The sequence below is a fragment of the Saccharopolyspora karakumensis genome (assembly GCF_004349225.1).
GTDB lineage: Bacteria > Actinomycetota > Actinomycetes > Mycobacteriales > Pseudonocardiaceae > Saccharopolyspora > Saccharopolyspora endophytica.
In genome coordinates, this window is the sequence record NZ_SMLA01000030.1 from 1 (window position 1) to 56882 (window position 56882).

General features: G+C 70.5%; 55 protein-coding genes (1 of these 55 running past the window's edge). 19 read left to right on the forward strand and 36 right to left on the reverse strand.

Features of this window, described 5'->3' with window-relative positions; translation table 11 throughout:
* Positions 1-146: 146 nt before the first annotated feature.
* The 3 genes from E1202_RS19040 to E1202_RS19050 all read right to left on the reverse strand — a co-directional run bounded on the left by E1202_RS19040 (position 147) and on the right by E1202_RS19050 (position 3344).
* Complete coding sequence (locus E1202_RS19040) at positions 147-1226, reverse strand: MFS transporter (RefSeq protein ID WP_268952345.1); 1080 nt, start codon at positions 1224-1226, stop codon at positions 147-149.
* Positions 1227-1399: 173 nt separating this feature from the next.
* Positions 1400-2932 (reverse strand): leucyl aminopeptidase family protein, encoded by a 1533-nt coding sequence (locus tag E1202_RS19045; protein ID WP_408006845.1) that lies wholly within the window; start codon positions 2930-2932, stop codon positions 1400-1402.
* Between the two features lie 244 nt (positions 2933-3176).
* Positions 3177-3344, reverse strand: coding sequence for a DUF3117 domain-containing protein (locus tag E1202_RS19050; RefSeq protein ID WP_009949794.1), 168 nt, complete (start codon positions 3342-3344; stop codon positions 3177-3179).
* 375 nt (positions 3345-3719) lie between these two features.
* Between E1202_RS19050 and E1202_RS19055 the strand changes: the two genes are divergently transcribed.
* Positions 3720-4502, forward strand: a complete 783-nt coding sequence (locus tag E1202_RS19055; protein WP_132619669.1) for an enoyl-CoA hydratase-related protein — start codon at positions 3720-3722, stop codon at positions 4500-4502.
* A gap of 128 nt (positions 4503-4630) precedes the next feature.
* Here E1202_RS19055 and E1202_RS19060 read toward each other — a convergent pair whose 3' ends face one another.
* The 3 genes from E1202_RS19060 to E1202_RS19070 all read right to left on the reverse strand — a co-directional run bounded on the left by E1202_RS19060 (position 4631) and on the right by E1202_RS19070 (position 5965).
* Positions 4631-5209 carry a DNA-3-methyladenine glycosylase I gene (locus E1202_RS19060; protein WP_132684505.1) on the reverse strand — a complete coding sequence of 193 codons (579 nt, stop codon included), beginning with the start codon at positions 5207-5209 and terminating at the stop codon, positions 4631-4633.
* Complete coding sequence (locus tag E1202_RS19065; RefSeq protein WP_132684506.1) at positions 5202-5558, reverse strand: DivIVA domain-containing protein; 357 nt, start codon at positions 5556-5558, stop codon at positions 5202-5204. Before E1202_RS19065 ends, E1202_RS19060 begins: the two co-directional genes overlap by 8 nt.
* A gap of 77 nt (positions 5559-5635) precedes the next feature.
* Positions 5636-5965: a PadR family transcriptional regulator gene (locus E1202_RS19070; protein ID WP_132619663.1), complete on the reverse strand. Its 330-nt coding sequence runs from the start codon at positions 5963-5965 to the stop codon at positions 5636-5638.
* A gap of 229 nt (positions 5966-6194) precedes the next feature.
* On the opposite strand from E1202_RS19070, the gene E1202_RS19075 reads away from it, so the two are divergent.
* Positions 6195-6548 (forward strand): hypothetical protein, encoded by a 354-nt coding sequence (locus E1202_RS19075; protein WP_132684507.1) that lies wholly within the window; start codon positions 6195-6197, stop codon positions 6546-6548.
* Between the two features lie 6 nt (positions 6549-6554).
* On the opposite strand, the gene E1202_RS19080 is transcribed toward E1202_RS19075, so the two are convergent.
* Both E1202_RS19080 and E1202_RS19085 read right to left on the reverse strand, forming a co-directional pair.
* Complete coding sequence (locus E1202_RS19080) at positions 6555-7097, reverse strand: LOG family protein (protein WP_132684508.1); 543 nt, start codon at positions 7095-7097, stop codon at positions 6555-6557.
* Entirely contained in the window at positions 7094-7879 is a 786-nt protein-coding gene (locus E1202_RS19085) for an LOG family protein (RefSeq protein WP_132684509.1), read from the reverse strand. The genes E1202_RS19080 and E1202_RS19085 overlap by 4 nt, the downstream gene beginning before the upstream one ends.
* Positions 7880-8112: 233 nt before the next feature.
* Here E1202_RS19085 and E1202_RS19090 point away from each other — a divergent pair, with 233 nt between their 5' ends.
* On the forward strand, positions 8113-9078 hold the full coding sequence (locus E1202_RS19090; RefSeq protein WP_235878661.1) for a slipin family protein: 966 nt from the start codon (positions 8113-8115) through the stop codon (positions 9076-9078).
* Positions 9079-9165: 87 nt separating this feature from the next.
* Here E1202_RS19090 and dapE read toward each other — a convergent pair whose 3' ends face one another.
* Entirely contained in the window at positions 9166-10242 is a 1077-nt protein-coding gene (gene dapE, locus E1202_RS19095) for a succinyl-diaminopimelate desuccinylase (protein ID WP_132684510.1), read from the reverse strand.
* Positions 10243-10370: 128 nt separating this feature from the next.
* Between dapE and E1202_RS19100 the strand changes: the two genes are divergently transcribed.
* From E1202_RS19100 to E1202_RS19130, 7 genes are all read left to right on the forward strand, one after another.
* Positions 10371-10664, forward strand: coding sequence for a hypothetical protein (locus tag E1202_RS19100; protein ID WP_132684511.1), 294 nt, complete (start codon positions 10371-10373; stop codon positions 10662-10664).
* Between the two features lie 5 nt (positions 10665-10669).
* Positions 10670-12451 (forward strand): alpha/beta hydrolase, encoded by a 1782-nt coding sequence (locus tag E1202_RS19105; protein ID WP_132684512.1) that lies wholly within the window; start codon positions 10670-10672, stop codon positions 12449-12451.
* Positions 12451-12975, forward strand: a complete 525-nt coding sequence (locus tag E1202_RS19110) for an LppA family lipoprotein (RefSeq protein WP_165943907.1) — start codon at positions 12451-12453, stop codon at positions 12973-12975. Before E1202_RS19105 ends, E1202_RS19110 begins: the two co-directional genes overlap by 1 nt.
* Positions 12976-12979: 4 nt before the next feature.
* Positions 12980-13315 carry a hypothetical protein gene (locus E1202_RS19115; RefSeq protein ID WP_132684514.1) on the forward strand — a complete coding sequence of 112 codons (336 nt, stop codon included), beginning with the start codon at positions 12980-12982 and terminating at the stop codon, positions 13313-13315.
* 110 nt (positions 13316-13425) lie between these two features.
* Complete coding sequence (locus E1202_RS19120; RefSeq protein WP_132684515.1) at positions 13426-13860, forward strand: LppA family lipoprotein; 435 nt, start codon at positions 13426-13428, stop codon at positions 13858-13860.
* A gap of 53 nt (positions 13861-13913) precedes the next feature.
* Complete coding sequence (gene dapD, locus E1202_RS19125) at positions 13914-14900, forward strand: 2,3,4,5-tetrahydropyridine-2,6-dicarboxylate N-succinyltransferase (protein WP_132684516.1); 987 nt, start codon at positions 13914-13916, stop codon at positions 14898-14900.
* Positions 14901-15073: 173 nt separating this feature from the next.
* Positions 15074-15997 (forward strand): CHAD domain-containing protein, encoded by a 924-nt coding sequence (locus tag E1202_RS19130; protein ID WP_132684517.1) that lies wholly within the window; start codon positions 15074-15076, stop codon positions 15995-15997.
* 24 nt (positions 15998-16021) lie between these two features.
* On the opposite strand, the gene dapC is transcribed toward E1202_RS19130, so the two are convergent.
* From dapC to typA, 7 genes are all read right to left on the reverse strand, one after another.
* A complete protein-coding gene (dapC, locus tag E1202_RS19135) occupies positions 16022-17137 on the reverse strand; it encodes a succinyldiaminopimelate transaminase (protein ID WP_132684518.1) in 1116 nt (371 codons plus the stop codon).
* Positions 17134-17454, reverse strand: a complete 321-nt coding sequence (gene fdxA, locus E1202_RS19140) for a ferredoxin (RefSeq protein WP_132619637.1) — start codon at positions 17452-17454, stop codon at positions 17134-17136. The genes dapC and fdxA overlap by 4 nt, the downstream gene beginning before the upstream one ends.
* A gap of 140 nt (positions 17455-17594) precedes the next feature.
* Positions 17595-18353, reverse strand: a complete 759-nt coding sequence (locus E1202_RS19145) for a hypothetical protein (RefSeq protein WP_132684519.1) — start codon at positions 18351-18353, stop codon at positions 17595-17597.
* 98 nt (positions 18354-18451) lie between these two features.
* Positions 18452-18799 (reverse strand): hypothetical protein, encoded by a 348-nt coding sequence (locus E1202_RS19150; RefSeq protein ID WP_132684558.1) that lies wholly within the window; start codon positions 18797-18799, stop codon positions 18452-18454.
* An 11-nt stretch (positions 18800-18810) separates the two neighbouring features.
* Positions 18811-19722, reverse strand: a complete 912-nt coding sequence (mshB, locus tag E1202_RS19155; RefSeq protein WP_132684520.1) for an N-acetyl-1-D-myo-inositol-2-amino-2-deoxy-alpha-D-glucopyranoside deacetylase — start codon at positions 19720-19722, stop codon at positions 18811-18813.
* A gap of 250 nt (positions 19723-19972) precedes the next feature.
* Positions 19973-21724, reverse strand: a complete 1752-nt coding sequence (locus tag E1202_RS19160; protein WP_132684521.1) for an ABC transporter family substrate-binding protein — start codon at positions 21722-21724, stop codon at positions 19973-19975.
* 383 nt (positions 21725-22107) lie between these two features.
* Positions 22108-24021 (reverse strand): translational GTPase TypA, encoded by a 1914-nt coding sequence (gene typA, locus E1202_RS19165; RefSeq protein WP_132684522.1) that lies wholly within the window; start codon positions 24019-24021, stop codon positions 22108-22110.
* Positions 24022-24374: 353 nt separating this feature from the next.
* On the opposite strand from typA, the gene E1202_RS31490 reads away from it, so the two are divergent.
* A complete protein-coding gene (locus E1202_RS31490; protein WP_165943908.1) occupies positions 24375-24533 on the forward strand; it encodes a hypothetical protein in 159 nt (52 codons plus the stop codon).
* Positions 24534-24576: 43 nt separating this feature from the next.
* On the opposite strand, the gene E1202_RS19170 is transcribed toward E1202_RS31490, so the two are convergent.
* The gene (locus E1202_RS19170) at positions 24577-24888 is read right to left on the reverse strand and encodes a YciI family protein (RefSeq protein ID WP_132678267.1); all 312 of its coding nucleotides are present in this window, start codon (positions 24886-24888) and stop codon (positions 24577-24579) included.
* 260 nt (positions 24889-25148) lie between these two features.
* Here E1202_RS19170 and E1202_RS19175 point away from each other — a divergent pair, with 260 nt between their 5' ends.
* The gene (locus tag E1202_RS19175; protein ID WP_235878662.1) at positions 25149-25640 is read left to right on the forward strand and encodes a Uma2 family endonuclease; all 492 of its coding nucleotides are present in this window, start codon (positions 25149-25151) and stop codon (positions 25638-25640) included.
* Here E1202_RS19175 and E1202_RS19180 read toward each other — a convergent pair.
* From E1202_RS19180 to E1202_RS19190, 3 genes are read right to left on the reverse strand one after another with little or no spacing between them, the layout of a single operon-like run.
* The gene (locus tag E1202_RS19180) at positions 25637-26470 is read right to left on the reverse strand and encodes an NUDIX domain-containing protein (RefSeq protein WP_235878664.1); all 834 of its coding nucleotides are present in this window, start codon (positions 26468-26470) and stop codon (positions 25637-25639) included. The two genes, E1202_RS19175 and E1202_RS19180, sit on opposite strands and share 4 nt — an antisense overlap.
* A gap of 21 nt (positions 26471-26491) precedes the next feature.
* The gene (locus E1202_RS19185; protein WP_132684523.1) at positions 26492-27811 is read right to left on the reverse strand and encodes a sensor histidine kinase; all 1320 of its coding nucleotides are present in this window, start codon (positions 27809-27811) and stop codon (positions 26492-26494) included.
* A complete protein-coding gene (locus E1202_RS19190) occupies positions 27808-28491 on the reverse strand; it encodes a response regulator transcription factor (protein ID WP_132684524.1) in 684 nt (227 codons plus the stop codon). Before E1202_RS19190 ends, E1202_RS19185 begins: the two co-directional genes overlap by 4 nt.
* A 142-nt stretch (positions 28492-28633) precedes the next feature.
* On the opposite strand from E1202_RS19190, the gene E1202_RS19195 reads away from it, so the two are divergent.
* Positions 28634-28927, forward strand: a complete 294-nt coding sequence (locus tag E1202_RS19195; RefSeq protein WP_132684525.1) for a 4a-hydroxytetrahydrobiopterin dehydratase — start codon at positions 28634-28636, stop codon at positions 28925-28927.
* A gap of 241 nt (positions 28928-29168) precedes the next feature.
* On the opposite strand, the gene E1202_RS19200 is transcribed toward E1202_RS19195, so the two are convergent.
* The 3 genes from E1202_RS19200 to E1202_RS19210 all read right to left on the reverse strand — a co-directional run bounded on the left by E1202_RS19200 (position 29169) and on the right by E1202_RS19210 (position 31949).
* On the reverse strand, positions 29169-30119 hold the full coding sequence (locus E1202_RS19200; protein ID WP_132684526.1) for an FAD-dependent oxidoreductase: 951 nt from the start codon (positions 30117-30119) through the stop codon (positions 29169-29171).
* 68 nt (positions 30120-30187) lie between these two features.
* Positions 30188-30385 carry a hypothetical protein gene (locus E1202_RS19205; RefSeq protein ID WP_132684527.1) on the reverse strand — a complete coding sequence of 66 codons (198 nt, stop codon included), beginning with the start codon at positions 30383-30385 and terminating at the stop codon, positions 30188-30190.
* A 145-nt stretch (positions 30386-30530) separates the two neighbouring features.
* Positions 30531-31949 carry an ATP-binding protein gene (locus E1202_RS19210; protein WP_132684528.1) on the reverse strand — a complete coding sequence of 473 codons (1419 nt, stop codon included), beginning with the start codon at positions 31947-31949 and terminating at the stop codon, positions 30531-30533.
* A gap of 226 nt (positions 31950-32175) precedes the next feature.
* On the opposite strand from E1202_RS19210, the gene E1202_RS19215 reads away from it, so the two are divergent.
* Entirely contained in the window at positions 32176-34680 is a 2505-nt protein-coding gene (locus E1202_RS19215; protein WP_165943909.1) for an EAL domain-containing protein, read from the forward strand.
* Between the two features lie 70 nt (positions 34681-34750).
* Here the strand turns inward: E1202_RS19215 and E1202_RS19220 are convergent, their stop codons facing one another.
* A complete protein-coding gene (locus tag E1202_RS19220; protein ID WP_132684530.1) occupies positions 34751-34972 on the reverse strand; it encodes a hypothetical protein in 222 nt (73 codons plus the stop codon).
* Positions 34973-35052: 80 nt separating this feature from the next.
* Here E1202_RS19220 and E1202_RS19225 point away from each other — a divergent pair, with 80 nt between their 5' ends.
* Positions 35053-35313 (forward strand): GntR family transcriptional regulator, encoded by a 261-nt coding sequence (locus tag E1202_RS19225; protein ID WP_132684531.1) that lies wholly within the window; start codon positions 35053-35055, stop codon positions 35311-35313.
* A 38-nt stretch (positions 35314-35351) separates the two neighbouring features.
* On the opposite strand, the gene E1202_RS19230 is transcribed toward E1202_RS19225, so the two are convergent.
* The 3 genes from E1202_RS19230 to ychF form a co-directional block, all read right to left on the reverse strand.
* Positions 35352-36176 (reverse strand): hypothetical protein, encoded by an 825-nt coding sequence (locus tag E1202_RS19230; protein ID WP_132684532.1) that lies wholly within the window; start codon positions 36174-36176, stop codon positions 35352-35354.
* Between the two features lie 391 nt (positions 36177-36567).
* Positions 36568-37107, reverse strand: a complete 540-nt coding sequence (locus E1202_RS19235; protein ID WP_132684533.1) for a pyridoxamine 5'-phosphate oxidase family protein — start codon at positions 37105-37107, stop codon at positions 36568-36570.
* 728 nt (positions 37108-37835) lie between these two features.
* Positions 37836-38915 (reverse strand): redox-regulated ATPase YchF, encoded by a 1080-nt coding sequence (ychF, locus tag E1202_RS19245; protein ID WP_132684534.1) that lies wholly within the window; start codon positions 38913-38915, stop codon positions 37836-37838.
* A 139-nt stretch (positions 38916-39054) separates the two neighbouring features.
* Here ychF and E1202_RS19250 point away from each other — a divergent pair, with 139 nt between their 5' ends.
* Positions 39055-40509: a DNA-3-methyladenine glycosylase 2 gene (locus E1202_RS19250; RefSeq protein ID WP_235878666.1), complete on the forward strand. Its 1455-nt coding sequence runs from the start codon at positions 39055-39057 to the stop codon at positions 40507-40509.
* A complete protein-coding gene (locus E1202_RS19255; RefSeq protein WP_132684560.1) occupies positions 40503-41006 on the forward strand; it encodes a methylated-DNA--[protein]-cysteine S-methyltransferase in 504 nt (167 codons plus the stop codon). Before E1202_RS19250 ends, E1202_RS19255 begins: the two co-directional genes overlap by 7 nt.
* Positions 41007-41131: 125 nt before the next feature.
* Here E1202_RS19255 and E1202_RS19260 read toward each other — a convergent pair whose 3' ends face one another.
* Positions 41132-44086, reverse strand: coding sequence for an AAA family ATPase (locus tag E1202_RS19260; protein WP_132684536.1), 2955 nt, complete (start codon positions 44084-44086; stop codon positions 41132-41134).
* A complete protein-coding gene (locus E1202_RS19265) occupies positions 44083-45267 on the reverse strand; it encodes an exonuclease SbcCD subunit D (protein ID WP_132684537.1) in 1185 nt (394 codons plus the stop codon). Before E1202_RS19265 ends, E1202_RS19260 begins: the two co-directional genes overlap by 4 nt.
* A gap of 222 nt (positions 45268-45489) precedes the next feature.
* On the opposite strand from E1202_RS19265, the gene E1202_RS19270 reads away from it, so the two are divergent.
* Complete coding sequence (locus E1202_RS19270) at positions 45490-46425, forward strand: DNA recombination protein RmuC (RefSeq protein ID WP_132684538.1); 936 nt, start codon at positions 45490-45492, stop codon at positions 46423-46425.
* 7 nt (positions 46426-46432) lie between these two features.
* On the opposite strand, the gene E1202_RS19275 is transcribed toward E1202_RS19270, so the two are convergent.
* The 3 genes from E1202_RS19275 to E1202_RS19285 all read right to left on the reverse strand — a co-directional run bounded on the left by E1202_RS19275 (position 46433) and on the right by E1202_RS19285 (position 50569).
* Positions 46433-47356: an alpha/beta hydrolase gene (locus E1202_RS19275; RefSeq protein ID WP_132684539.1), complete on the reverse strand. Its 924-nt coding sequence runs from the start codon at positions 47354-47356 to the stop codon at positions 46433-46435.
* Between the two features lie 259 nt (positions 47357-47615).
* Positions 47616-49148 carry an FGGY-family carbohydrate kinase gene (locus tag E1202_RS19280; protein ID WP_132684540.1) on the reverse strand — a complete coding sequence of 511 codons (1533 nt, stop codon included), beginning with the start codon at positions 49146-49148 and terminating at the stop codon, positions 47616-47618.
* Complete coding sequence (locus E1202_RS19285; RefSeq protein WP_132684541.1) at positions 49145-50569, reverse strand: L-fucose/L-arabinose isomerase family protein; 1425 nt, start codon at positions 50567-50569, stop codon at positions 49145-49147. Before E1202_RS19285 ends, E1202_RS19280 begins: the two co-directional genes overlap by 4 nt.
* A gap of 193 nt (positions 50570-50762) precedes the next feature.
* On the opposite strand from E1202_RS19285, the gene E1202_RS19290 reads away from it, so the two are divergent.
* A complete protein-coding gene (locus tag E1202_RS19290) occupies positions 50763-51755 on the forward strand; it encodes a LacI family DNA-binding transcriptional regulator (protein WP_132684542.1) in 993 nt (330 codons plus the stop codon).
* A 106-nt stretch (positions 51756-51861) separates the two neighbouring features.
* Here the strand turns inward: E1202_RS19290 and E1202_RS19295 are convergent, their stop codons facing one another.
* The 4 genes from E1202_RS19295 to E1202_RS19310 form a co-directional block, all read right to left on the reverse strand.
* Positions 51862-54183 (reverse strand): glycoside hydrolase family 172 protein, encoded by a 2322-nt coding sequence (locus E1202_RS19295; RefSeq protein ID WP_207918773.1) that lies wholly within the window; start codon positions 54181-54183, stop codon positions 51862-51864.
* Between the two features lie 442 nt (positions 54184-54625).
* Complete coding sequence (locus tag E1202_RS19300) at positions 54626-55633, reverse strand: substrate-binding domain-containing protein (RefSeq protein WP_132684543.1); 1008 nt, start codon at positions 55631-55633, stop codon at positions 54626-54628.
* A gap of 24 nt (positions 55634-55657) precedes the next feature.
* Positions 55658-56698 (reverse strand): ABC transporter permease, encoded by a 1041-nt coding sequence (locus tag E1202_RS19305; protein WP_408006835.1) that lies wholly within the window; start codon positions 56696-56698, stop codon positions 55658-55660.
* A protein-coding gene (locus E1202_RS19310; protein WP_132684562.1) for a sugar ABC transporter ATP-binding protein crosses the window boundary here: on the reverse strand, positions 56695-56882 show its 3' end. Its footprint extends 1399 nt past the window's final position; the window shows 188 of its 1587 coding nt (coding positions 1400-1587); its start codon lies off the right edge, out of view — the gene reads right to left on this strand; the stop codon is at positions 56695-56697. Before E1202_RS19310 ends, E1202_RS19305 begins: the two co-directional genes overlap by 4 nt.

Consider the following 56882-nt stretch of genomic DNA (forward strand, 5'->3'; position numbering starts at 1 on the left):
CCGTACGACACAGACGCCACCTGACCAGGCGTTCTCCCTCGCCCTCCCCTCCCCCAAGAGCACACCCGTCCGGCTCGACCCGATTTCAGCGGAAACCCGGGTCCGGATTCAGTGGAAACCTGGGTCTGATGTCCACTGAAATCGGGTCACCCTCCTGGGGTGGTGCGGGGGCGGGAGAACAGGACTGCGATTGCGGCCAGGGCGAGCCAGGCCGTGAGCAGGAGGGTCATGCCGGACCAGCCCCAGGCGCCGTAGGCGATGCCGCCGAGAACTCCGCCGATGCTGCTGCCGCCGTAGTAGGCGAGCTGGTAGAGGGCGGACGCCTGGCCTCGCGCCTGCTTGGAGGCCCGGGTCCCGACCCAGCCGTTCGCGACCGAGTGCGCGCCGAAGAAGCCTCCGGTGAAGATCACGAGTCCGACCAGGATCACCGGCACCGAGTCCGGCAGCATCAGCAGGAGACCGGCGACGGTGACCGCGAGGCTGCTCAGCAGCACCCGCACGCGCCCCCAGCGATCGGCCGCGCGCCCGGCCAGCGCCGAGGTGACGGTGCCCGCGGCGTAGGCGAGGAACGCCAGTGCGGCCAGTGCCGGGGGCAGCAGCAGCGGCGGAGCCGTGATGCGGAAGCCGAGCACGTTGTAGACCGTCACGAAGCTGCCCATGCCCAGCGCTGCGACCAGGTACGGCGGGGACAGCCCCGGGTCGCGCAGCGCCGCGCTCAGGCCGCCGAGCAGCGGTTTCCACCGCAGAGGTTGTCGCTGGTGGTGCCGTTCGGTCGGCAGCAGGACGACGAACGCGACGGTGCACACGGCGGCGAGCAGGGCCACCGCGAGCACGCCGCCGGACCAGCCCCAGAAGTCGCCGACGATGCCTCCGAGCAGCCGGCCGGTCATGCCGCCGATGGTGGTCCCGGCGACGTAGAGGCCGACGGTGGTGCCGAGCCGCACGCCGCCGGTCTCGTCCGCCAAGTAGGCGGTCGCGACGGCGGCGAGCCCGGCGATGGCCGCGCCCTGCACCAGCCGGATCCCGACCATCAGCGGGAACGAGTGCACCCACGGCAGCACGAGCCCGAGGGCTTCGGCGATGACCAGCGTCGTGATCATGGTGCGGCGGCGGCCGATCGCCTCGGACAGCGTGCCCAGCGGGATCGCCGAGACCGCCAGCCCGAGCGTCGCGGCCGACACCAGCAGCGCGGCCGCGCCCGGGCTCAGGCCGTACTCGTCCGCCAGCTACGGCAGCACCGGCTGCGGTGCGTAGAACAGGGCGAACAGGGCCAGCGCGCCGAGCAGCAGCGCGAACCGGATCCTGCGCAAACGTCCAGCCGACACCATGGTTTAGACGTTAAACACCAACCGATCACCGACGCCCGCGAGCGTGCCGGTCATCACCGGTGGCGAGCGACTCAGGCCAGCGAAGCGGCCAGCTCGGCGAGGGTGCGAGCGGCGAAGCCCGTCCCGCCGACGGTCACCTCGGAGTAGTCCTTGTCCGCCCGCGCGGGACCCGCGATGTCCAGGTGCGCCCAGCGGGTACCGCTGGTGAACTCGCGCAGGAACAGCGCGGCGGTGATGCCACCGGGGCCGGCCGGGGTCTGCTTGACGTCGGAGAGCGAGCCCTCGACGGCGTCGGCGTGGTCCTCCAGCAGCGGCATCCGCCACCAGGTCTCACCGACCCGGGCACCGGCCTCGGTGATCCGCTCGGCCAGCTCGTCGTCGGTGGCCAGCAGGCCGCCGGTGCGCAGCCCGAGCGCGACCTTCATCGCCCCGGTCAGCGTCGCGACGTCCACCAGAAGATCGGGCTGGAGCTTGTCCACGGCGTAGGCCATGGCGTCGGCCAGCACCATCCGCCCCTCGGCGTCGGTGTTGCCGACCTCGGTGGTCTTCCCGCCGTAGTGCCGGACGACGTCGCCGGGCCGGTACGCGGTGCCGGAGACGTGGTTCTCGGCGGAGGGCACCAGGCCGGTCACCTTCACCGGCAGACCGAGCCGGGCGATCGCCAGCAGGGCGCCGATGACCGCCGCGCCACCCGACATGTCGGTGCGCATCAGGTGCATGCCGTCGGCGGGTTTGAGCGAGATGCCGCCGGTGTCGAAGGTGATGCCCTTGCCGACCAGCACCAGGTGCGGCCCGGTCGCGTCCTGCGGCCGGTAGTCGAGCTGGAGGAGTCGCGGCGGGCGCGACGAACCGCCGCCGACCGCGAGGATGCCGCCGAAACCGTTGTCGGCCAGCCACTTCTCGTCCCGCACGGTCGCGGTCAGGTTCGGGACCGGACCCGCGAGCTCGGCGGCCAGCCCGGTGAACCAGGCCGGGTCCTTGACGTTGGAAGGAGCGTTGGCCAGGTCGCGGGCCAGCGCGGTGGCCGCCGCCAGTTCGCGCGCGCGGCGCACCGACTCGCGCAGCGCGGCGACGTCGGCGCCCTCCGGCGCGACCAGCAGGACCTTGCGCAGGCGCGGCGGCGCGGGATCAGCGGTCACCTTGAAGCGGTACCCGCCGAGCGCCAGGCCGAGGGTCAGTTCGCCGACCAGCTCGTCACCGGCGTCGGCGGGCAGCTGGACCTGCAGGTAGTCGGCGTCGGACGCCTCGCCGAGATCACCCGGCTCGGACTCGGCGTCGACGGCGTTGGAGAGGCGGTCGCGCACCGAGCGGGCCAGCGCCGCACCAGCGGTGCGCCACTTCGCCGGCTCGCCGGAACCCACGCCGACGACCCAGCCGGTGCCGCCGGAGCGCAGCGGGAACGCCTTCGCGTCACCGGCCGACGCGGACGCGCCGATCGCGGTGAGCACCTCGGCGTCCACAGAGAACGGTTCGGCCGCAGCGGCCAGGTCCGGGCCGGCCTCGCCGTCGAAGACCGCCGTCGCGCCAGGAACTCCGTCCCGCCACCTCTGCACCACGTCCACTTCGACCAGAGCGGTCGGGATCACGGGCAGCTCGGGCTCCACCCCGCGGGCGGGCTGGGCGGAACGGAACACGGAGGAACCGGGCACGAGAAGACCTTCCTGCACGGGCCTGGCCGTGCGAACTCGAACTGGTGCCGACGAGGGCCCCGGCACCGCGCTCGGCACCGGGGCCCGACAGCGGCGAAGCGTTCTCGCCACTCGTCGACGTGATCATGAGTTGTCGCCTCGGCCGGGAGGCGCCGTGACCGGGTCCGGCCGGCAGCGCGTCCCGAGCCGCCTGGCGGCCTCAGCCGGTAGCCGACTCCAGGGCGTCGCCCAGGTTCTTGGCCTCCTCGACCGACATCTCGACGACGAGCCGCCCACCACCCTCAAGCGGAACGCGCATCACAATGCCGCGTCCCTCCTTAGTCACCTCGAGGGGACCGTCACCGGTCCGGGGCTTCATGGCCGCCATAGCGTGCTCCCTCCGTGAAATCTTCCCCCGCTGGTCGCCACAACCAGTTCGGGTCCACGCCCATTCTCCCCTATCCCGAGGCATGGACGAAACCGAACCGATCAACTCGTGTCGCCCGTGCGCTGGTCGAATATCGCCGACGGCTGGCAGACTCACCGTTCGTGTGGGGTGTTTCGACGCCGTTCGGCACATCGCGGGAGGCTTCCGCGATCACCGTGAGGAGTCGTTTCGCTCCGGCGTGTCACCGATCTCGCGGCGGCCATCCCGTCGACCAGCGGGGACACCGTCCACCCGGGACGGCGCGCCGGCCGCGCGGTCCACAGTGGAAGTGCTCGCGCGACCCGCCACAACGGACGTCAAGGCAAGGAGCTTGGAGTGACCGACGTACTGCTGACCGAGGACACCGCGGGTGTGCGGCTGCTCACGTTGAACCGCCCTGAGTCGTTCAACTCGCTCAACATCGAGCTCAAGCAGGCGCTGCTGACGGCCCTGCGCGAGGCCGCGGCGGACGACTCGGTCCGAGCCCTGGTGATCACCGGCTCGGGCAAGGCGTTCTGCGCGGGCCAGGACCTCAAGGAGCACATCGAGCTCCTGTCCACCGGCGACCCGAGCCCGCTGAAGACCGTCGAGGAGCACTACAACCCGATCACCAAGGCGCTGGCGACCATGCCCAAGCCCGTGATCGCCGCCGTGAACGGCACCGCCGCGGGCGCGGGCGCGTCACTGGCCTACGCCAGCGACCTGCGGATCGCCGCGACCGGGTCGAAGTTCCTGATGGCCTTCGCCAACGTCGGCCTGTCGACCGACTCCGGCGCGTCCTGGACGCTTCCGCGGCTGATCGGTTACGGCCGGGCGATGGAGATGCTGCTGCTGGCGCAGCCGGTGCCCGCCGACGAGGCGCTGCGCATCGGCATGGTCAACCAGGTCGTCGACGACGCGCTGACCGTCGCGATGGAGCTGGCGACGCGGATGGCCGCGGGCCCGACCTTCGCCTACGCGCGCATCAAGGAGGCCGTCCAGGCCGCCTCCGCCGAGGCCCTCGACGAGGCGCTGGCCGTCGAGGCGGGCGCCCAGAACGAAGCCGGCCTCACCGCCGACCACAAGGAAGCGGTCGCCGCCTTCGTGGAGAAGCGGACTCCGAACTTCACCGGTCGCTGATCCGCCGACCCACCGGTGGTGACGCGTTTCCCCTGGAGTCCGGAACCTGACTTCCCCTGAAATCCGGTTCCCGGTCTCCACTGAGATCGGGGACCCGAGTTCCACTGAAATCGCGTCACCGCCGGGGGTCAAGCTCGCCAGCAGTCCTTGAGGTGGTCGTCGACCATCCCCGTGGCCTGCATGAGGGCGTAGCAGGTGGTGGGGCCGACGAAGACGAAGCCGCGGCGCTTGAGCTCCTTGGCCATCGCCTTGGACTCGTCGGTGATGGCGGGGACGTCGCCGAGCTTGACCGGGCGTTCGGAGTCCGGGCGCGGCGGCGGGGCGAACGACCAGAGGAGGTCGTCGAGCGGCTGATCCAGCTCCAGGACGGCGCGGGCGTTGGTGATGGCGGCGTCGACCTTGGCCCGGTTGCGGACGATCGACGCGTCGGCCAGGAGCCGCTGCCGGTCGTCCTCGCCGAACCGGGCGACGGCGGCCGGGTCGAAGCTCGCGAACGCCTCTCGGAACGCGGGCCGCTTGCGCAGGATCGTCAGCCAGGACAGGCCGGACTGGAACGACTCCAGGGTGATCCGCTCGTAGAGCTCCGGTTCACCGCGCAGCGGGAAGCCCCACTCCTGGTCGTGGTAGGCGATGTAGTCCGGCTGCGCGGCGCCCCAGGGGCACCGCGCGCGGCCGTCCTCGCCGATGACCGCCGCGCCGTCACTCATCCTCGGCACCGCCTTCGGTCACCGCGCTGCGGGCCTTGTCCAGTTCCTGCCCGGCGGCGTCGAGCTGGCGCTCCAGGACCGCGATCCGGCCGTGCAGCTCGTCGAGCTCACCGGCCAGCCGGTCCAGCACCCAGTCGACCTCGGCGACCTTGTAGCCCCGCAGGACCTGCTGGAACCGGACCGCGCGCACGTCGGAGCCCTCGACGTCGGCGGAGGGCAGCCGGGTGGGCGTGGAGCCGGGCGGCAACGGCGCGAGCTGCTCGCCGCGTCCGAAGACCAGCGAAGCCAGCAGGTACACCACGGCCGCGACCGCCAGCACCACGAACAGGTAAATGAGCGCACTAGCCACGAACCAATCGTGGCACGCCCCACCGACCGCCCGTCAGACAGCCGGAGACCGGAACGGATCCGCCGCTGAGGCGGCCGTCAGGTCTTGGCCGGGGCGGTCAGGACGCCTTCGATGGCGTGGGTGAACTCCCGCCAGGCGCGGCGTTCCGCCTGGAGGGTCTGGGATCCCGCCTGGGTGAGCCGGTACGTGCGCCGCTGGCGTCCGCCGACGGTGCTCCAGGAGCTCTGCACGAAACCGGCTCGCTCGAGTCTGCGCAGCGCCGGGTAGACCGTGCCGGTGGGGAGGTCGAGGGCGCCACCACTGCGATCCTGCAAAGCCTCGATGATCGCGTAACCGTGCAACGCCTTGCCGTCGAGGGTGGCCAGGAGCAGGGCGTCCAAGTGGCCGCGGAGCGCATCAGCCTTCACAGGTAGTGACTCTACGGATATTTCCCTGCACTGTCACCGCCTCCACACAAGAGGACGAAGGTCCTTTCGCGATCAGGACCCGCATGATGTGAATCACAACAACGTGAGTCGGCCGTTCGGGTGGCGTGGACCCGAACGGAGGCTCCCGATCGGCTGAACCGAGCACACTCGGAGATCGAGAAACGGAGACCCGCTCTCCCCCGGCCGATCCGATCAGGAGCCGATACCCGTGGCCGACCGCGAAGCCGACACGACCAACGGATCCGGCCTGCTCGCCCGGAGCGCCCCGAACCGCCGGGACGACTCCGAGCACGCGGCCCAGCTGTCCGCCCTGGACCAGATCCGCGTCTACCTGAACTCGCTCGTCGAGGTCCTCGACCAGCACCCCGAGCCGAGCCTGGACCTCGACGAGGCGAAGTGGCGGCTCGCCGAGCTCGTCGACGAGCTGGCCACCGAGCGGCCCAGCGCTCCCCGCGTCCAGTCGTTCTGGATCCGGCTCGCGCCGGTGCTCGGCGAGGTCCGCCCGGACATCCCGCTGCCTGCGCTCACCCACCTGATCCGCACGGCGGTCGGCGCGTCCTGACCTCGCTCAGGCGACCAGGGCGTCCAGCGCCTCGTCGACATCGGCGGTCACGGTCAGCACGTCCAGCGAGCTCTGCGAGGCGAAACCGGTGCTCACCATGCTGTGGAGCCAGTCCAGCAGGCCCTGGAAGTGCCCGTCGGGGTCCAGCAGCACCACCGGCTTGCTGTGCATGCCCAGGTACCGGGCAGTCCAGACCTCGAAGAGCTCCTCGCAGGTCCCGATGCCGCCGGGCAACGTCAGGAACGCGTTGGCGTGGGCGTCCATGAGGCCCTTGCGCTCGCGCATCGTGTCCACGACCAGCAGCTCGTCGGAGTCGGTGTCACCGACCTCGCGGTCGACCAGAGCGCGCGGGATGACGCCGATGGTGCGACCGCCATCGGCGCGAACCGCGCGGGCGATCTCACCCATCATCGAGACCTTGCCGCCGCCGGAGACCAAGGTCCAGCCGCGCTTGGCGATCTTCCGGCCCACCTCGGCGGCCAGGTCCAAGTAGTGCTGCGGCACCGGCCCGGACGCGCAGTAGACGCAGACCGACACGTTCGTGCTCAATGCGCCGCCTCCCACGCCCCGTACGCCTCCTGCACGATCGACACCGCGTCGTCGACGTCGTCGGTGACGTGCAGCAACGCCATGTCCTGCTCGCCGATCTTGCCGCCTTCGAGCATCCGGTCCCGGATCCAGTCGTACAAGCCCTGCCAGTAGTCGCTGCCGAACAGCACCACCGGGAACTTGGTGACCTTCTTGGTCTGCACCAGGGTCAGCGCCTCGAACAGCTCGTCCATGGTGCCGAAACCGCCTGGCAGGCAGATGAACGCCTGCGCGTACTTCATGAACATCGTCTTGCGGACGAAGAAGTACCGGAAGTTGACGCCCAGGTCCACCCACGGGTTCAGGCCCTGCTCGAAGGGCAGCTCGATGCCCAGGCCGATCGACAGGCCACCGGCCTCCGAGGCTCCGCGGTTGACGGCCTCCATCGTGCCCGGGCCGCCGCCGGTGATGGCCGCGCAACCGATGCCCGCGAGCGCCCGGCCCAGCTCCACGCCGGCGGCGTACTCGGGGTGCTCCCGCGGGGTGCGGGCGGAACCGAAGACGGTGACCGCGCGCGGCACCTCGGCCAGCGCGCCGAAGCCCTCGACGAACTCGGCCTGGATGCGCAGCACCCGCCACGGGTCGGTGTGCACCCAGTCGGAGGGACCTCTCGAGTCCAGCAGGCGCTGGTCGGTGGTGGTCGGCTCGCTCAGCCGCGAGCGGCGCAGCACCACGGGGCCGCGTTGCTTCTCGTGCGGACGTTCCGCACCGTTGGGTTCACCCCACTGGCCATCGACTGTCATGCGTCGAGCCTACGCACGCACCGATCGTTCTCGGAACCGCCCCGCCGCGGCACAGCCCGGGTGAAATGCCTGTTCACGGGGGATTCACAGGGCGGTCTCGCGGCGTACGATCGAAAGAAAAGATCTAGCGGCGCCGGCGACGCGAGCCGGGCGCGACACGCAGATCTGCTCCGCGATCTACGCAGGCGTTCGGGCGCCGTCGGGCCGTTCCTCCGCGAGCCCGGGAGCCGGTCATGCTCATCGAACTGCTCATCGCAATCCTCGTGGTCGGTGTCGTCTGCGTCGCCGCGAGCGCCAAGGTCGTCAAGCAGTACGAGCGGGGCGTCGTGTTCCGCTTCGGTCGGCTGCAGGAACGCACTCGCGGTCCCGGCATCACCATGATCGTTCCCGGCGTGGACCGGTTGCAGAAGGTCAACCTGCAGATCGTCACGATGCCCGTGCCCGCGCAGGAGGGCATCACGCGCGACAACGTCACGGTCCGGGTGGACGCGGTGGTCTACTTCCGGGTCGAGGACGCGGCGCGCGCCGTGGTCAACGTCGAGGACTACCTGTTCGCCGTGGGCCAGGTCGCGCAGACCTCGCTGCGGTCGATCATCGGCAAGAGCGACCTCGACGACCTGCTGTCCAACCGCGAACGGCTCAACCAGGGCCTGGAGCTGATGATCGACAGCCCGGCGCTGGGCTGGGGCGTGCACATCGACCGGGTGGAGATCAAGGACGTCTCGCTGCCGGAGTCGATGAAGCGCTCCATCGCCCGCCAGGCCGAAGCCGAACGCGAACGCCGCTCGCGGGTGATCTCCGCCGACGGCGAGTACCAGGCCTCCCGCAAGCTCTCCGAGGCCGCGCACGTCATGGCCGACACCCCGGCCGCGCTGCAGCTGCGGCTCCTGGAGACGGTCGTGGAGGTGGCGGCCGAGAAGAACTCGACCCTGGTCCTGCCGTTCCCGGTGGAACTCCTGCAGTTCGTCGACCGCATCCACCAGCCGGCCGCCGGGGAACCCCGAACCCGCACCGAAGAACCGGAAGAACCCGAAGCCACGAGCCTCACCGAATCCCCGGACCTCACCGAGGCCGCGGAACTCACCGAAGCCGAACGCCAAGCCGCCGAACTCCCGGAAGAACCCACCCCCGCACCGGCCCTGCCCAAGCAACGCGCCACCGAAGAACCCACCGAAACCGAGGTCCTGGGCACGGCCTGACCCCTCGGCCCCAGCGGGGGTGACCCGAATACGGCCGTATTCCGGCACCTGAACACGGCCGTAATCCGGTTATCCCGGGTGCGGGGGTCAGGAGAGGAAGCGGTGGAGGGTGTTGGCGCAGTGGCGGATCTCGGTGGTGCGGACGTGCTCTTGCTGGGTGTGGGCGAGGGTGGGGTTGCCGGGCCCGAAGTTGACCGCGGGGAGGCCTCGGGCGGCGAAGCGGGCGACGTCGGTCCAGCCGAGCTTGGCGACCGGCTCGGAGTTCGACGCCTCGACCAGCTGCGCGGCGGCCGGGGACGTCAGGCCCGGGAGAGCGCCCGCTGACAGGTCGGTGACCACGACCTCGTAGCCGGAGAACAGCTCCCGCAGCTCGGCCTCGGCCTGCTCGGCGGACTTGTCGGGGGCGAAGCGGTGGTTGACGGTCACCACGCAGGAGTCCGGGACGACGTTGCCCGCGATCCCGCCGGTGATCTTCACGGCCTGCAGCCCCTCGCGGTACTGGAGCCCGTCGATCACCGGGTTGCGCGGCGTGTGGTCCACCAGCCGCTGCAGGATCGGCTGCGCGGCGTGGATGGCGTTCTCCCCCATCCACGCGCGGGCGGTGTGCGCGCGGGTGCCGGTCGTGCGGACCTCGACGCGGATGGTGCCCTGGCAGCCCGCTTCGATCGCCGCGTTGGACGGCTCGCACACCACCGCCAGATCGCCGTCGAGCCATTCGGGCAGCTCGCGCTCGATGCGGCCGAGGCCGTTGCGCTCGGCCTCGATCTCCTCGCAGTCGTAGAACACGAAGGTCAGGTCGTGACGCGGTTCGGTGAGCGTGGCCGCCAGGTGCAGCATCACGGCGTCGCCGCTCTTCATGTCGGTGGTGCCGCAGCCGTGCAGCAGCTCGTCGTCACCGGACCCGGTGCGCCGGGACGGCAGGTTGTCGTTGATCGGCACGGTGTCGAGGTGCCCGGCCAGCACGACGCGGGTGTCGCGGCCGAGGTGGGTGCGCGCCAGCACGGCTTCGCCGTTGCGGACCACCTCCAGGTGCGGGGCCTGCGCGCGCAGCGCCTCCTCCACCGCGTCCGCGATGTTCTTCTCCGACCCGGACACGCTGGGGATGTCCACCAGCGCGGCGGTCAGCTCGACGGGGTCCGACGTGAGGTCCAACGAAGCGGTCACGACCGGCAGGCTACCCCGCTGACCTGCGCGAGCCCCATCGGTGGGAACCGGATCGGCCGAACCCCCATCGAACCGGTGATCAGCGGGCTAGGCTCCCGCATCGAACTGGTGGGCTCGCGGAGGCTGACATGGGGTTGAGGGCGGAACCGGAAGCGCTGCACCAGGCGGGGCGCAGCGCGGACCTCGCCGGTGAGCAGGCGGCGCGGATCAAGCTCGGCGAACCGGCGGGCGACATCGCCGGAGCTCTCCCCGGCGGGAAGAGCGAGGGCGCGGCCACCCGGGTCGCCCAGAGCTGGCAGCGCGCGCTCACGACGTGGAGCGACGCGGCGACCGCGCACGGCGAATCGCTGGCGGCGTCCGCGAAGACCTACGAGCGCAGCGATTCCGACAACGCCCGCGCCATCGACGCGGCCGGGCGGTGAACGGGATGGTCAGCTACGCCGACGTGCGGCGCTGGAACGCCGACCGCCTCGACGCGGTGCACAGCGATCTCGGCAAGCGCCGGGACGAGTTGATCAACCTGCAGGACGAGCTCGACGGCGCCCGCAACCCCGACGGCTGGACCGGCGAGGCCGCCCAGCGCTCCGCCGAGCAGCACCGGCGGCTGATGGAGGACATGCGCTCGCTGGTCGCCGAGGTGGCCACGGTCCGGGCGGCGGTCGCCACCGCCGCCGACGACGTCACCGCGCTCAAGCGCCGCGTCGACACGACCGACCACGAGGCCCACGCCCACGGCTTCCAGATCACCGAGGACGGCGGCGTCCGCGACGTCGCCCCGCCCCAGAACATCCCGGCCGACCAGCTGGACCAGGTCAAGGCCGAACGCACCCGCGTCCGCGACGACCTGGTCGCCGAGATCGAGAAGATCCTCGACCAGGCCGAAGCCATCGACGCCGAACTCGCCAAGGCCCTCACCGCCGCGGACGAGGACCAGATCAAACCCGGCGAGGGCACATCACTGGCCGACGCGGCCGAGACCGACGAGCTGGAGGCACTCGCCGCCTCCGCCGGAAAGCCCGCGGGCACCTCGCCTCAGGCGGTGTCGGACTGGTGGACGTCGCTGTCTGACGACCAGCGCGCAGCGGTGCTGGAGACGACCCCGAAGATGCTGGGCAACCTCGACGGCATCCCGGCAACGATTCGCGACAAGGCCAACCGGGACCGCATCAGCGACGAGCGCACCGCGCTGCGCGCACGCAAGACCGAGCTCGCACGCAAGGGCGAACTCTCGGACTCAGAGCAGAAGGAGTTCGACGGCCTCGACGCCAAGCTCAAGTCGTTGGACAAGGTCGAGGAGACCCTGGACAAGGGTGACCGACAGCTGTTGGTCCTCGACAGTGGCGGCGAGCGGATGAAGGCTGCCGTGGCGGTGGGTGACGTCGATTCCGCCGACCACGTCTCGGTTTTCACCCCCGGCCTGACCAGCACGGTCGATGGCAGCCTGAGCGGCTACGACAACGACATGGCCAAGCTGGTGCAGGATGCCAGGAACCAGCTCGCCACCGAAGGCGAGGACGAATCGGTAGCGGCGGTGACCTGGATCGGCTACGAGGCACCGCAGATCGACGAATCGATGGCCGACGTGGTGGGCGACGAACGGGATTCCGTGGCCAGCGCGCAGTCCGCCGAGGAAGGCGGCAAGAAGCTGAACGGGTTCCTCGGCGGAATCAACGCCTCCCGCGACGAGGACCCGCACCTCACCGCGATCGGCCACTCCTACGGGTCGACGACGACCGGCTACGCCCTGCAACAGGGCGGCCACGGCGTCGACGACGCCGTTCTGTACGGCTCTCCGGGATCAGGGGCCGACTCGGTGAAGGACCTGCACGTCCCCGAAGGCCACGCCTACCGCATGGAAGCCAAATGGGATCCGGTCGCCGACCTCGGCCGGTTCGGTGACGACCTGACCCACCAGGACGGCTACCGGGATCTGTCCACGGAGGACTCACGCTACGGCGAGGGCGTTACCGGGCACAGCGACTACCTCAACGAGGACACGACCAGTCAGCACAACGTCGCCGCCGTGGCGGCAGGCCTGCCGGACAACATCCAGCACGGCAGCGACCCGGGAGCCGGCGACGTCATCTCGCAAGGCACCAAGACCGTCATCGACAGTGCTGAGACCGCTGTCGACACCGGCGAGAAGGTGGTCGACGGCGTCGGTGACGGCATCGGATGGACCATCGACAAGGCCAAGGACGTCTTCTGATGAAAAGGCTCGTGCTGTTGCTGCTCTGCGCCCTGCTCACCACGGGGTGCGTGGACAACGCAGGCGATCCGTTCGACGACAAGGACGAGATGGACGTGGAAACCCTCCAGCAGCGGCCCCCGATGGAAGAGGTCACCGCTCGCTACAGCGAGATGCAGTCGAAACTGCGCGATCGCCTGTCGACCGAGCTCGGCTTCGCCACTGACTGGGTGGACCAAGGCGACTTCCTGCGTTCCGGGTGCAAGGGAACCGACCTACCAGCCACCGCCGAGCAGCACACCCTCAACCGGTGGTCCTACCAGGGGCAGATTTCGGACGACCGTTGGGCACGAGCCCAGCAGATCGTCGCCGAGGTCGCGGGCGCATACGGATTTGGAGCTGTGGAGGTGGTGCTGGAGCGGCCGGGGAACCACAGCATCGTGCTCACCGACTCCTTCGGAGCCGAACTGAGCTTCGCCAGCAAGGTGCACACCGTCCTGAGCGTGCGGACCGGGTGTCACCTGCTGCAGTCGGCGAAGGGGTGAGGTCGTGAGCGCACCCGACACCAGCGGCCGCACGGCGGCGGTGGTCTTCGCCGTGCTGGCCACGCTCGCCGCGCTGCCGCTCGCGGCCTTCACCGCGTTCGTCGGCATCTGGAGCGCGGCCGTGCCGTGCCACCCGGGCGGGCACGGCGGCTGCACGCCCGCCGGGGTCGCCACGGCGGTGTCCGTGCTCGTGCTGCTGGCCGGTCCGGTGTTGCTGTGGTTCCGGGTTCGGCGGCCGGGCTCGACGGGCACCGCGGTGGTCGTCGGGCTGCTGGGGCTGCTGGCCGGACCGCTGGTCGCGCTGGTGCTGATGGGCGTCGTGCTGAACCTGTTCGGTTGAGTGTCGAGGCTCACAGGGAACTCAGAGGGGGTGCCGGGTCCGGTCAAGATCGGCTATCCGGCATCATTTCTCTACGTCCGGATCTACGTCCGACCGTGACGGGGGTACCCGTGTTGGACCCGCGAAGTGCGCTTCAGCAGCGTCCGAGCATCGAGCAGATCAGCGCGCAGTACGAGCAGATGCAGCAGCGTTTGAGAGACCTGCTCGATCGCCTGGTCGGGCCGCTGCACTGGACGGTGTCGTCTCCCGAGACGAAGGTGGACTGCTCGGAGTTCGCCGGTGCCGACGCCGAGAGCCGGGTGCTGCAGTCCTGGCGGGCCGCGCAGCCGGTCGCCGACGTGGACTGGCAGAGCGCGGTGTCCATCGTCCGGTCGATCACCGCGGAGTACGGCTTCGGCGAACCGGAGATCATCGTCAACCGCACGGGCGATCACGAGATCACCGGCAACGACTCCTACGGCGCGGTCTACACCTTCGGCACCTCGCGCGGCACGATCCTGACGGTCACCACCGGATGTCACCTCCCGGGTGTGCTGAAGAACTAGAACGCCCCACCCCGTGCGGGCCGAGCGCCGCGTTGCCGATTACCGTTTTGGGCATGAGCGCGAACATCCCCGACCCGCAGACCACGGGTGCCCACGGCGTGGGCCTGGCGACCGTGACCGACGACGGCACGGTTCTCGACACCTGGTTCCCCACCGTCAAGCTGAGCGAGTCGGGCCAGTCCGGCACGACCAAGCTGACCGCGGAGCAGGCCTCCGAGTCCCTCGGCGAGGCCGGTGTCGCGCTGCTCGGGCGGGATGACGCCCGCGGCGTCGAGGTCATCGCGGTCCGCGTCGACATCGCCAAGCTGGCCGACGCCCCGGCCGACGCGCACGACGTCTACCTGCGACTTCACCTGCTGTCGCACCGCCTCGTGCACCCGCACGGGGTGAGCCTCGACGGTCAGTTCGGCCTGCTGGCCAACGTCGTGTGGACCAACCACGGGCCGTGCCCGGTGGAGGGCTTCGAGGCGACCCGGCTGCGGCTGCGGGCGCGCGGCCCGGTGACGGTCTACAGCATCGACAAGTTCCCGCGCATGGTCGACTACGTGGTGCCCTCCGGCGTGCGCATCGGCGACGCGGACCGGGTCCGGCTGGGCGCCCACCTGGCCAGCGGCACGACCGTGATGCACGAGGGCTTCGTGAACTTCAACGCCGGGACGCTCGGCGCGTCCATGGTGGAGGGCCGCATCTCGGCCGGTGTCGTGGTCGGCGACGGTTCGGACGTCGGCGGCGGCGCGTCGATCATGGGCACGCTGTCCGGCGGCGGCAAGGAGGTCATCTCCATCGGTGAGCGCTGCCTGATCGGCGCCAACGGCGGCATCGGCATCTCGCTGGGCGACGACTGCGTCGTCGAGGCGGGCCTGTACGTCACGGCCGGCACCAAGATCACGCTGCCGGACGGCACGCTCACCAAGGCCTCCGAGGTCTCCGGCAACGACGGCCTGCTGTTCCGCCGCAACTCCACCACCGGCGCCGTCGAGGTCACCACCCGCTCCGGCGGCAAGGTGGAGCTCAACGCCGCGCTGCACGCCAACGACTGATCGTGTGCCGCTGGTCGTCTTGCGCGGCCGAGCGGGTAGCTCCGAGACGCCGCCCGGCTCCGGAGCTCGAACTGAGAAGGGCCCCTCTCACCGCAGGTGGGAGGGGCCCTTTCCGCTGATTTTGGTCCGTTCGGCGCAGGCTGCCGGGTGAGTTGTCCGTTTTAGCATGGGTGATGGCTGTTTCCCGGCTCCTGGAGGACGTGCTCTCCGCCGAGCCCGTGGTGGTGGGGCGCGAGGCGTCGATCGCGGCTCACGTCCGCGCCGGGCTGGACGCGCGGTTGCGGGCGCTGCGGGCGCACGAGGCCGGGACGCGCGTCGGGGAGGACCCCGAGGAGCTGCACCAGATGCGGGTGTCGGTGCGGCGGATGCGGGCGATGCTGCGCTCGGCGCGGCCGTTCCTGGACCGCGACGAGTCCGAGCGGCTGCGCGCCGAGCTGGGCTGGCTGGGCAGGGCTCTCGGCCCGGTGCGGGACCTGGACGTGCTGCTGGAACGGCTCCGCTCCGAGTTCACCGGCCTCCCCGGGACCGAGCGCGGAGCCGCCGAGCAGCTGGTCTCCGGCCTCGACCCCGAATACCTGCGCGCCAGGGCGGACATGCTGTCCGCGCTGGACAGCGATCGCTACCAGGAGCTGCTGGAGCTGCTGGCCCGCGCCACGCGGGAACTTCCCGGCAGGGGTTCCGATGTGGACGCCGCGTCGCAGCTGCGCCGCCTGGTGCGGAGTCAGTTCGGCAAGCTGCGCAAGGCCGTCGAACGGCTTCCGCCCGAGCCCGCCGACGCCGAGCTGCACGCGCTGCGCATCGACGGCAAGGCCGTCCGCTACACCGCCGAGCTCGCCGAACCGCTGCTCGGCGCCCCGGTGAAACGGCTGATCAAGGCCACCAAGGGTTTCCAGGACGTCCTCGGCGAGCACCAGGACGCCTGCGTGGCGGAGGAGCGGATCCGGGCGCTGCTGGACGGCTTCGGGCCGCGCCCTGATGCCGGAATCGCCTTCGCCGCAGGACGTCTCGTGGAACGCGAGGAGGTCCGCAAAGCAGACCGCCGCGCTCGGTGGCCGGAGTCCTGGTACGCCCTCGGCGCAGCGGCGGCCGAGGTGTGAGACCGGCCGGCGGTTCTGGTCCGGTCAGGAGCCCAAGCGCTTCGCCGCGGTGGCGATCCGCTCGTCGGTGGCCGTCATCGCGATGCGGACGTGGCGAGCGCCGTCGGGACCGTAGAACGTGCCCGGGGCGGCGAGGATCCCCCGCTGCGCGAGCCATTCCACCGTCGCCCAGGCGTCCTCGCCCCGGGTCGACCACAGGTACAGCCCGGCTTGCGAGTGCTCGATGGTGAACCCGGCCGATTCCAGCGCGGGACGCAGCACCGCGCGGCGGGCGGCGTAGAGCTCGCGCTGATCGGCGACGTGCTCGTCGTCGCGCAGCGCGGCGGTGACCGCCTCCTGGACGGGGCGCGGAACGATCATCCCGGCGTGCTTGCGCAGCTCCAGCAGCCGCGCGACCAGCGCCGGATCACCGGTGACGAACCCGGCCCGGTAGCCGGCCAGGTTCGACGACTTCGACAGCGAGTGCACGGCCAGCAGGCCGTCGCGCGCGGCGCCGACCGAGGGGTGCAGCACCGAGACCGGCTCGGCGTCCCAGCCCAGCGCCAGGTAGCACTCGTCGGAGGCCACCACGGCGCCCATGTCCTGGGCGGCGCGCACCATGCGGCCGAGCTCGTCGGCGGTGAGCACGCGTCCGGTCGGGTTGGACGGCGAGTTCAGCCACAGCAGCCTGGTCCCGGCGGGCGGCAGCTCGCCGGGGGCGAGCCGGACGACCTCGGCGCCGGCGATCTTCGCGCCGACCTCGTAGGTCGGGTAGGCCAGGTCCGGGATGGCGACGACGTCGCCGGGACGCACGCCCAGCAGCGTCGGCAGCCAGGCGACCAGTTCCTTGGAACCGATGGTCGGCAGCACCGCGTCCGGTTCGAGACCGGTGATGCCGTAGCGCCTGCGCAGCGACTCCACGGCCGCTTCGCGCAGGGCCGGTGTGCCGTGCGTGGCCGGGTAGCCCGGTACCTCCGCCACGGTGGAGAGAGCCTCCTGGAGCTTCGCCGGAACCGGGTCGACCGGGGTGCCCACGGACAGATCGACGATGCCGTCCGGGTGGGCGTTGGCGGTCGCCTTGTGCGGTGCCAGCGAGTCCCAGGGGAAGTCAGGAAGCCGTGGCCCGGACGCGGCTGCGCCCGGGCCTGTCGCGGAACTCATTCGCCCTGAGGCGGCAGGCTCGTGACGGGCTCGACGTCCTTGTTGACCTTGCCCACCTTCGCGGCGCCACCCGGCGAGCCGAGCTCGTCGAAGAAGTCCACGTTCGCCTTCGTGTAGGCGGCCCACTCGTCCGGCACGTCGTCTTCGTAGTAGATGGCCTCGACCGGGCAGACCGGCTCGCAGGCACCGCAGTCGACGCACTCATCGGGGTGGATGTAGAGCATCCGCCCGCCCTCGTAGATGCAATCGACGGGGCACTCTTCGATGCATGCCTTGTCGAGCACGTCCACGCAGGGCTCGGCGATCACGTAGGTCACGGTTGCACTCCTGCTCGAAGCGTTGTCCAACGCACGCTCAGGAATCTCCTGGCGCGACTGCTGACAGTATCTCTCGGACCCCCCTGAGCGCGTAACTGGTCCCACAGCTCGGGAGTCCCGACGACTCTACGCCGGGGGCGTTAACGGCGTAAACCGTTCTGGTGCAACCACTCCGCACCCTTCCGGCCGATCCGCTTGAGGGCCGAACGTTCTCCCAGGTAACCACCGACAACACCCACCACGGGAAGGTTCCCCAGAAGCTGGTGGTGCAGCCGTCCCTGGGGCCTCTTGTCGAGTTCGGAATCGAACTCCCACACCGCACGTGCCATGCGCCACACCGTGCGCACGACGGCCTTCACGGTCGCCTTGCCGTGCTTGCGCTTCGAGGCGTCGATGTCCTCGGTGAGCTCCTGCGTGCGCGCGTCGTCCTCGGCGGATCCGGCGGCCAGCTCGCGGCTGATCTTCCGCCCCAGCAGCACCTCGGCGATCAGCTGGACCTTGACGGCGGAATCGGTCACCCCGCGCTCGCCCGCAATCGCGCACAGCACCAGGCTCTGCCCGGTGATGCCCAGGGCGTTGCGCATCGGCAGCCGGGACGTGATCGCCCCGCCGAACCGCGGCAGCCCGGCCGCCAGGGCCAGGAACCGGCCGACGCGCAGCGTCCACCAGTCGCAGCGCTCGTCGATGCTCATCGCGTCCCAGGTGGAGCTGCCGGGCAGCTGCATCGAGTCGAGCTGCCGCAGCAGCTTGTGGATCGCCCCGTCGCCCAGGGCGTCGATCTCCCGCCCGCGCAGCCGAACGGGGTCGGCTTCGCGCAGCGCGGCGAGCACGGGCGTCGCGGCCCGCACGAACGGCCGCAGCACGGCTGCGACGCGTTCATCGGTCAACACTTCGGCCATGGGTCCTCCCGGAGCCCATTCTGCCGAACCGGGGCCGCCGATCGGGCGTGAGAACGCGGTGTTCGCCCACACGAAATCCCCGGTACGCCCCGAGAAGATCAGCGCGCGGGCTTGGCGAGGACGATGCCGAGCATCATGGCGCTGGGCAGGGCGCCTCCGGCGATGAGCAGCAGGGTGCGCCAGTCGCTGCCGAGCAGCACGACGTCACCGCCGGGCCCGAACACGCCGAACACCAGCACCACCGCGAACCACAGGACCAGCGGTGCGCCCGCGACGCGGCGGCTCCGGGAGATCCGGCCGGCCTCGGCGACCAGCAGCGGAGTCGTCACGGCCGCCACGGCGGCGGTGATCGGGAACTGCACCGAGCCGATGTAGAGCGGCAGGTACATGAGCTCCAGGATCGCCAGCAGGACCGCGTCGAGCAGCAGGAAGCCGAACAGGGTCATCTCCCGGCGCGTCACCGGTCCCCCACCGGTTCGGTGCCGCTCACCCCGAGCCCGCCGAACAGGTCCGCCTCGCAGCCCTCGGACGGACCGGTGGCCAGGACGTAGTGCTCGGTGGTCACCACCGGGTGGGCCACGCCGTTGGACAGCGCGTAGGAGGCGACGCCGTCGCCGTTGCGCCACTGCTCGACCCAGACCTTGACCTGGGTGCCGTGCGCCCGCAGCGCGCTGATCTTGGCGGGCAGGTGCTCGGCGATGTCGATGACGGTGGTGATCGTCTCGTCGGCGACGCTGGCCAGCTCGTGCGGTTCGGGCAGGTCGAAGGGCAGGTCGTCGGAACGCGCGAGATCGGCCAGGCCCGCGGCCAGCGCATCGCGCGAGGGCACCGCGTAGAACAGCCGGTCCACGTCCGGGACGCGCTCGACCGCCGCGCGCGTGATCTCGTGGGCGCGGATGTGGTCCGGGTGCCCGTAACCGCCGTCCTCGGCGTAGGTCACGACGACCTGCGGCTTGACCTCGTCGAGGATGTCCGCCAGCGCCGCGACCTGCGGTTCGCGGTCGCCGATGGCGAAGGCGCGCGGATGGGCGTCGGGGCGGGCGGTCGCCTGGCCGGGCTGCTCCCAGAGCATCCCGGAGTCGCGCCACCGACCGACGCCGCCCAGGAACCGCTGGTCGGCGACCCGCAGCGCGGCGCAGGCAGAGCGGAGTTCACCGACCCGGTAGCCGCCGAGCTGGTCGGCTTGATCCGACACCAGCCCCTGCAAGCTCTCCGGGATGACCTCGCCCTCCTCACCGAGGGTGCAGGTCACCACGTAGACCTGAACGCCGCGGGCGGCGTAGCGGGCGATGGTCCCGCCGGTCCACAGCGTCTCGTCGTCTGGATGCGCGTGTACCAGCAGCAACCGCGGTGGGGCCGTCAGCGTCACCGCTCCAGCCTAATCGCCACCCCGCAAGCAACCACCAACGCCCACCCACCGTCAGGCAAGCACCGAAGGTGCCTTCTCAGTACCCCACCCGAGCAACCGGCACCGCCGCGGGTTCTGACACGTCTTCTGGGGAGGACAGCCGCAGCGCCGCGTATCCGTTCATACTCAAGTCGCGGATCCCGGCGCCAGAGGGCGTGTCAGTTCCGCCACCCGCACCGCTGAGCAGAAGGACCGCGGCTGATCCCAAAAATCAATAGCCGTCGTTCTCTGCTGGTGTTCCCAGCCATTGCGCTGCCGTGGAGAACGGCCCGGCGAACCCGTTGCCCGCCTGGACGCCGGTGGCCTCGTTGCTCAGCGCGAGGACCTGCGCCTGCTGGTAGAGCGGCAGCGCGATCGCGTCCCGCCACAGCACGGATTCGACGTTCGCCGACGCCTGCTGGAACGACATCCGGCCGGACAGGGCCGCGTCGATCGTGGGCTGCAGGAGCTCGTCGCAGAATCCGGCCGCGTTGTAGGGCAGCGGCTGCTCGCTGTCCGGGTCCACACCCGGGCAGCCGTAGGACGAGGCCATGGTGGCGGCGGGATCGCCGCCTGCCGGGCGCGGCGCCACCGCCATGTCGACGGTGCCGGAGGTTCCCGCCTCGGCGGAGTGCGGATCGGTGGCGAGCATGTCGCCGAAGAGCTGGTCCCCGGTCGGCGTGACCACGGTGGCCTGGATGCCCTGCGCGCGGAGCTGCTGGGCCGCGGCTTCGGCGATGCTGATGTAGCCCTCGTGCTCGAAGGGCGCGGCGATCACCAGGTTCAGCGGGCGTCCGTCGCGGAGCCACGAACCGCCCGTGCGCTGGTACCCGGCTTCGGTGAGCAGTCGCTCGACCTGCGCCGGATCGGGACGTTTCGACAGCGCACCGGCGGGTTCGGTCGGCGTGTAGCCGTGCTCGGACGGCGCGAGGACCTGCGCGTGCGCCTGCAACTGCTCGCCGGGCCCGCCGCCGGTTCCCGCCTCGATCAGCGCGGGGCGGTCCAGCGCGGCCAGCACGGCTTGCCGGACCTTGACGTCGGCGAGCGCGCGGCTGTCCTGCCGCAGCAGCATCTCCATCGTCGCCGGGCGCGGAACGGTCATCATCTGCACCTGGTCGCCCAGGTCGCGCAGCGACCGCACGGTCCCGGCGTCGGCGCTGAACAGCGCCAGGTGGCTGTCGCCGCTGCGCAGCGCCTCGACCTGGCGGGCCTCGTCGATGGCGCGGAGCACGATCCGGTCGGACTGCGCGGGCGGACCCCAGTAGCGGTCGTTGCGCTCCAGGATGATCTCGCCGCGGTCCAGGTCGATCTGCCGGATCGCGAACGGGCCGCCCGAAGCCGGGTAGCCGTCGTCGAGGACGGTTCCCCAGCCGCGCGGCGCGGCGCGCAGCAGGTGAGCGGGCAGCAGGTTGTTGAACAGCGTCTGCCATCCCGCGAAGGGCTTGCTGAAGGTGACGTCGACGGTCTTGCCGCCCTGCCTGGAGGCGACGTCGTCGATCAGCCGGTAGCCGGCCGGGTCCGCGACCCCGGGCTGGGAGCGGAGCTGTTCCCACAGGTAGACGAAGTCCTCGGCGGCGATCGGGGCGCCGTCGGACCAGCTGGCCTGCCGCTTGATCCGGTACCGGACGGTGAACTTCTCCGCGTCCGGGACGACCTCGGCGGACTCCATCAAGTTGGTGTCGAGCTGCAACGCGCCGTCCTGGCCGGGCCGGAACACCGAGGGCAGCATCAGCCCGGCGAGCGCGGAGCTCGTCGGCGACAGGTCGGCGAGGGTGTGCGGGTTGAACCCGCCTTCGAGCTCGTCGACGCCGACGACGACCTCGATCGGCATCGGCTGCGCGGGAGTGCTCGTGCTGGGTGCGCTGGTCGTCGGACCCGGCTCCACCAACTGCGGTGGCGGAGCGTCCGTGCAGCCCGCGACCAGGCTGACGACGGTCACCAGCAGGGGAACCGCGCCCAGTGCGCGGCGTCGACCCTGGGTCACGCCGAACCTCCCCTCACATCGGCCGCCGGAGGATCACCCCGGGCCACGCGCCTCGGGTCCGGACGACATCATCCGAACGCAGGACGCGCGAGAGCCCCCCATGGTTCCGCAACCGACCCGATGATCGTCCCCGGGGTCCACCAACGCCAGGAACCACCACCGTCAGGCAAGCCACCGCACCGTCGGGCGAACGCCCAAGGCGCTTCCTCTTTACCCCACCTGAGCAGCTCGCACCGCCGGGGGTTCTCCAGTGGTGCTGTGGCGAGCACGCCTCGACGCCGTGTATTGGACGTACATCAGTCGAGGCGCGCGGAGCCCACAGCGCCGCTGGAGGTTCCCCTACCCGCACCGCCACGCAAGATGACCACCGCAGCGGACAACGGTCAGCCGTTGTCGCGGGCCTTCTGGCGGGAGCGCTCGCGTCCTCGGGTGGTGCTGTCCAGCGTGATCTTCCGGACGCGGATGGCCTCCGGACCGACCTCGACGCACTCGTCGCCGGAGCAGAACTCCAGGGCCTCCTCCAGCGAGAGGGTGCGCGGCTTGGCCAGCTTCTCCAGCTCATCAGCGGTCGAGGACCGCATGTTGGTGAGCTTCTTCTCCTTGGTGATGTTCACGTCGAGGTCCTCGGCGCGCGGGTTCTCGCCCACGACCATGCCCTCGTAGACCTCGCTGCCGGGCTGCACGAAGAACGAGCCGCGGTCGGCCAGCTGCAGCAGCGCGTAGTTGGTGGCCGGGCCGGAGCGGTCGGCGACCAACGAGCCGCTGTGGCGGGTGCGCAGTTCGCCCACCCACGGGAAGTAGCCCTCGAAGACGTGGTTGGCGATGCCCGTGCCGCGCGTCTCGGTGAGGAACTCGGTGCGGAACCCGATCAGGCCGCGCGAGGGGATCACGTAGATCAGCTTGATGCGTCCGGTGCCGTGCCCGTCCATGGTCTCCATGCGGCCCTTGCGACCGGCCAGCAGCTGGGTGACGGCGCCGAGGTGCTCCTCGGGGGCGTCGATGGTCAGCCGCTCGAACGGCTCGCACAGCTTGCCGTCGATGGTCTTGGTGACCACCTGCGGCTTGCCGACGGTCAGCTCGAAGCCCTCGCGGCGCATGTTCTCGACCAGGATGGCCAGCGCCAGCTCACCGCGGCCCTGGACCTCCCAGGCGTCGGGCTTCTCGGTCGGCAGCACCTTCATGCTGACGTTGCCGATCAGCTCGGCGTCCAGGCGGGCCTTGACCTGCCGAGCGGTGATCTTGGAACCACCGTTGCGGCCGGTCAGCGGCGAGGTGTTGACGCCGATGGTCATCGAGATGGCCGGGTCGTCGACGGTGATCCGCGGCAGCGGCTTCGGGCTGTCCGGGTCGGTGAGGGTGTCACCGATGGTGATGTCCGGGACACCGGCGATGGCCACCAGGTCGCCCGCGGAGGCCTCTTCGGCGGGCACGCGGGTGAGGTTCTCGGTGATCAGCAGCTCGGTGAGGCGGACCTTCTCGACGCTGCCGTCCTCGCGGCACCAGCCGACGGTCTGGCCCTTGCGCATGGTGCCGGAGTGGATCCGGCACAGGCCGATGCGGCCCAGGAAGGACGAGGCGTCGAGGTTGGTGACCAGCGCGCTCAGCGGCGAGTCGAAGTCGGCGACCGGCGCGGGGACGTGGTCGAGCAGGACCTTGAACAGCGAGTCCAGGTTCTCCTCGTCGGGCAGCTCGCCGTCGGCGGGCTGCTCCATCGAGGCGCGGCCGGCGCGAGCGGAGGCGTAGACGACCGGCAGGTCGAGGATGGCCTCCATGTCCAGCTCGACCTCGCCGTCGAGCTCGCTGGCGAGCTCCAGCAGCAGGTCGTGGGCCTCTTCGACGACCTCGGCGCAGCGCGCGTCGGGGCGGTCGACCTTGTTGACGACCAGGATGACCGGCAGCTTCGCGGCCAGCGCCTTGCGCAGCACGAAGCGGGTCTGCGGCAGCGGGCCCTCGCTGGCGTCGACCAGCAGGGTCACGCCGTCGACCATCGACAGCGCGCGCTCCACCTCGCCGCCGAAGTCGGCGTGGCCGGGGGTGTCGACGACGTTGATGGTGACCGGGCCGTCGTCGGTCTCGCGACGGATCGCGGTGTTCTTGGCCAGGATCGTGATGCCCTTCTCACGTTCCAGGTCGTTGGAGTCCATGACGCGGTCGACGAGCTCGGCGCGTTCGGAGAAGGCACCGGACTGGCGCAGCATCGCGTCGACCAGGGTGGTCTTGCCGTGGTCGACGTGCGCGACGATGGCTACGTTGCGCAGATCACTGCGCGTGGGGGCGGCGACGCTGGTGGCGGACACGCGGGTACTCCATGGCTCGGCGCGGAAAGGTCGCGGCGGTTCGTCGATGTGATGCACCGCTGGGCGATGGCACCGAATGCGGATCTCCCCGCATGGCGCCTGCTGACTTCCAGGCACCGGCCGCGGCTCCACTGCGCCGCTGCTGCGGAGCTCATTTCGGGCGGCACCCCGCGGGTTGCGGGGGCGCTACGTCGACACGCGGCCCCCTCCAGCGTAGTGCAAGCACATCCCGGACCGACGCGCACGTGCGCAGCGCAACAGCGAACACTCGGCGAACATCAAGTTCGCCAGGTCGGGTTAGGTTCACCTACCCTCGGCCACAACCCCCGTCCCCAGCGCCGGAAAGAAGCACCGTGGGCAAAGGCACCATCAAGGTCAAGAAAAAATGTTGCCATTCGCAACCACCGTGCAAGAGCTGCCCCATCGTGGCTCTGCGCAAACTGCTCAAGGATCAGAAAGCGGCGGAGGTCAAGAAGGCTCAGAAGAAGGCCAAGAAAAAGGACGCGAAGTGACCCGGCCGCGGCGCCGGCACCGCAGCTCGGGGCAGGTCGGCGGCTAGCGCTGCGCGACCGTGGTCAGCGGATCGGCGTAGGCGGCCAGCTCCGGGATCGTGCGCAGGGCCTGGAACTCGACGACCTCGTAGCGGACCAGCTTGTGCAGGGCGAACGGGTCGGTCGCCAGGATGGCGTCCAGCCTGCCGCGGGACATCGCCCGAGCGATGATCACCGCCCCGTTGCGCGGGTGCCGGTGACCTGCGGCGATGAAGTCGCCTGCGTCGTAATGCTGGGTGACCCATTCGTAGTGATCTACCAGTTGGGCGTCGATATCCGATTCTGGCGCGGTGTATTGCAGCAGCACTACAAACATTCTTTCAATGTAACTCCCCCACCTGGCATTTGCCGATCAAATTCGCCCGCCGAATCCCACGAGAACAAGATCGAAGAACCGGAAATCGGACTCCCCGCCACACACCCCGCGAAACCCCTCACTCACTCAGCGCAACCACTTCCACGAAGGTCGGACCCGGAACCGGGTAGAACCCCGGCGCCCGCTGATCACCACCGTGCAACTTGGCCGCATGGGTACTGTCGTGATGCACAGCGACATCGAGCCCCAGGTCGAGAGAAGTGCCGCCGTGGCAGCCCCGGCCTCCGACCCGGAAGGTTCCGTTCGACCCGCTCGTCGACCTCGACGGGCTGTGGACGCCTGAGCTCGCCGACAGGTACCTGCCGATCCCGGGGATGCCCCCGGCCAAGTACGAGTGCCTGGACGGAAAGCTGCTCATGGGCCCGCGTGGGGGTACGGCCAACATGTTCGCCGTGTGGCAGCTCGGCAAGCGGTTGGAAACCGCCGCCGAGCAGGAAGGACACCACTTCTACCTGACCGTCGACGTGTTGCTCGACGGTCCAGAAGTGGATCGAGCCCGATTTCGTGGTGCTCGGGCAGCCCGGGCACGGACGCACCTGGATCCCGCCGAACGAGGTGCCGTCGAGATCGAGCTGCTCGGCCTCGAAGACGGCAAGTACCGCACCCACGCGAGCTCCACGCAGGCGGAGCCCTTCGAGACCGATCTGCCGTTCCCGCTGTCGTTCGACCCTTCTGAGCTGCTCGAACGCTAGGCGCCGAGCAGCTCGCGCAACGTGTGCAGGAGGACTCGGTCGGTTTCGAGCCAGTCCAGCGCGGGCAGTTCCGCGGCGCTCACCCAGCGGACGTCGCGGTGCTCGACCGCGGTGGGCTGCTGGGCGGGGTCGGTGAGCTCCGCGGTGTGGATGCGCAGCAGCATGCCGTTGTCCAGCGGGACGTCCGTGCCGAGGCGGCCGGTCGGGCGGACCTCGACGCCGAGCTCTTCGCGGCACTCGCGGACCACGGCCTCGGACTCGTCCTCGGCGGGTTCGACGCGGCCACCCGGCAGCTCCCACTGGCCGGCGTGCGAGGCCGGGTAGCTGCGCTGCTGAGCGAGCAGCCGTCCCTCGTGCACGATGGCGGTGCCCACGACGATCTTCCGCGCCGCCCAGGACTCGGCGAGTTCGCGGACGGCGCGGATGCGGGCGGCCAGCACGTCGAGCACCAACCGGCGGCCCACGGCGACGTCGCCGAGCCTGCCCAGCGGGCCGAACGGGCTCGTCCACCGGACCGAGTCGGTGAGCAGCGTGCGCGGCCCGACCTGGGCCAGGACCGTCTCGTGCCGCAGCCGCGCGAGCGGACCGGCGACCAGCACCGAGCTCAGCCCGTCGGAGTCGGCCCGCACGATGCGGGTGGTCAGGGTGAACGCGGAGAGCCGGAACGAGAGCTCATCGCCGGGCACCAGCAGCGAATCCGGGCTGGTCGACGACCGGCCGCGGATGCCGAGGGCCGTCAGCCCGGTCTCGGCCGTCCGGGTGTGCCGCAGCGCGGCCCCCACGGTGGCCAGTGGTGCCTCGATCAGACCGGTACTCCGCAGAACCGCCACGTTCCCGAATCTTGCCCGACGTCAGCGCGCGGCCGGCCAGCGGACCTCGATGCGCGCACCGCACGAGGGCGCCTCGCCCGCGCGCACCGACCCGCCGCGCCTGCGCACGGCCTCGGCCGCCAGCGCCAGGCCCAGCCCGGCACCGCCGGTGCTGCGGGCCCGGTCCGGTTCGACCCGGTAGAACCGGTCGAACACGCGCGGCCGGTGCTCGGCCGGGATGCCGGGGCCGTCGTCGTCGACCAGCAGCCGCACGCCCATCCCGGGCTCGGCCTGCACCGACACCCGCACCAGCGTCCGGGTGTAGCGCTGGGCGTTGCCGATGATGTTCTCCAGCACGGTCGAGACCTCGGCGGGTGCGGCCAGCACGAGCACCGGGTCCTCGGGCACGTCCAGCTCGACGTCGCCGCCGAGCCGTTCGGCGGCCGTGCGCACGGCCGCCGCCAGGTCCACCGGCCGGGTCGGTTCGATCTCGCGCTCCGCGCGGGCGAGCGCGAGCAGGCTCTCCACCAGCGTGGACAGCCGCTGCGCTTCGAGAGCGATGTCCTGCAGCGTCTCGTGGGCGATGTCCGGGTCGGGGTGCATGACCGCGACCTCGGCCTGGGCGCGGATGGAGGCGACGGGGTTGCGCAGCTCGTGGGCCGCGTCGCCGGTGAACCGGCGCAGCCGTTCGGTGTCGGCGTCGCGGCGGGCGAGCATCGCGTTGAGCTCCTCGGCCAGCGCCCGGATCTCGTCGGCGGCCTCGGGCACAGGGAGCCGTTCGCCTTCGGGCAGTCCGGCGGCGGCGCTGCGGATGCGGTCGACCGGTCGCAGCGAGCGGTGCACGACCAGCCAGGTCGCGAAGCCGACCAGGGCCGCTGCCAGCACCGACCCGAAGCTGAGCAGCTTCCCGGTGCGCCCGGCGGTGTCGGCGAAGCCGACCAGGCGGGCTTCGGCGGCCACCAGCAGGTGCCGGCCGCCGGGGTCGGTGACCGGGACGCCTCGCCAGCGGTGCAGCTCGGCGGGTGCCTCGAAGTCGAGCACGCCGCTGCCCGCGCTCAGCTCGGCGATCTGCCACTCGCTCAGGTTCGCGCTGGGCAGGCCGTCGACGGGCTCCCCGTTCTCGCCGAGCACGCGCACGTCGGGGCGGCCGACGACGGGCGACCCCGCGGCGACGTGGCTCGCGGTGCCGCCCGCGATGCGCTTGAGGTCGGCGTCGACGGAGTCGATCAGCAGCCAGCTGACGATCCCGGTCCCGGCGTGCGCGACCACTCCGAGACCGATCAGCGCGACGGCGGTGGCCACGACGCTGGTGCGGAACTGGATGGTGCGGCGCTGCCACCAGCCGCGCAGTCTTCTGATCATGCTTCAGCGCACACCCGGTAGCCCTGCCCGCGCACGGTCTGCACCAGCTCCCCGGCCCCCACGGCGGTGAGCTTGCGACGCAGGTAGCCGACGTAGACCTCGACGACGTTGCGGGTGACGAACTGCTCCTCGCCCCACACCATGCGCAGCAGGTCGTCCTTGGGCACCACCGACTCCGGGTGGCTGGCGAGCGCGACGAGCAGCCCGAACTCGCGCGGCGAGAGCGTGACGGGTCGGCCGTCCCAGTGCACCTCGCGGTTGCTGCGGTCGATCTCCAGCGCCCCGACCCGCAGGCACGCCTGCTGACCGGCGTTGTCGCGCCGTCGCAGCAGCGCCCGCACCTGGGCCACGAGCACCAGGAAGGAGAAGGGCTTGACCAGGTAGCCGTCGGCTCCGAGATCGAGTCCGTCGGCCTGGTCGACCTCTCCGCTCTTGGCCGAGATCAGCAGCACCGGCGTGGTCACGTCCTGCTCGCGCATCCGCTCCAGCACCCGGTAACCGGACATGCCGGGCAGCATGACGTCGAGCAGCACGACGTCGAAGGCGCCGGTCATCGCCAGGCGCAGCGCCTCGGGGCCGTCGGCGGCGACGCTGACCTCCATGCCTTCAGCGGACAGCCCGCGGCGCAGCGCGGTCCGCACTCCCGGCTCGTCGTCGACCACCAGAACCCGAGGCAACATGGTCACCAGCATGCCGACCTCGACCCGCCGGGAGCATCCGGTCTCAGGGCCTTCTCACAGTGATCGGCCGGATTCTCAGCTCGATCTCAGACTGGGCACGTCGCGGGCGGTCGATTCGCTCTCACTCGGGCACCATGAGGGCATGACCGAACTCCTCACCGACGCGCAGATCGCCGAAGCGCTGGAACACCTGCCGGAGTGGCACCGGGACGGCGACAACATCGTCCGCGTGGTCGAATTCCCCGGGTTTCCGCAGGGCATCCAGGCCGTCATGCGCATCGCCGAGATCGCCGAGAACGAGAACCACCACCCCGACATCGACATCCGCTTCAACAAGGTGACGTTCTCCCTGTCGACGCACTTCAAGGGCGGCATCACCAGCAACGACACGTCCCTGGCCCAGGAGATCGACAGCGTCGTGGAGCAGTTCGGCTAGGAGCCGCTCCTCCCGGGCGACCGCGGAGCAGGAACTAGGGGCTGTTGATGAATGTGGCGGAGCCGCATCCTCTTCCACCACCCAAGGCACTGGCACCGCCGCGGGTTCTGAGCGCCTTCGTGGCGAGTACGCCGGGACGCCGTGTATTGGCTGGCATACATCAGGAGCGGCGCACGGAGTCCACGGAGGCGCTCAGGTTCCGCTACCCGCACCGCCACGCAAAGCAATTCCTCAACAGCTCCTAGCTCTCCTCGACGAGGTCGGCGACTTCGAAGGCGCAGCCCCAGGAGAGCCCGACGCCGCAGCCGGCGTGGCCGTAGTCGTGGATGATGCGAGCGCCTTCGAAGTGCTCGACGTCGACCCGCACCGAGTCGCGACCCGGCCGCAGCCCGACGGTCTCCTCCAGCACCTCGGCGTCGGCGAGTCGCGGTTCGAGCTGGGCGACGCGGCGACGGATCCGCGCGCTGATCTCGGCTCGCGGTGTCCGCCGCCAGTCGTGGTCGACGGAGATGCCGCCGAGCACCACGCGATCGCCGTGCGGCATCCAGGACGTGAACTCGCCGCCTTCGCTGAGCTCGATGAAGTACTCGTCGATGCCGGGGTTGCGCACCACGACCTGCTGGCCGAGCACCGGGTGCACCCCGGGGTCGCCGACGAGTTCGTGCGCCCCGACGCCGGTGCAGTTGACGACGGTGTCCGATTCGGCGACGGCGTCGGCCAGCGACGACACGGACGCCAGCAGGATCTCGCCGCCTGCCGCCTGGAACCGGGCCAGGAGGTAGTCGAGATAGCGGGGCATGTCGATCAGCGGGACGGTTCCCCGGTATCCCCAGACGAAGCCCTCGGGCAACTCCTGCTCGTCGCATCGATGCAGGTCGGGGATCAGTTTGGTTTCCGGCGGGACGACGTCGCCGAGGTCGATCCGCGCCGCCATCCGGCCGGCGGCCAGGTGCACGCCGGAGTCCTCGTCGCGCGCCAGCGCCGTGAACTCGGCGTGCGAGAGGGTGGCCCAGTACAGGACTCGCTCCGGTGGTTTGAGCCGAGCCGGGCCCCACATCGCCCCGGCGACCGCCGAGGTCGTCTCGCGGGGCCGCTCCGCGGTGCGGATCCGCACGTGCCGACCCGCTTCGGCCAGCACGACCCCGCAGGTCAGGCCGTGCACGCCCGCGCCGATCACGAGTACCGGACTCACCCGTCCGACGCTAGCAGTCCCGCGGTCGGACGGAACCCCGAAAGGTCCGGGGTTCACCCGGCCGCCGGTCAGCCCTCGTAGTCGCGGAGGTGGTCGGCCAGTTCGGTCAGCACGTCGGCCAGTCTCCGTCGTTCGCTCCGGGAGACCTCACCCCTGGGCAGCCGGAAGGCCACCCGGTCGAGCTCCCACTGGGCTTCCCTCAGCACCACGGCGAAGTTCGCCGAACGGCACATGGGCCTGCCGATCCTCCGGTTCTCCTCGATCATCACCACTCCCCGACCCGACTGTCGTTCCACCACGATGCTGCAGGTCAGCAGGGGTTATTCAGCAGCGTTGAAGAACGTCTCCGAGCTGAGTAGATGTACGCCGAACCCTCCCCCGATTCCGCTCAACCCAGAAGGAGCAGAGCGCCTACAGCGGCCAGGCGTCGAGCAGGTCGGCCGGCCCGTAGACGGCGTCAAGACCTGAGCAGTCCGCACCGTTGCGCGTGACGGCCACGACGGGCACCGGTTCGTCGGTGAGAGCTGCGCGGTGGCGGTGGAGGGCGACCAGGTCGTGCTGGTCGAAGGGGGACTGCTCCAGCCACTTGATGGAACCGACGAAGCGCAGTTCCTTGGCGATGGGAGCTCGGTCCGCCCCGACGATGTCGATCTCGACGTTGTTGCTGCGGGTCCAGTACCCGCCCACCGCAGGCGCTTCCGGCAGCTTGTCGTCGGGCAACGTCCGAGCGAGCGCTTCGCGGATGACGGGCTCGATCGCCCGCCCACGCCAGCTGGTCCAGTTCTCCCGGATCCGGGCCAGGGTCAGATCGCCGCGCCCCCGCTCGATCTCCTCGATGAACGGGCCGACGAGGTGCAGCCAGAACCGCAGGTACGAGTCCGTCACCCGGTACCGCCGCTCCTTCGACGGACGCGTCGACAGGGGTAGTTCGGCGGCGACCACCCGCTTTTCGAGGAGCGTTTCCAGGGACCGCTGCAGCGACGTCCCTCCGATCCCTCCGGCCGCTCGTGCGATGTTGGTGAAGGTCCGCTCCCCGCTGCCGATCGCCGACAGGACGCTGCGCGGCTGAGCGTTCGGCGGGAACTCCGCAGCCAGCGACCGCTCCGCCGACACCAACAGCGGCGATACGGGATCGTTCAACGCCTCTTCGAGGAAGTCGCACAGGCCTGCGCCGCGCGGCCAGTCAGCGCAGATCAGCGGCAGTCCGCCGGTGACCAGCGCGGCGTCGAGCGCTTCCGCCGGCTCCAGGTCCAGCATGCGGCCGACTTCTGCGGGGTTCAGCGGACCCAGCACCATCTCCCGTCCGCGCTGGTGGAAGGGACGGCCGTAGCTGTTCAGCGCCTCCATCATCGACAGGTCGGAGCCGATGAGGATCAGCAGCACGGGTTTGGCCTCCAGCGCCCGGTCCCAGGCCCGCTGCAGCATCCCTTCGAAAGCGCCATCGGCGTCCATGAGGTACGGCACCTCGTCGATGACCACGACGCTCGGCTGGTCCGCGGGCAGCGCGGCCGCGAGCACGTCGAAGGCGGCGTCCCAGTTGCGAGGCCGCGCGGCCGACATCAGGTGAGCCAGCGGGAGGTTCGACACCTGAGCGTCCCGGGCGAGGCGGATCAGATCGGCCTCGGGAGACGCGCCGGTTGCGGCGTAGAACAGGAAGGGCACCCCGGAACGCTCCGCGAAGCGCTCGACCAGGCGTGATTTGCCCACGCGGCGCCGACCGCGCAACAGCACGCACCTGCCGGGTCGTTCGCCGCCGACACCAGAAGTGATCTTCTGAAGATCGCGCTCCAACGTCGCCAGCTCGTCCCGCCGACCGACGAAGTCCACCATGCGCGCCGCCTCCGGAATCACTACCACCAAAGTTACTACCGTCAATGATAGTAACACCAGCGGTAGTATCTTCTCTGGCGCCCCTCGGCGTGATCCGGCAGGAGGCGAAGGCCTGGCCGAGTGTTCGACAGGTCTTCCCCGACACCGTGGCCGACTTGCCCACGACGGCGTGACCTGCGGCTTCGCCTGGGCAGTGCGGTGCGCGCCGGTCTCGCATACTCGTGGGATGGCTCCACGACGGCGAGGACGGTTCTCCCTGCTGGGACGCCTCTACGCGCTCGTCGGGGCCCTGCTGGTGGTGACCGTGGTGATCACCGGCGGCATGTTCGCCCTGCGGCAGCGGGTCGAGGACTCGACGGCGAAGCTGATCACCAATGTCGTGCCCGCGCAGAACGGCACCGCCAACCTGGTCACGACCTACGCCCAGCAGGAGAATCGCCTGCAGGCGTTCCTGCTGACCGATGACCCGGCCTACCTCCAGGCCTACGCGGCCGACCAGGCCAACGCCGCCCAGTTCCACCGGACCGTGGGGCGTCGACTCGCCGACGACCCCGAGGTGCAGGACCTGCTGAACCAGGTCAACGTCGCCGCGCAGGAGTGGCGGAAGGACTCCGTCGAGCCGCTGATCGCGCGCAGCCGCAGCCCGGGACCGCTGAACCTCTCGCCATCCGAGAAGCAGGCCGAGCAGCAGCACGTGGCCGCGTTGCGCGGCAAGCTGAGGGAGCTGCGCACCCGGGTCGACTCGCTCGAAGCGGCGGAAGAGGCCCGGGCCGCGGCGGCGCGCACGGCCGCGAACTGGCTGACGCTGGCGCTGGCCCTGGTCGGCCTCATCTCCTGGGCAACGGCGATCCTGCTGCTCCGCAACTCCCTCACCCGCCCGCTGCGCACGCTCGTGTCGCAGGTCAACCAGGTGTCGGAGGGCGACCTCGACCGCCCCGTTCACGAGTCCGGGCCGCCCGAGCTGGCCGCGGTCGCGCGTGCGGTGGAGGCGATGCGGGCGCGCATCGTGAGCGAAACCCGCCACATCGCGCGGATGCAGCAGGAGCTGACTCGCCACGAGAAGGCCGAGCGGCACCGGGCGGAGCAGGACTTCGCCACCGTGGTCGACACGCTCGACGAAGGCGTCGTCGTGCTCGACTCGGCAGGCATCGTCGAATCGGCCAACCCCGCCGCCCAGCGCATCCTCGGCACGCGCGAATCGCAGATCGTCGGTTCTGCGCTCGTCTCCTGGCGTCTGTTCGAGGAATCCGGGTGCGCGCTGCGACTGGAAGATCGCGCACCCCTGTTGGACTCCCAGGTGATCCGCCTCGACCGAACGGACGGTCGCACCGTCTGGCTGGCGGTCACCTCTCGCCCGCTGAACACCGCGACGGGAACGCCGTCCAAGGTCGTCGCGTCCTTCACCGACATCACCGAGCGGCGCGCGGCCCAGAACCGCTTGGAGCACGAGGCCACGCACGACCCGCTGACCGGCCTGGCCAACCGCACGCTGGTGCTCCGGCACCTGGAGCAGTCGCTCCACCAGGAGCAGCCGATGGCCGTGCTGTTCCTCGACCTCGACAACTTCAAGCTCATCAACGATTCCCTCGGGCACGGCGTCGGTGACGCCGTCCTGAGCCACGCCGGGCAGCGGCTGGTGCGCGCGGCACCCTCGAACGGCCTGGTCGGCCGCCTGGGCGGGGACGAGTTCGTGGTCCTCGTCAACGGCGAGAGCGATCACCGCGCACTCGCCGAGCGCTGCACGCGCCTGCTCGACGCCCTGACCGAGCCGATCCGCATGGAGGGCAGGGAGCTCCACATCAACGGCAGCATCGGGGTGGTCGTGGTGCGGCCCGGTGACGACCGGTCCGGGCAGGACCTCCTGCGCGATGCCGATGTGGCGATGTACCGGGCCAAGACCCGAGGGGGTGGGCGCCACGCGTTCTTCGACGTGGAGCTGCGCAAACGCGTGCAGCGGCACATGGATCTGGAGCAGGACCTCCGCCACGCCGTGGGACGGAACCAGCTCTGGGTCGCCTACCAGCCCGTCGCCGACCTGCGCACCGACCGCACGGTGGCCGTGGAGGGACTGCTGCGGTGGCACCACCCGGTCCACGGACCGATCTCACCCGCCGAGTTCATCCCGGTGGCCGAGGAAAGCAACCTGATCAACTCCATCGGCGCGCACATGCTGCGCTCGGCGACCCACCAACTCGCCGTCGAGCGGGAGCGACATCACCTCGACCTGACCCTCAACGCGAACCTCTCGCCACGCCAGCTCGACGATCCCGGTCTGCCCGGCCTCGTGGAGCGCGCCCTCGCCGATTCGGGCCTGCCGGCCCGCGCCCTGTGCCTGGAGATCACCGAGGAGGCGATCATGCAGGACCCGGCTGCGGCAGCGCGCGCGCTGGAGACCTTGCGGGGGCTGGGCGTGTCACTGGCGATCGACGACTTCGGCACCGGCTACTCGTCCTTGGCCCAGATCCGAAGGCTCCCGCTGGACACCCTCAAGATCGACCGCTCGTTCATCACCGACCTGAGCGAATCGGATGAGCTCCGGGTCATCGTCACCAGCATCGTCACCATGGCCCACGCGATCGGCCTCGACGTCGTGGCCGAAGGCGTCGAAACGGCCCACCAGCTCGACCTCCTCCGCACCATCGGCTGCGACCACGTCCAGGGCTACTACCTGAGCAGACCCATCCCCCTCGACGAACTGCTGACCTCCCCGCTCAGGATTCCCGCGAGTTGACGACCCACCAGCGGGCGCGAAGTCGACCTCCTCGTCCAGCCGCAGCCAATCGGCGACGCTGCGCTGCTGGTCACACACCGGCGAAGTGGCGACGTCGGCTCCGCCAGGCCGCGAGCACGTGCGGATGGGCGATCTCGACATGGCAGGTCATGGCGTCGAGGCCCAGCGTGTCGAGGTCGACGAGAACACGCCCGCAGCGCAGGCCACCGACCGGGCACGTCCACCACTCGCGGTCGTCGAGAACCGCGAGCTCCAGGTCGATCATGAACCCGCCCACCGCGATAGCTGGCATGACCGAATAATAGATAGCAGCAGATAGCTAGAGCTAGTATCGGCGCGGCCTAGTTAGCTCTATAGGGTTAACGTCGCGGTATGAGTTGGGAGAGCCGCGCTGATCGTGTCGACCACGAGTCGCCCGAGTACGTCTGGCAGCAGATCGCCGATGACCTCCGCGCCGATATCGAATCCGGTGAGCTCTCAGCCGGGTCCAGGCTCCCCAGCGGCCCCGAACTCGGCGAGATCTACGGCGTCGCCCGCCTGACCGCGATCAAAGCGGTGAACGCACTGCGGGACGAAGGCCTGCTCAAGGTCCTCTCCGGAAAAGGAACGTTCGTCACCCCGAAGAAGTCGTAGCCCCCTCAGCAACCACCTCGGTCAGCGATGGGCTCGGCTCAGTCGCCGGTGTGGTTCTCCGGGCCGATCTCGGTCACGGCCGCATCGGCCGCCGCGTCGGTGGCGGTCTCCGTGCTGGGAGACGAGCTCAAGTTCACGTACAGGGCGACGGCGTGGACCACGTACCGGTGGTCGTAGCTGACGTAGCTCTCGGTCCGCGCCCGCTCGTAGCCGTCGCAGGCGCCGCTTCCGCGCCCCTCGTTCGGACACCAGATGCCGAAGTCCCACGAGCCTCCGGCGACGATGCGCTCCTTGACCGCCTTCGCGGTCGAGGTGTCGTCGAAGCGGATGACCTGGACCGACACGAGCACGTCGGCGTCCTCCGAGACGTCGCCGGATTTCAGGTAGTTCCCGGTGACGGTCAGATCGCAGTCGTAGCCGCTCAGCACTCGCCGGACGTTGCCGGACATGTGGGAGGCGTCCGTGCAGCCGTGCACGCCCGACGCGACGCGGGTGTAGCCGACCCCGCGATCGTCCTCGAAGTCGTCGGGCAGCAGCGCAGCGGTCGTGAACGGGGTTTCGTCGGTCGCCTTCTCGTCCGGCGATGCGGTCCTCGTCGGCTTGGTGGTGTAGGTGCGCGTCGGCCTGTAGGTGGCGCTCGGCTCGTCGTCCTCGCTGGTCACCGAGGCTCTCGACGGCTCAGCGGACGAGGAGGCACTACCTCCCAGAACGTCGTCGAGCGCGTTGCCCAGCTGTCCGATGTTGGCGAACCCCAGGAAGCCGAGGAGGGCCACCACCGAGCCGACGGCTCCGATGTTCGCGACCCACCTGGGCGTGTCCGAATTCTTCGACCCCGACCGCTCGCCGTCGTCGTCCCCCGGCAACGCCCATCACCCCCGTCCAGCCAGAACCGATGGCACACCACCGTTCTCGGCAGAACGCTAGAGCAACTCACGGCCGAAAACAGGCGTTTCCCCCAAGATCAGCCACTCGGCCGCCCAGACACCGCAGGTCCGGACCGATCCGGTCCGGGCCTGCGGCTTCCAGCACGAAACCTTGCCTGACCTGGCAAGACGATGCTCTTGACTTCTCGACGTTTTGCGGCGTTTTTCGCTGCCCCGACGAACGCCTGACGAATGAGCCGCTGCGCCTGCAAGCTGATCAACGTGGCCGTACAGCGTTCGCTGGGACGAGACTTGCGTGCGGATGATCGCGTGTCATTTGCTAAGCGGGGATGGCCGGTCATCGCTGCATCCTGTTCTCAGCTGACGCCCTTCAGTCTGACTGTTGTTGGTCGAGCAGCCCGACCGGGTCGGCGCTGTAGGCGACCATCCAGCTGGGGTCGATGCGATACCACACGCTCTCGTCCCAGAACGGTTCGTCGCCGTCGCCGTCGTAGTGGTTGAGGAGGTAGTCGCGGACGGTCGGCCAAGTCGGGTCGCTGCTCGTCCCCTCGGGGTTCAGCGGAACGGCGTGTCCATGCGTAAAAATGCCGAGCTGCTCGCCGCGCATGAAGGTCGCGCTGATGCCGGGCCGCGCCGCGAGGTGACGGGCTTTAGCGGCCTGGCGGTGGGTGCCGACGATCCAACGGCCGTGCAGGAGGTGCCCATCAGCGCCGCTGATGCGTGGCTCACCACGCCGGCTGACTGTGGCGATGGCCAGGGTGCACATGCCTTGGCAGACTCGGACAACCTGCTCGGCGTCCAAGGTGCTTTCTCCTGGCCGGACAATTGATTTGAGGTGGCTGCTAGAGCCAGCCCGAGATGTGTCGAGCAGGGCTTGGAGGCTGTGGAGCTCGTCGGGAGTTTCGAACATTCGGCTAGGCAATCAGCGCCCACCGACAGTGTCGACTCAGTGCGCAGTCGCCGACCTGGCGTGCGAGTCGGTAGGACGTGGTGCCGATCTTGAGGATGTCACCCGCAAGGGAGGGCCTCTGTCCTCACCCCGTCGACCTGGCGTAGCCCTCATCAGCTCGTGCCAAGGGGGCGACCGCGGAGCCCGACGGGACATGCCGGCATCAAGCTTGCCCCCTTGACGCGGGCTGATAGCCCTTGTGGAGGTCGATGGGGTGAGGACAGAGCAGCCACGACCGAACCGCAGCCGATGTAAGGCAGCGAAGTGCGAGGACGTGCGGCTTCATGACCTACGTCATTTCTACGCTTCCGGCCTGATCTGCTCGCTGCGATGTCGTGACGGTTCAGCGGGCTCTTGGCCATTCCAGCGCCACGATCACATTGAACACCTACGCCCACCTGCGGCCGAGCGCGGAGGACCGCACGCGGAATGCGGCGGCTGGATTGATCGGCGAAGTCCTGAGGAGCAAGCAGGTGACCGAGCGAGGTGACGAGGAGCCTCCTGATGGGGCGCCAGTGCCCGCTCGAACCACGGCTCGCAGAGCGGCCCGGGTCCGACCTCCATGCCTGGAGTGCGGGCCCGGGCCTTCGTCGTTGGCAAGGACGGGCCGATCGTACGTACTGACGGCTGACGAACGACTGACGAACGCCGTTGCGCCAGATGGCCCTCACCTGCAAAAACGGCGCAAACTAGACGTTGAAGCGGAATTCGACGACGTCCCCGTCGACCATGGTGTAGTCCTTGCCCTCCATGCGGACCTTGCCGGCGGACTTGGCGTCGGCCATGGAGCCCGCGGCGATGAGGTCGTCGTAGGAGACGACCTCGGCCTTGATGAAGCCGCGCTCGAAGTCGGTGTGGATCACGCCTGCGGCCTGCGGGGCGGTCGCGCCCTGCGGGATCGTCCAGGCGCGGGCCTCCTTGGGGCCTGCCGTGAGGTAGGTCTGCAGGCCGAGCGTGTGGAAGCCGGCGCGGGCCAGGGCGTTGAGGCCCGGCTCGTCCTGGCCGATGGACTCCAGCAGCTCCCGCTGCGACTCCTCGTCGAGCTCCATGAGCTCGGCTTCGACCTTGGCGTCCAGGAACACCGCGTCGGCCGGGGCGACCAGCTCGCGCAGCTCCTTCTGCTTGGCCTCGTCGGCCAGCACGCCCTCGTCCGCGTTGAACACGTACAGGAACGGCTTGGTGGTCAGCAGGTTGAGGTCCCGCAGGTCGGGGTCGTCCTTGCCGATGCCCGCGGCGAACAGCGTCTTGCCGTCCTCCAGGATCGTCTGCGCCTTCTTGACGGCCTCCAGCGCGGGACGCTTGTCCTTGTTCGTCCGCGCTTCCTTCTCCATCCGCGGCAGCGCCTTCTCCAGCGTCTGCATGTCGGCGATGATCAGCTCGGTGTTGATCGTCTCGATGTCGCTGGACGGGTCGACGCGGCCGTCGACGTGCACCACGTCGGGGTCGTCGAAGACGCGGATGACCTGGCAGATCGCGTCGGCCTCGCGGATGTTGGCGAGGAACTTGTTGCCCAGGCCCTGGCCCTCGGAAGCACCCTTGACCAGGCCCGCGATGTCGACGAACGACACGGTGGCGTGCACCGTCTTGGCGGAGCCGAACACCTCGGCCAGCTTGTCCAGCCGGGCGTCCGGCAACGGCACCACGCCGACGTTGGGCTCGATGGTGGCGAACGGGTAGTTCGCCGCGAGCGCGTCGTTGCTGGTCAGCGCGTTGAACATGGTGGACTTGCCGACGTTGGGCAGACCGACGATTCCGAGGGTGAGACTCACGCCTTGGGAGTTTAGGCGTTCCGCTCCCGGACCATCGGGCCCGGTCGTCCCCGTCGTGTCCGATTCCCGCTAGTAACCGCTCCCCCGCGCTGGGAACATCGAGGTCGTGCTGGTGGGAACAGAGGATGCGTTCAGGGCCGTGGCCGCGCGTGACGCGCGGTTCGACGGCTGCTTCATCCACGCCGTGCGGTCGACCGGGATCTACTGCCGCCCGTCCTGCCCGGCCCGCACGCCCAAGCGCAGCAACAGCGAGTTCTACCCGACCGCTGCCGCCGCGCAGGCCGCCGGGTACCGGGCGTGCCGCCGCTGCCTGCCCGACGCCGTCCCCGGATCCCCCGAGTGGGATCTGCGGGCCGACCTCGCCGGGCGCGCGATGCGGCTGATCAGCGACGGAGTCGTCGACCGCTGCGGGGTGCAGGGGCTGGCCGACAAGCTCGGCTACTCCGAGCGGCACCTGACCAGGGTGCTCACCTCGGAGCTCGGCGCGGGCCCGCTGGGGCTGGCGCGGGCGAACCGCGCGCACTCTGCGCGGGTGCTGATCGAGACGACCGACATCTCCTTCAGCGACGTCGCGTTCGCGGCCGGCTTCGCGAGCCTCCGGCAGTTCAACGACACGATGCGGGAGATCTTCGGCCGCACGCCCACCGAACTGCGCGGGCAGAAGCGCGGTGCGCCCAGCGGAGCGGGGACCGTGCAGCTGCGGCTGCCGTTCCGCGCGCCCTGCGACATCGCCGGTGCGCTGCGGTTCCTGGCCCGCCGGGCGCTGACCGGGATGGAGGAGTCCGGGAACGGCTGCTACTCGCGGTCGCTGCGACTCCCGCACGGCACCGGCATCGCGACGCTGCGCGCTGCCGACAAGCACGTCGCCTGCACGCTGCGGCTCTCCGACCTGCGGGACCTGGGCGGCGCGGTGGCCAGGCTCCGCCGGCTGCTCGACCTCGACGCCGATCCGGTCGCGGTCGGCGAGGCGCTCGGCTCCGACCCTCTGCTGCGGGACTCCGTCGCGCGCTCCCCCGGGGCCCGCGTGCCGGGGGCGGTGGACGGACTGGAGATCGTGGTGCGCGCGGTGATCGGCCAGCAGATCTCGGTCGCCGCCGCGCGCTCGACCACCGAACGGCTCGTCACCGAGCTCGGCGACGAGCTGCCGCACCCCGAAGGCGGGGTGACCAGGCTCTTCCCCACCGCCGAGGTGCTCGCCGAGCACGCGGCCGCCGCGCTGCCGGGACCCCGGCGACGTGCGGAAACCGTCCGGGACGTGGCGGCCGCCGTCGCCGAGGGGCGGCTCGCGCTGCACCCCGGGCGCGACGAGGCGGAGCTGCGCGACGACCTGGAGCGCATCCGGGGCGTGGGCCCGTGGACGTCGAGCTACGTGGTGATGCGGGTGCTCGGGGCCCCCGATGTGCTCCTTTCCGGTGATCTCGCCTTGAGGCGGGGTGCGGGGCTGCTAGGAATCCCCGAAGAACCCGCCGCACTGTCCGCGCACGCCAGGCGTTGGAGCCCGTGGCGCTCCTACGCCGGTGTGCTGCTGTGGGAGGCCGCGAGCAGCGGCCCGGTGCCACGGCAGGAACCCTTCGAACTCTGGGAGAAATCGTGATCAAGTGGTCCACTGCGGAAACTCCGGCGGGACCGTTCTGCGCGGTGGTCGACACCGACGGCGTCGTGCTCGCCTCCGGCTGGACGGCCTGGACCGATGACCTGCTGCCGCAGGTCGCGCCGTCGCTGATGTTCGAGGAGTTGGTGCAGGTCGACGACCTCGGCCCCGTGACCAAGGCGATCACCGCCTACCACGAGGGTGATCTGGAGGCCATCGACGACATCCCGGTCAGCCAGCACTCCGGTCCGTACCTGCAGCACGCGTGGAAGGTGCTGCGCACCGTCAGCCCCGGAAAGCTGTTCAGCTACTCCGAATTCGCCGGTCTCACCGGGAAACCCCGCGCGGTCCGGGCGGCGGCGACGGCGTGCTCGCGCAACGCCGCGGCGCTGTTCGTGCCCTGCCACCGCATCGTCCGCAGCGACGGATCGGTGGGCGAGTTCCGCTGGGGCTCCGACCGCAAGAAGTGGCTCCTCGAACACGAACGCCGCAACTCCTAGGTTCTTCCTCCGTCGACTCGTCGTGCGTGGCGGTGCGGGTGGGGGAACCTGAGCGGCTCCGCGGACTCCGCGCGCCGCTCCTTGAGCACGTCGATGCGCGGCGTCGCGGCGTGCTCGCCGCAGGCCTAGGACGTCGACAGCTCCAGGCTTGAGCCGTGGCGGGACTTTCGGACCCTGAGTCTGACGGCGATGCGCTGGCGCATCTCCTCGACGTGCGAGACCAGGCCGACGACCCTGCCACCTGCGCGGAGTTCGTCGAGGGTGTCCATGACCAGGTCCAGCGTGTCCGCGTCGAGCGTGCCGAAGCCCTCGTCGATGAACAGCGTGTCCAGCAGCGCGCCACCGGTCTCGGCCGCGACCACGTCGGCCAGGCCCAGCGCCAGCGACAGCGACGCCAGGAACGATTCGCCGCCGGAGAGGGTCTTGGCCGGGCGGACCTTGCCCGAGTAGTCGTCGAGGACGTCCAGGCCCAGGCCGCCGCGCGTGCCGCGAGCACCGGCCGCGTCGGAGTGCACGAACGAGTAGCGGCCGTCGCTCATCCGCTGCAGGCGGCGGGTCGCCGCGACCGCGACCTCCTCCAACCGGGCCGCCAGGACGTAGGCGCGCAACGACATCTTGCGCGCGTTCTGACCCCGCCCGTTGACCACGTCCGCCAGGGCCTCCAGCTCGGCGTGCTCGGCCATCGCCGGACCCAGCTGCGCCCACGCCGAGCGGAGTCGTTCGCCGAGGTCGGCGAGCTCGGCGTGCCGCTGCTCGGAGCGGTGGGCCAGCGCCGCCGCGCGCTCGGCGGCCTCGCGGGCCACGGTCGCCGCCTCCGACGCCCGCTCCAGGCCGACCTCGGTGTCCGGGTCGACGCCGAACAGCTCGGCGCCGGCCAGCGCGTCCCGCGCGCCCGCGGCGCGGCGGTCGACCTCGGCCAGCGCCTCGTCCAGCTCGGCGAGGCGCTGGTCGTCCCGCTCGGCGGCCAGGGCTTCGTCGACGCTCGCGAAATCCGCTGCGGTGGCGGCTTCGGCGAGCGCGGTGCGCGCTTCGGCGAGCCGCTGTTCGACGTCGTCGCGGGCGGTGCGGGCGGCGATCAGCTTTTCCAGCCTGTCGGCGAGGTCGAGCAGGTGCGTGCGGCGGTCGGCGATGCTGTCGAAATCGCCTCGCCCGTCCCGCAACCGGCCCTCGCGATCCTCGATCGCCTTGGTGAGCGTGGTTTTCTCGCTTCGCGAGGCGGCGATCCTGGTGCGCAGCGCGGAGATCTGCTCGCCGAGCTCGTCGGTGGCCGACCCCAGCTCGGCCAGCTCGGTCTCGCGCCGGCCGAGGTCGGCGGCGGTCTCGCTCAGCCGGTTCTGCTCGGCGCGCAGCTGCTCCAGCTCGTCGGCCAGCTCGGACTCGGTGTGCCCACCGAGGCGTTCGCGCAGGTGGCCGACCTTCTGCTCGGCCTGCTGGGCGGCGGTCGTGGCGCGTTCCCGCTCGGCCTGGGCTCGCTGCTCGGCGGCCTGGGCGGCTTCCTCGTCCTCGGCGCGCACCTGGTCGTCGACCGGGCGCTTGGGCTCGGGATGGTCGGCGGAGCCGCAGACCGGGCACGGTTCGCCGTCGGCGAGCCGGGTGGCGAGTTCGGCGGCCATGCCCGCCAGGCGCCGGGAACGCAGGTCCTGCAACCGGTCGCGGTCCTGCTGGTGGGCGTCGACGGCCTGCTGCGCGCGGGCCTTCGCCGATTCCAGTTCCCGCTGCGCAGCGGGGATCTCGCGCGCGGTGGTCAGCAGGGCGGCGACCTCGGTGCCCCGGGTGCGCACGGTTTCCAGGCGCACTTCGGCGTGCTTGGCCTCGTCGACGCGCGTGCGGGCCTCGGTGATGCGATCCGGCAGGCCGTCGCGCTGGGCGACGAGTTCGGTCTCGCGCTTCTCGCCCGCCGTGATCGCGGTGGCCAGTTCCGCGAGCTTGCGCTGGTCGGATTCCTGTTGTTGCGCTTCGGGAATCAGCTGCGCCAGGGCACCCGCCCGCTCGCGCTCGGCGCCCGCGCGGCTGCGCAGCTCGTCGAGCGGAATCGCGGCGTCGACCTCGCAGCGGTCGGCCCAGGTGGTGACCTCGGTGTGCGCGCGGTCGCGCTCCTGCTCGGCGCGGTCGGCGGCACGGCGCGAGGAGATCACCGGGATCGCGCGGGTGGCGGCGGCGCGCTCGGCACGCCAAGCGTCGTGCTCGGCCTGCTTGGCGTCGATCTCGGCGAGCGTGGCGTTGGCCTGCCGGACGCGGCGGACCTTCTCCGCGAGCTCGCGGCGCTCGGTCAGCGCCGCTTCGGCCTGGTCGCGTTCGCGGCGGAGACGGGTGTGCTCGGCGCCGGTGCTCTCCAGGTCGCGCAGGGCCTGCTTCTCGATGTCCTCCAGCCAGTTCTCGTCGCCCACCTCGGAGGTCTGCGGAGCGCCGGACACCTGCGAGATGCGGGCGTTGAGCTCGCGGACCTGCTGCGACTGCGCTTCGACCTCGCGGCGGCGCTCGCGACGGCGGTCGATGAACCAGTTCTCGACCTGGCCGAACCGCTCGGTGCCGAACAGCCGCTCCAGCAGCTTCTCGCGTTCACCGGTGTCGGCGCGCAGGAACTTCGCGAACTCGCCCTGCGGCAGCATCACGACCTGGAAGAACTGCTCGACGCTCATGCCCAGCAGCCGCTGCACCGTGCGGCCGACCTCGTCGATGCGGGTCAGACCCTCCCGCGGCTGCTCGTCCGGCGTCCCGCCGATCCAGATCAGCGACGCCTTGGCCTGCTGGGTCGTGTAGCCCTCGCCGCGCTTCTTCGGGCGCTGGTACTCCGGGCTGCGTTCCAGCCGCAAGCGTTGGCCCTGGATCGTCAGCTCCAGCACGACGCTGGTGTTGACCTCGTCGGCGGCGGTGTCGCAGCGCAGCCGCTTGGCGTCGTTGCGCGCTCCCGGCACGGCGCCGTAGAGGGCGAAGGCGATGGCGTCGAGCAGCGTGGTCTTGCCGGCACCGGTGTCGCCGTGCAGCAGGAACAACCCGTCGGCGCCGAGCCGGTCGAAGTCCACGACCTGGTGGTCGCGGTACGGGCCGAAGGCGGTGACTTCCAGGCTGTGCAGCCTCATTCGGCCCCCTCGGCGGTGGTGACCGCGTGCAGCGCCTGGTCGAGCAGCACGCGCTCGGAATCGTTGGGTTCGGCTCCCCGGCAGTCCTCGACGAACCGGGCGGCCAGCGAGTTGTCGTCGCGACCCCGGACGATCTCGGCGTAGCGCAGCGGCGCGGTGGCCTTGCCCGCCGCCGGTCGCCACTCCAGGTGCACCGCGTGCGGGAAGCGCTCCTGCAGACGGCGCATGGCCTCCAGCGGGCGGACCTCGTCGGTCAGCGTAGCCGAGACGTAGCAGTCCTCGACCTCGGCGTGCTCGGGGCCGGCCAGCAGGTCTTCGAGCTCGCCCTCGACGGTGGCCAACCGGCGCGGGACCGGCAGCTCGCGGCGTCGCACCTCGGTGAGCCCGTCGGCGCCGAGGTCGACCAGCCACACCGATTTGTCGTGCCTGGCCTCGGAGAACGAGTAGGCCAGCGGGCTGCCGGAGTAGCGCACGTGCTCGTCGAGGGTCTGCGGACCGTGCAGGTGGCCGAGCGCGACGTAGTCGACGCCGTCGAACACCGAGCCCGGCACCTGCTCGACGCCGCCGACGGCGATGGTGCGCTCGGACTCGCTTCCCTCTCCGCCGGTGACGAAGGCGTGCGCCAGCACCACCGACCGAGTCCCTTGTGGACGGTCGGCGAGGTCGGCGCGGATGCGGTTCATCGCCTCGGTGAGAACCGCGGTGTGGCCGCGGCTTTCGATCTCCGCGCTCGCGCCCGGCGCATCAGCGCTGGCCTTGAGCGCGTGCTTGGCGGGGTCGGGTTCGAGGTACGGGATGCCGTAGAAGGCGACCGGGCCGTGCTCGTCGTCGATCAGCACCGGCTCGTGCAGCCGGTCGATGCGGGTGCGCAGGTGCAGACCTCCCGCGGCGGCGAACTCGGCGAAAGCGCCGACCCGGGGCGCGGAGTCGTGGTTGCCGGAGGTGATCACCAACTGCGCTCCGGTCTCGCGGAGGCGCGAGAGCACGCGCACGCAGGTCTGCACGGCCTCGCCGGAGGGCACCGCGCGGTCGTAGAGATCGCCGGCGACCACCACGACGTCGACCTGCTCCTCGGTCACCAGCTCGGCCAGTCCGCCGAGCACGGCTTCTTGATCTCCGAGCAGGTCACGGCCGTGGAACGTCCGGCCCACGTGCCAGTCCGAGGTGTGCAGTACCCGCATGGCACCCAAGCTAGCGGCGCCCCGATCAACGCCGCTCGACCCCCCAGGCCACTTCGGCGTGTCGCACCACAGCGTGATCCGATGTTCACCAGACGCGATCAATCCCCCCGCCAGGGTGAGCCGTTCGAATTTCGCGCGAAGTTCGAACGGCCTGCGCGCCTCGGGTGATCTTGTCGGAGGCGTCTTGGATGATGCGGGGAACGTCTCGCGGATGGAGGTCGTGTGGGGACTGGAGTTCTGGTCGGGTTCGTCGTCGTGCTGATCCTGCTGGTCGCGGCGGCGTTGTTGCTGATCTGGCGGCTCTACAGCGACAGCGCGCGCCGCGCCGACGAGGCGATGCGGATGGTCGAGGCCGAGCGGGCCCGCAGCACCGCGCAGCAGGCGGCGCTGCGCCGCTACGAGGTCGCGTTCGCCTCGATCACGGGTCGCGGCGAGCTGGGCGAGCAGGTCCTGGTGGAGACGGCGCGGTCGCTGGGACTGCGGGAGGGGATCCACTTCACCCTGCAGACCGACCTGGCAGGCGGTGGCGCGGCACGCCCGGACATGGTGCTCGAAGTCGGCGGCGGCCGGCAGGTGCCGGTGGATTCCAAGGCCAGCCTCGCCGTGTGGGCCGAGGCGATGGAGACCGACAACGCCGAGGAGCGCGCCGACGCCCTGCGGGTCCACGTGCGCAACATCCGCTCCCGCGCGACCGAGCTGGCGAGCAAGGGCTACCAGCGCTGGGCGGACGCGATCTACGGATCGATCATGTTCGTGCCCTCCGACGCCGCCGTCGTCGCGGCGCTGGACACCGACCCGCAGCTGCTGTCGTGGCTGCTGGGCAAGCGGGTCTTCCTGTGCGGCCCCACCGGTTTCGCGGTGCTGGCCTCGGCGGCGATGTTCGCCTCGACCGAGCGCACCCTCGCCGAGGACATCGAGCAGGTCCGCAGTCAGGCGGTCCGCTCGCAGCGCGCGGCGTCCAACGCGGTGGACGCGGTCAACCTCTCCAGCACCCACCTGCAGCGCTTCGTCTCGGCCCGGCGCCGGGAGCTCGACGCCCTGGAGACGTTCCGCAACTCGGTCCAGCCGCTCGCCGGGACGGCGGGCTCGGGCGACATCGCGGAGATCCGCCGGGAGGACGACGCGTCCCTCAACGGAGCCGACGTCACCCAGAACTGAACAACGGCTACACGTGCGTGCGCACGAACGCGTCGAGGGTGTCGACGACGAGCGTGGTCTGCGGGCCTTTGCCGAAGCCGTGGTCGAGCCCCTGGTAGGGGTGCATCTCGGCGATCACGCCCCGGCTGCGCAGCGCCGCGGCGAAGTCGAGGCTCTGGTCCAGCGGCACCAGCGAGTCGGCGGTGCCCTGCTGGATCAGGAACGGCGGTTCGTCGCCGGAGATGTTGCGGCCCGGGCTGGCCGCGTCGGCGACGTCGGGGCAGTCGACCGGCATGCAGCCGAGCAACCCGGTGATCGCGCGGCGCGCGTAGTCCTGCAGCTGCGGATGCTCGTGCTGCGCCTCGGCGCTGAGGTCGCTCGGACCGAACCAGTCGACGACCGCCCGGATTCCGGTGAGGCCCCCGCCCGGCTTGGCCGGGTCCCCGGCGACCGCCCCGAGCTGCGAGACCAGGTGTCCCCCGGCCGACGCTCCCCACAGGCCGACCCGGTTCCGGTCGATCCCCCACCGCGCGGAGTTCTCCTGCAACCAGCGCACCGCATCGGCGACGTCGACGAACTGCGCGGGTGACTGCGCGACCCCGGTCAACCGGTAGTCCACCGTGGCCACGGCGTAGCCGCGCTCCAGAAGTCGTTGCGCCGCCAGGGATTCCGGCGCTGACGGATCGGCGTCGAGGGTGCGGACGCCGGCGTCCCAGCCGCCGCCGTGCACGTAGACGACCAGCGGTGTCGCGACGGCCGCGCGCGGCGGCAGGTACAGGTCCAGGCGCAGCGCACCGGTGTCGCGCTGGGCGTAGACCTGGTGCCGGAACACCTGGTGCGCACCCAGGTCCCGAACCGGCTCGACGGGCGCAACACCGGCTTCGGACCGCGAGCAACCGGCAGCCACCAGCGCGACCAGCGCGAACCCGGCCGCGAGAACACGCCGTGCCACCGCGACCTCCCACGATCTCGCACCTCGTCACCCGGAAGAGTGAGCTTAACAAGATCGCGCGCCCCGCACCCCCAACCCCGAAAACCGCCGTGTTCACACACCGGATCACGGCCGTGTTCGGGGACCTGATTACCGCCGTGTTCGGGCACGACCCGGATTGCCGCCGTAATCGGGTACCTGAGTACGGCGGTAATCCGGGTTGGAATTGGTGGGGTGTTCCGGAACCGAGGCCGGGATCGACGCCAGGGCCAGGCCTGGGTCAGGGGGTTCCGTCGGCTTCGTGTTGTTCTGCGGCCAGGAAGTGGGCGATGCGGGTCGTCGACTCGTAGAGGTCCCGGTAGTGGCGGTAGTAGTTCTCGTAGCGCTCGGTGTTGTCCGGGTTGGGCCGGACGGTGTCCACGATCGGGTTCCAGGCGTCCGGGTCCACCGCGGCGCCGGTGCCGACGCCGGCCAGCAGCGCGTTGCCGTAGGCGGCGCCGACCGTCTCGGCGGGGATCTGCTGGTCCTTGCCGGTGATGTCGGAGACGATCTGCGTCCACAACCCGCCCTGCGTGCCACCACCGACCGCGACCAACCGGCGCGCGGAGCCACCCGCCTGCCCCATCGCCTCCAGGTTGTGCCGGACGCCGAAGGAGATCCCCTCCAACGCCGCCCGGTACAGCTCGGCACGCCCGTGCTCCAAGGTCAGCCCGGCGAGCACGCCGCGCGCCGACGGGTCGAAGATCGGCGTGCGCTCCCCGGCGAAGTACGGCAGCAGCAACAGGCCTCGCGAGCCCGCCGGGACGGTCGCGGCCTCCGAGACGAGCTGCGCGAAGTCGCCGTCGACGAGCCCGCGCAGCCAGTCGGTGACGGCGCCGGAGGTCGCCATGCCGGCGGCCAGCGTGTAGGTGCCGGGGAAGGCTCCGCAGGTGCCCCACAGCGCCGGGTGCGGCGTGACCTCGTCGAGGACCTCGACGAAGAACATCGTGGTCCCGTACATCAGCATCACGTCACCTGGAGCGCGCACGCCGACGCTGGTCGCCTCCGCCCACGCGTCGACCGTGCCCGCCGTGACCGGAAGTCCTTCGGGCAAGCCGGTTTCGGCCGCCGCCTCCGCTCCGACTCGGCCGACGACCTCGGTCGGCCAGGCCAGTTCCGGCAGCGGCAGGTCGGGCGCGACGCGAGCGGCCCAGTCCGCGGACCAGTCCCGCTCCTCCAGGTCGTAGATCGGGTCGCACTGGCTGGCCGAGTGGTGGTCGAGCACGTACCGCCCGGTCAGCCGGTGCACCAGGTAGGAGCTGCACATCAGCAGCATCTCGGTGCGCCGGTAGACCTCCGGCTCGTGCTTGGCCAGCCACCGGATCTTCGGCCCCACCGCCTGGCTGGACAGCGCCGAACCGCCGCGCCGCAGGATCTCCTCGGCGCCGAGCTCGGCGGTGAGCTCGGCGATCTCGTCGGTCGCGCGGGTGTCGACGCCGTAGAGGATCGCCGGGCGCAGCGGTTTTCCGCTGCCGTCGGCGGGCAGCAGCACCGGTCCGATGCCGCTGACGCCCAGCCCGGCGAGCCGGTAGCCCTCGGCGGCGGGCAGCAGTTCCCTGGTCAGCTCCAGGAAATCCGCCCACCACACCGATTCCGCGTCGTGCTCCACCCAACCCGGGTGCGGGTGCGAGGTCTGGTGCGGGCGGCTCGCACGCGCGACGATCTTGCCCGTTTCGTCGACCAGCACCCCCTTCGAGCTGGAGGTGCCGATGTCGATGCCGAGCAGGACCGCCTGTGAGTGCTGAAGCCGGTCGGCACCGGCTTCAGCACTCACGACCCCGACCCCCGGCTCCACTCGTCCAGGCGGATGTCCAGCTGTTCGGCCACGGCCCGCAGCGCGGCCCGGTGATCACCGGGCACGGCGTGGATGTGGTTCGCCCCGAACTTCGACAGGAACACCTCGCCCGGCGCGTCCAGCCGCGCGAACGCGTGCGGCCACTCCGGTGTGGACTTCTCGACGAGGGTCTTGTTCGTCGCCTCGTCGTAGTTCTCGAACTCGCCGAGCATCAGCTGGAGTCGGTACTCACCGTTCTCCCTGGTCAGGCGGCCGAGCGTCATCTCCCCCGGAGCCGCGATGTGCTGCACCGACGCGCCGCCCGCGGGGAAGAAGAACACCTCCGGGTAGAAGTTGACCTTCGACAGGTTCTCCGCCGGGTCGTCGCTGCGCGCGGCGTACCAGGTGGCGTGCTGACCGGAGTTGCACAGGTCCCAGATGTCGCGGTCGGCGTGGTAGTGCCGGACGTCGGCGAACAGCACCGGAGTGCCGGAGATGGCCTTGAACAGCTGCATCGTCAGCGCGCCGTCCATGTCGGCCTCGGTGGCGCACACGTGCGGCTGCTTGGGGCCGTTCCAGTCGTAGGGGTCGTTGAGGAACGCCTCGGTGACGTCCATCGTCGCGAAGTTCTCGGTCAGCTCGGGCTGCGCCTTGATCCCGGAGAAGTCCAGGTCGCGCTCATCGATGATGTCGCGAATCGCCAGGTAGGAGCGGATCTGGCGTTCCAGCAGCTCGGGGGTCAGCTTGTCGCCGTCGTAGTGCACCCCGGCCGCGTGCTGCTCGATCCACTCGCGGGCCTTCTTCGCCTCGGCGCCGTCGGCCTGCTCGGCGCGCAGCACGAGCTCGTACTGGTCGATCTCCTCGACGTCGACGCCGAACTTGCGCATCCACTGGTCGGTGTTGGCCACGGCGGTGTTCATGCCCATCGGGCGTCCGCCGAAGCGGCCGAAGGTGGAGCCGTGCAGCGAGCTCACCGCGGCCGACGCCTGCGCGTGCACGCCGATCTTGGCGGCCAGGTCGGCGTCGTCGGGGGCTCCCCAGGCGCGGGTGTGGCTGCGGCCGATCTGGTCGAGCGCGCCACCGGCGGCGAGCATCCCGACCAGACCCGGTTCGGTGGGGTCGGTGCTGGCCACCAGCACCAGCGGGCTGCGGGTGGCGTCCGCGGCCAGCATCGTGAAGTGCGGGAACGACCAGACCGCGTAGTAGAAGACGGTGACGTCCACGTCGGCCGCCGCGACCTCGCGGGCGACGGAGACGGCCAGGGAGTTGGTGGCGACCAGATCGGCGCCGACGACGACCTCGTGGCCGGCCGCGCGCAGCGAGGCGACCAGAGCGTCCTGTTTGGACTGGATGAACTCGGCGTTGCGGGCGTGCACGTGACCACGCCCGTCCGAGATGCTGACGACACCGATGCGAGCCACAGATCCTCCAAGTTCGCTTCACAGACGGCGTTGACTGCTGCTGAACCGGCGGTGCGCAGATGCTCGGCCGAATCGCCTGGAAGACCTTGCGAACCAGCGCGAGCAATCGTTTTCTCGGACGCTATTCTGGCGTAATACGGGCTGTCAAGGCGGGTGGCCCACCGTCACTCGCCCAGCGGTGAGGGAGGAAGTCGTGGCAACGATCAGCGACGTGGCGACCCGCGCGGGAGTGTCCACGGCCACCGTCTCCCGGGCTCTCAACGGCAAGGCGACGGTCGATCCGGAGCTCGCCGGGAGGGTGCTCGCCGCAGCCGAAGAACTCGGGTACCGACCCAACGGGCCCGCCCGCAACCTGCGGAAACAGGAAACCGCGGTGCTCGCGTTGATCATCTCCGACGTGGAGAACCCGTTCTTCACCGCGATCGCGCGAGGCGTCGAGGACGTCGCGCACGAGGCCGGCTACTCGCTGGTGCTGTGCAACTCCGACGACACCCCGGACAAGGAGCGCGAGTACGTCGACGTCGCGCTGCAGGAGCGCGTCGCCGGGGTGCTGCTCTCGCCCACCGGCAGCCCGGGCACGGCCGAGCTGCTGGCCAGGCACAGCACGCCGGTGGTGGCGGTGGACCGGCCGCTCCCGGACCGCGCGAGCGACACGGTGCTGGTCGACAACCGGCTGGCGGCCAAGCACGCGACGCTGCACCTGGCCGGGCAGGGCTACGGCCGCATCGGCTGCCTGACCGGCCCCAGCGGCGTGCCCACGGCCGACGACCGGCTGGCCGGCTACCGCGACGGGCTGCGCGCGGCGAAGCTGCCCAGCTCCACCTCGCTGGTGCGGCGGTCGAAGTTCAAGGCCGACGGCGCGCAGCAGGCCGCGCACGCGCTGCTCAGGCAGAACGATCCGCCGGACGCGCTGCTGGTCGGCAACAGCGCGATGGCCGTCGGCGTGCTGGAGGCCTTAGCGGCGCTGAAGCTCAAGCCGGGCCGCGACGTCGGAGTCGTCGCCTTCGACGACGCTCCCTGGACGACGCTGCTCGACCCTCCGCTGTCGGTCGTCGCCCAGCCCGCCTACGACATCGGCGCGCTGGCGGCCCGCCTCCTGCTCGACCGGATCTCCGGCGACCGCGAGGAAACCTCCACCACGACCCTGTCCGCCCACCTGGTGGCGCGCGGCAGCTCCACCCGCTGACGGGTCCGAACCGACCGGGCGAGGAGGACCTCGATCACGGCGCTCGAGTCCCAGCGCGGATCGGTACCCGGACTCCTGCGGAATCCGGGTACCGATTCGCGAGCGATCAGTTCGAGCTCTGCAGGAGGCCGTCCTCCTCGCCGGTCGACGGCTCACCCGCTCCCGACTCCGGGGGCGTCGAGCCGGTGGAGGTCGGTTGGCCCGGGTCCTGCGGTGCGGTCGGGGCCGGTTGCGACGGGGGCTGGCTCGGGACCGGCGGTGCCGGCGGGAGCGCCGGCGGGACCTCCGGTGGCGGCGGACCGACCGGCAGGCTGCGGCCGGCCGGAGCGCCGTACCAGTAGGCCGTGGAGCTGTAATCGCCCGGTTCGTCGTTGACCGGCCCGTGCTCGATGCCCGCGACCAGGCCGTTCCGGAAGGAGACCGCGTCGCCCACCATCAGCCGGTAGGCGCCGGTGCAGTCGAACTCGCAGCCGTCCTGGTTCACCTCGTGACCGGGGTTGCCCGCCTGCGGCATCGAGAACGTCGTGCCGAACCGGAAGTACCAGCCCGACTCGTAGAAGTCCTCGGTCCCGGTCCCGTGCCACGCGGGTTCCTGGGCTCCGTCGACGTAGAACCGCTCGTCGCCCTCCAGGTAGTTGCGCGGGTTGGACGCCGTCTGCCGCGTGGAGTGCGGCAGGACGCTGGCCTTGGTCTCGTTGAGCGGGATCAGGCCGCGCATGGTGTGGGTGACCCCGTAGAACGTGCCCGCCCCACCGGGGTCGAGGAAGTTCCAGTCCTGCCCCGGAACCGTGGTGCCGCGCTTGTGCGTGGCGTGGAAGTGCCCGCTGCCCTCGTCGACCCCGCCGGGCCCGGTGACCACCTCCGCCGTGGCTCCGTCGATCGGGATGCCGCCGGCGTTGACGATCTCCACCTTGGCGCTCTCGTTGAACGGCATCGGCCACCACGCCGTGTACCAGCCGTCCTGCCCGGGATCGACCGAGCTCATCAGGGTGCGCACGTCGTACTCGCCGAGCCCGGTGCCGAAGAACTCGCCGATCGGGGCGTCCACAGTGGTCTTGCCGTCGAAGGTGATGCGCAGCCGCGCGGAGGACAGCACCTCGTCGGAGGCCGCGACCTGCTCCGGCGGGATCGTGTACCGCCCGAACAGCTGCGAGCGCTCGAAGACCGGGTTGTCGATCTGGTAGCCGTGCGCGCTCTCCTCGCCCGGGTGGCCGGGGCCGAGGTCGAGCACGTCGGTGCGCACCCACTCGCCGTTGACCAGGCTCTGCACGTCGTAGCGGAACTCGTTGACGTCCAACGAGGACGAGACGAACCGGTTGTCGACCTCGATCGAGGACTCCCCCGCGGTGACGTCCGCGGGCACGTCGATCGACTGCACGCCCCACTGGCCTGGTGCGGCCGCGCCGCTGCGCCACTCGCCCACCACCTGGCCGTTGACGGCCATGCTCGCGACCTGGTCGGCGATCTGCGGGTCGAACCGCCGGATCACGCGGACGCCCTCGTTGTTCGGGTCCACGCGCATCCGGAAACGGCTGCCGCCGCCCTGCCCGAAGGCCATGCCGTCGTCGACGACCTGAGGCGCCGCCACCACCTGCGGCAAGCGCACCCGCAGCTGGTTGATCCGCGCCGGCCCGCTCAGCTCGGCGACGGTGTGCGCGCCACCGGGAGCCAGGCCGAAGTCGCTGCGCACCGGTGTTCCGCCGGTGGCGTTCTTCGGGTCGGACACGCCGAAGCCCTGCAACTTCGTCAGCACGTCGGTGGCCGGGTCCGAGGGGTCGAAGGTCTCCACGCCTCCCGCGTCGGGGAAGGTCCGGTAGTTCACGTGGTAGAAGTCCGGGTTGTTGCGCACGGTCACGCGCATCGATTCGCGGAACGGCATCGGCACCTTGCTGACCACGCCACCTGCCGCGTCGTCGGCGTTGCCCACCAGCGGCCACACGAACGGGGCTCCGATCTTGCCGCTGACCACGTCGGCGAACGGCGCGTCGAGCACCGTCCGGCCGTCGAGCTCGACGATGAGGTTGCCGGTGGCCGTCACGTCGCCCATCGGCTCGCGCGTGCTCCACAGACCGGAGATCTCACCCGGCCCGGCGTGCTCGGCGATCACGCAGCCCTGCGCCGATTCGCGCAGGCAGGAGTAGGTGCCCTCGAATCCGTCGTCGTTGCCGCCGGACCGGTCGTAGCTGGAGGACTGCAAGGACTGCTCGGCGCCGCGCAGCCGCGGCATCTCGTCGAGGTCTCGGTAGGAGTCCCAGCCGACCTGGCCCTTGCTCGGCGGCGCAGGTTGCTGGGCGTGGGCCCGGACGCTCGCGAACCCGGCGTCGGCGATCACCGCGGCAGCGGCGAGCGAGAAGACACCCAGGTAGGCGGCGAGCCGGCGTGCTCGCCGGCGGGCGTCGCGTCGCGACGGTGCGGAGCGTTCTGTCATCGTGCTCGCCCTCCCCTGCGGACAGCGCTGTCCACCGCAGACAGTTCTGCCGCTGATTCCGGTTCCGGTGAATCGTGATGCGCTCTAACTCAGTGGTTTCCAACCGACTCGGACCCGGCAAGATCTCAAAGCGCGATCTAGCGCAGCGTAAGAAATGGCCTCCCGGACGGCAACCAAACAACAGGCACGAAATAGTCATCGATACGCGAATTCACTCAATGAGATGGTCTCTGGTGTGTCGTACTTACGACAGCCGCCAACCAGGTGTTTTTAGTTGCCGGGCAGTGGAATTCGGTGTATCGAACCAGTGTCGCCGTCTTTTCGCGCGCGAAAAGACCGCAGCGCTCGAAACGAGCGCTGCGGCCTGTTTTCGGTCCGGGGCGGCGCAGCCCTTTCCGCGCCTACTCCTGCAACCCGGAAAAGTTCTCGTCCACTTCGGCGCCTAACCCTGGTTGAGTCGGCCGTACACCTCGGCCGCGTTGTCCTTCGTGATCAGTTCGGTTCCCAGGGTCTGGGTCTTGGGCACCTGCTGGCAGTCGACGAGGATCTTCTTGGCCGCCTCGACCGCCTCAGCACCACCCGTCGGGTAGAGGTTCGTGGCCTGCAACCGGCCCTCCTCCACCGCCTTGATGCCGCCCGAGGGGATCGGCAGGCCGTCGATGCCCACGAACTTCAGGTCCGGGCGGTTGGCCGCCTGCGCGGCCAGCCAAGCGCCCTCGGCCATCGGGTCGTTCTGCGAGTACACGGCCTGGATGTCCGGGTGGGCCTTGAGCAGCGCGTCCATCTTCTGCTGCCCGACCGAGCGCTCCCACTCACCGTCGGCGGTGGCCACGACCTCGATCTTGGAACCGGCGATGCCCTGCTTGAAGCCCTCTTCCCGCTCAGCGGCCGGGGTCGAACCGGACAGGCCCTTGATCTGCACGATCTTGCCGCCCTGCGGCAGCAGCGTGTTCTTGAAGAACTCGCCCGCCTGCTCGCCGATGGCGACGTTGTCCGCGCCGATGTAGGTCGTGTACGCCTCGCCGTCGACCTTGCGGTCCAGCACCACGACCGGGATGCCCTGGTTGTAGGCCTTGCGCACCACGTCGGTCAGCGGCGCCGCCTCGTTCGGCGAGATCATCAGCAGGTCGACCTGCTTGGTCATGAAGTTCTCGACGTCGGTGACCTGCTTGGAGTTGTCCTTCGCGGCGTCGGAGAACTGCACCTCCTCGAACTGCGGGACCTTCTGCGCGGCCTTGCGGATGTCGTCGTCCATCCGCACCCGGTACGGCTCGGCGAGGTTCGCCTGGCTCATCCCGATCGTGTACTTGCCGTTGGCGCCCTGGCAGTCCTTCGTCGGGTCCTGGGCCTGGACCTGACCGGTGTTCTCGCTGGTCGTCCCGCAACCGGCGGCGGCGAACGCGACCGCGGCGCACGTGATTGCGACCAAGGACTTCGTTGTCTTGCGCATCGTGCTCCCTTCGGTAGATCTGCCTCAGGCCGTGGGGCGCAGGCGCTGCAGCGCCGCCGCCGCGACGATCACCAGACCCTTGATCAGCAGTTGCAGATCGGTGTTGACGCTGTTCAGGCTCAGGATGTTGTTGAGGATGCCGAGCAGCAGAGCACCGGCGATGGTGCCGATCACCGAGCCCCGGCCACCGGCCAGGCTGGTGCCGCCGACGACCACCGCGGCGATTCCGTCGAGCTCGTAGGCGGTTCCGTCGTTGGGGCTGCCCGCGTTGAGCTGACCGGCGTGCACGATGCCGGCCAGCGCGGCGCAGAACCCCGCGATGACGAAGGCGATGATCTTGACCCGGTTCACCGGCACGCCGGAGAGCCGAGCCGCCTTCTCGTTCCCGCCGATCGCGTACAGGTGCCGGGAGTAGGCGCTGGAGCGCAGGAACAGGATCGCGATCACGGCCACCGCGGCGAAGATCAGGGCCGGGATCGGCACCACGCCGCCGAAGGTCCGCTCCCCCAGCAGCGAGAACAGCATCGGGGCCTGCCCCGGACCGTCGCCGTAGGAGATCTGCACGGTCTCGCCGCCGGACCACATGCGCGCCAGTCCGCGCGAGATCTGCAATCCGGCCAGGGTGACGATGAACGCCTGCACCCCCAGCAGCGCCACCGCGGCACCCTGCAGGAACCCGAAGACGATTCCGGCCAGCAGCACGACGACGACCGTGGCCCACACGCCGTAGCCGCTGTTGACCATGAGCACGGCGGAGCCGACCGCCGCCAGCCCCAGCACCGACCCGACCGACAGGTCGATGCCGCCGATGAGGATCACGAAGGTCAGCCCGATCGCGATGATCCCGATCTCGGAGACCGCGCGCACGATGTTGAACAGGTTGTCGCTGCTCAGGAACAGGATCTGGCCGTCGTTGCGGGGCGAGAAGATCACCGCCGCGATGAACACCGCGACCAGACCGAAGAAACTCTGGAACTTGAACAGGGTCTCGACGGTGTCGGTCCGCTTGGAACGCTGCGCGGGCAGGTCTCCGGGCACGGGCCGCTGCTCCGTCTGATTGCTCAATTCGCACCTCCCCCGGCGCTCTGCCCGGTGCCGACCGCCGGCCCCGGTGGATTCCCGTTCCGATCACCCATCGCGGCTGCCAGCAGATCGGCCTCCCCGGCGTGGGCGGTGTCGAACTCGGCGACGCTGCGCCCGGCGCGCAGCACGACCACCCGGTGGCACACCCCCACCAGCTCGGGGAGTT

Bases quoted from the DNA above. Each gene is read 5' to 3' on its own strand.
- E1202_RS19050 (WP_009949794.1), bottom strand. From the start codon at position 3,344: ATGGCGGCCATGAAGCCCCGGACCGGTGACGGTCCCCTCGAGGTGACT.
- E1202_RS19060 (WP_132684505.1), bottom strand. From the start codon at position 5,209: ATGAGTGACGGCGCGGCGGTCATCGGCGAGGACGGCCGCGCGCGGTGC.
- E1202_RS19085 (WP_132684509.1), bottom strand. From the start codon at position 7,879: ATGACAGTCGATGGCCAGTGGGGTGAACCCAACGGTGCGGAACGTCCG.
- E1202_RS19090 (WP_235878661.1), top strand. From the start codon at position 8,113: ATGCTCATCGAACTGCTCATCGCAATCCTCGTGGTCGGTGTCGTCTGC.
- E1202_RS19100 (WP_132684511.1), top strand. From the start codon at position 10,371: ATGGGGTTGAGGGCGGAACCGGAAGCGCTGCACCAGGCGGGGCGCAGC.
- E1202_RS19105 (WP_132684512.1), top strand. From the start codon at position 10,670: ATGGTCAGCTACGCCGACGTGCGGCGCTGGAACGCCGACCGCCTCGAC.
- E1202_RS19110 (WP_165943907.1), top strand. From the start codon at position 12,451: ATGAAAAGGCTCGTGCTGTTGCTGCTCTGCGCCCTGCTCACCACGGGG.
- dapD (WP_132684516.1), top strand. From the start codon at position 13,914: ATGAGCGCGAACATCCCCGACCCGCAGACCACGGGTGCCCACGGCGTG.
- E1202_RS19130 (WP_132684517.1), top strand. From the start codon at position 15,074: ATGGCTGTTTCCCGGCTCCTGGAGGACGTGCTCTCCGCCGAGCCCGTG.
- dapC (WP_132684518.1), bottom strand. From the start codon at position 17,137: ATGAGTTCCGCGACAGGCCCGGGCGCAGCCGCGTCCGGGCCACGGCTT.
- E1202_RS19145 (WP_132684519.1), bottom strand. From the start codon at position 18,353: ATGGCCGAAGTGTTGACCGATGAACGCGTCGCAGCCGTGCTGCGGCCG.
- E1202_RS19150 (WP_132684558.1), bottom strand. From the start codon at position 18,799: ATGACCCTGTTCGGCTTCCTGCTGCTCGACGCGGTCCTGCTGGCGATC.
- E1202_RS19170 (WP_132678267.1), bottom strand. From the start codon at position 24,888: ATGTTTGTAGTGCTGCTGCAATACACCGCGCCAGAATCGGATATCGAC.
- E1202_RS19185 (WP_132684523.1), bottom strand. From the start codon at position 27,811: ATGATCAGAAGACTGCGCGGCTGGTGGCAGCGCCGCACCATCCAGTTC.
- E1202_RS19190 (WP_132684524.1), bottom strand. From the start codon at position 28,491: ATGTTGCCTCGGGTTCTGGTGGTCGACGACGAGCCGGGAGTGCGGACC.
- E1202_RS19195 (WP_132684525.1), top strand. From the start codon at position 28,634: ATGACCGAACTCCTCACCGACGCGCAGATCGCCGAAGCGCTGGAACAC.
- E1202_RS19205 (WP_132684527.1), bottom strand. From the start codon at position 30,385: ATGATCGAGGAGAACCGGAGGATCGGCAGGCCCATGTGCCGTTCGGCG.
- E1202_RS19210 (WP_132684528.1), bottom strand. From the start codon at position 31,949: ATGGTGGACTTCGTCGGTCGGCGGGACGAGCTGGCGACGTTGGAGCGC.
- E1202_RS19215 (WP_165943909.1), top strand. From the start codon at position 32,176: ATGGCTCCACGACGGCGAGGACGGTTCTCCCTGCTGGGACGCCTCTAC.
- E1202_RS19220 (WP_132684530.1), bottom strand. From the start codon at position 34,972: ATGCCAGCTATCGCGGTGGGCGGGTTCATGATCGACCTGGAGCTCGCG.
- E1202_RS19225 (WP_132684531.1), top strand. From the start codon at position 35,053: ATGAGTTGGGAGAGCCGCGCTGATCGTGTCGACCACGAGTCGCCCGAG.
- E1202_RS19235 (WP_132684533.1), bottom strand. From the start codon at position 37,107: ATGTTCGAAACTCCCGACGAGCTCCACAGCCTCCAAGCCCTGCTCGAC.
- E1202_RS19260 (WP_132684536.1), bottom strand. From the start codon at position 44,086: ATGAGGCTGCACAGCCTGGAAGTCACCGCCTTCGGCCCGTACCGCGAC.
- E1202_RS19265 (WP_132684537.1), bottom strand. From the start codon at position 45,267: ATGCGGGTACTGCACACCTCGGACTGGCACGTGGGCCGGACGTTCCAC.
- E1202_RS19295 (WP_207918773.1), bottom strand. From the start codon at position 54,183: ATGACAGAACGCTCCGCACCGTCGCGACGCGACGCCCGCCGGCGAGCA.
- E1202_RS19300 (WP_132684543.1), bottom strand. From the start codon at position 55,633: ATGCGCAAGACAACGAAGTCCTTGGTCGCAATCACGTGCGCCGCGGTC.